Raw genomic sequence first — 56,253 nt, 5'->3', positions numbered from 1 at the left:
CAGGCATTGATTCGTTTGCGGGCGCGGCGCAGCTTGTAGCGCGGATCGCCGCTGACCTCCTGGCGATCCTGTTCGTTGATGCGGTGCACCGGCACGCGGCAGGTCAGGCGCTGCTGCCAGGTGGAACTGGCGCCGGCCCACTGGCGCAGCCAGCCTTCGTGCTCGGCGTTGTCCGGCACCTCGTTCAGTTGCAGCAGGGCATGGGGCAGGTGTTTGCGGATGGCCTGCAGGACCTGGTCGGCGTACAGCGCCGGCAGGTCGATGAGCAGGGCGATGCGGTCGCTCAGCGGATAGCCCAGGTGGCGCACCACCGGCGCAAACAGCGGGCCGAAGGGCTCCCGGGCGCGAACCAGGGGCAGGCACAGGCACAGGCGTTCGTCCTGGTAGCCGAGCAGCACGCCGAGCCGCTGGCCGGGCAGCAGGGCGGCCTCGGCGGCGCGCAGCCAGCCGAGGTGGTTGAACGGCGTGCTGCCGGGCAGGCGCCGGCGCAGCGTCTCGTAGTCGGCGGCGGGGAAGTCGTCGCTGCGCAGCGACGCGCACCAGCTGAGCTGCAGGGCCATGGGCTCAGCCCGCCGTGGCCGAGGAGGCCGGGGCCTCCGGTTTGCGCAATGGTTCCAGGCGCGAGGTGGTGTAGCGGCTCTCGCGGTAGAACCTCCAGCGGCCGAACAGGCAGTACACGTTCATGATCCGTCCTTGCTCCTGATAGCCCATGCGCAGGTGCAGCTTGAGCGCCGGGATGTTGTGCTGTTCGCACACGTCCACCACCTTGGTGCAGCCCTGGGCGGCCATGGCCTTCCACAGCGCCAGTTGCAGGTCCACCGACAATTCGGTGCCCCAGTACTTGCGGATCAACTCGCCACCGAACTCGAAGAACTCGCCCGGTCCGACCGGGAACCAGCAGCCGTAGTAGTGGCGGTCGTGATAGTGGCGGCTGCTGCCCCAGATGAAGGCCACGGCGTCGTTGTCGTCGTCGAGGAACATCAGCCCGGTGTGGCCTTCGGCGGCCAGCTCGCGCATGGTCTCGACGCGGTCGCCGAAGTGGCGGGCGAAGGCCTGCACGTTATGCACGGTGATGCCCTCGACGCGCAGGCTGCCGTAAGGCTTGAGCCGGTGCGGCGGCACCGGGCTGACCAGGTCGCGCTCCATCCACAGCAGCTCCCAATGATAGAAGACGTAGTGCCGCAAGGCGCTACCGAGGGTGTCACGCAGTCCCTTGCGCTTGATGCGATCCTGGATCTTGGCAAATGCAGTCATGGTGCCTCCTGGGCATGGCTGATCGAGGTGCGTCTCATGACGCGCTCCAGGTCAGGGCGAATACGGTCTGCCCTGGCAATTGAAAACGGACCTGGCCATCGGCGCAGCTGAAGCTGGCGCGGCGGCTCTGGTTGTCGGGGCCGAACAGTTCGAGCTGGCCGGCCGGGCAGTCGCCCAGGACCAGCGCCACCTGTTGCAGGCGCTCGGCCTTGTTCACCCCCAGCAGGCTACGTTGGTGCTGGCGGGCCATGGCCAGGGCGTCGACCTCGAAGGCGTCGTTGTCCAGGGTCAGTACCTGGTCCAGCCAGTGGCGCTGGATGAACTGCTGGGCCAGGCCCACCGGCTTGAGCTCGTAGCGCTGGTCGCCGGCATCGCGCAGCATGCCCTTGGGCCATTCTGGCTCGTCGGCGACATGGAACCAGTTGAGCATGTCGAGCAGGCCGTCGCCGGCGGCGTTGATCACCACCGAGGTCCACCACAGGCCGGCGTAATGGGTGTTCTGCTCGTAGGGGCTGAGGCTTGAGCCGCTGGACAGGTTGGTCTGGTCCAGCAGCAACGCCTTGCGCGGCCGGCCCTGGTTGTCCAGGCCCACCAGCTCGGCGGCCTGGCGCACGCTGTCGCGGTAGCTGCGGGTGGCGAGCAGGTCGCGGACCATCCATTCGTGCCAGGCCAGGGCGTCGATCTGCGCGCCCTGTTCGGCGAGCAGGCGCCGCGCCCAGTCGATGCCGCGGCGTTGCTTGCCGTCGTCGGTGAAGGGCCCGCCGAGCAGGCGCGAGGAGGCCGGCATGGCAATGCGCACACCGGCCTCGCGGGCGCCCGGATACTCGCGCACGCGCTTGGCCATGACCTGGAAGAAGTCACGATAGCTGGCGTAGTCGCGGTAGTTGAGATTGGGCTCGTCAGCGAAGGCCAGGTAGTGGATGCCTTTGCCGCCCAGGGCCTTGGTCGCCTCGAGCCAGGCGTCAAGGCCATCGCTGCTGGTGCGGTCGCTGCGCAGGTCGGCGACCCGGGCGCTGCCGGCCAGCAGGGTGATGTCCTGGAGGATGCCGAAGCGTTCCTGGTAGAGCTTGCGCCAGGCATTCTCGAAGTCGGGTTGGCGTTGCAGCACGTCGACGAAGCCGTAGAAACCGGCGGCTTGGGGGCGCAAGGCGTCAAGGGCGGCAAAGCTCGAGGCCGGCGGCAGCACATAGGGCAGGGCCACCCCTAGCCTCGGCGTGGGGCCGAGTAGCTTGGTGCCGAGGGTCAGGCGTACCTGGCCCTGCTGTTGGGGCAGGTCACCGAGGTCGTCGGCACGCTGGGCGAACAGGTTGGCGCTGCCGTCGAGCCAGAACGCCGCCTTGCCGCTGCCCTGCAGGCCCAGGCGCCAGGTCTCGTCGCGGCCGCTGACGGGCAGTGCTAGCTGGTCGAAGCGCCAGTAGGCGCGGTAGGGCTTGAGTGGCAACTGCACGCGCCGGCCATCGCTGAGACGTTCGGCGAACAGCCCGTGGACGCCGCCGTGGTGCTTGCCGGCCAACACCGCCCGTTCGCCGGCCTTGACCCGGAAGTACAGCTCGACACCCGGCCCGACCTCGGCGCTGAAGTGCACCTTGGCCGGGGCGAACAGCGCACGGGTGCTGGCATCGTGTTGGATACGGTAGTCGCGGAAGCTGTAGCCGGGCACTTCCAGGCGATAGGTACCGCCACCGGCTGCCAGGGGCCAGCGCTGCTCGCCGCGCACCTGCGCGGCCTCGATGCGCCGTTCGCCGGCCAGGCGGCCCTGGCCGTCCAGCAGGTACAGGCGCTCCGGGTTGGCGTCGGCCTGCCAGGCCGGGCGCCACTGGATGCGCAACTCGTCGGCGCGGGCCGGTAGCAGGTACAGGCTACCATCGCGGATCTCGCCCCATTGCACGGGCGCGGCGAGCGCCGGCTGTGCCAGCAGCGCGGTGCATAGCAGCAGGGCTTTCATGCCGCCCTCCGTTGCAGCATCTGGCGCAGCGGCGCCAGGTCGGCGGGCAGGATGATCAGGGTCTGGCCCAGCGGCACGCCGCTGAGGCGGCAATACAGCACCAGCATGGCCACGGTGACCGCCAGGTAGGCGATGGACGAGGCCGCCGCGGCGCCTACGATGCCCCAGGTCGGGATCAGCAAGACGTTGAGCACCAGGTTCAGGGCGGCGCCCGCGCCCATCAGCAGCGACACCGTGCCAGGGCGGTTCTTGCCCAGCAGGTCCAGGCGCAGGATGCTGGCGTAACACAGGCCGAGCAGGCCCGGCAGCAAGGCCAGCAGCGCCGGATAGGCCGGCGCGTAGTCGGCGCCGAACAGGGTGACGATAAGCCACTGGCCGATCAGCGCCATGCTCAGGCAGGCGCCGAGCATCACTGTGGCGGTCAGGCGCAGGGCCAGGGGTGTCAGCCGCTCCATGCCGGCGTCCTGCTGCAGCAGGCGTTTCATCAGCGGCGTGGTCACCGCCTCGGGGACGATCAGCAGCAGTTCGGCGGCGGCGCTGGCCATGGCGTAATGGCCCAGGGCGGTGCTGCCGAGCATGGCGCCGATGAACAGGTAGTCCGAGCGCAGGATCACCTGCTGGAAGAGCAGATCAGGGTGGCTCTTGGCGCTGTAGCTCAGCAGCTCGCGCTGGCCGCCGCGATCCCAGCGCAGGGTGAGCGGGTGCTGGCGGCGCAGCCACCACAAACCCAGCACCAGCACCAGGGCAATGCCGCACAGCCAGCTGATCAGCGCGGCCTCCAGGGCCTCGTCGCGCCACATCCAGAACAGCCCGAGGAACAGCAGCAGCGGCGCCAGCGATTCGGTCAGGCGCAGGGCGTTGAAGGCGCCGACGCCGCCGCTGGCGTTGTGCAGGGTCAGCAGGCCGCTCTTGAGTACGGTCATCGGCACCGCCAGCAGCAACAGCCAGGCCAGCAGGCCCAGCTGCACGGTAATTTCCAGGTCGCTGCCGAACTCGCGCACCAGCAACACGCAGACCAGCGTCAGCAGCCCGGCCAGCAGGCAGCCATAGACCAGCACCTGGGTCAGCAGCAGGCCCATGTCGCGTTGCTTGGCCGCCTGGTAGCCGACCGCGCTGTTCAGGCCGCCGCTGGTGGCGGCGCTGATCAGGTCGGGCAAGGTGCTGAGCAGGGCGAACAGGCCGCGCTCGCTGGGCCCGAGGATGCGCGCCAGCAGCACGTTGCGCAGCAGGCGCAGGGCGATCATCGCAAGCTTGGTGCCCATGCTCAGCGCCAGGTGGCGCAGGTAGCTGTTGCGGTTCATCAGCGTTCTCCGCGGCTGATGCGCCAGGCCAGCAACGAGGGCCGGCTGGCATTGCGCTGGCTGACGCCGATGCGCGGCAGCGCCAGCGGGTCGTCCTGGCCCTGGCAGATCCCCGGGCGGGTGCTCAGGGCGTAGGGGTAGCGGTGCGCGGCGACCCGCGCGCGCACACGTTCGTCGTGGTCGCCGTTGGGGTAGCAGTACACCGGCAGCGGTTCGCGGCAGCCTTCGTTGAGCGCGGCGTGGCTGCGTTGCAGCTCTTCGTTGAGGCGGTGGTCGTCCAGGTACGGCAGCAGGGCATGGCTGGCGCCGTGGGGGCCGAAGCGCACCAGGCCGGAATCCTCCAGGGCTCGCACCTGCTGCCAGTCCATGGCCTGGGGCAGCGACTCCGGCGGGCAGGCGTCGGTCAGCACATGCAGGGCCTGGGGGCTGAGGCTCTTGAGGGTCTGCAGGTAGCGCGCCAGTACCAGGCTGCGGGCCTTGCTGTGGTCGTGCATGAAGTAGGCCGCAGGCAGTGGCCGGCCGAGCTTGCGCAGGCGCTCGATCAGTTGCCGTCGAGCCTCCTCGCCATGGGTGCCCCACAGGGTTTCGCCGACGCTTTCCCACCAGAAGCGCTGGCGGCTGCCGATGTAGTCGGTGGACAGGAAGATGCTCGCCGGCACCTGGTGGCGTTGCAGCAGCGGGAAGGCGTTGACGGCATTGTCGCGCCAGCCGTCGTCGAAGGTCAGGGCCACTTTGGGGCGGGTATCGCCTCGGGGCTCCTCGTGGCTCTTGAGCAGGTCCATGAGGCTGACGCAGTCGAAATGCCGGGGCAGCCAGCGCAGCAGCCCTTCGAAGGCCCGGGGGCCGACGCACAGCTCGTTGCGATGGGGCAGGGCGGCGCTGGCGTCATCGGCCAGCACCCGGTGCAGCATGAGGATCACCCCGGCGCCGCGCAGTTCGGCGCGGCCACGCGGCGACTTGAAATAGAACCAGCCACTGGCCTGCTTGATATGGGTCTTGATCGGCATGTCCGTCGCTCATCGATTCTGGTCGGGGTTCCATTGGCTGTAGCTGTGCCCGCGCAGGAACTGCCACAGGCCCACGCTCATGCCGGCGAGGGTGACCAGCACGAAGGCGGCCAGGCGGAACGGGCGCGGCAGGCGGCGGCGGGCGTCGAGCAGGCCGGCGATGGCGGCGGCGTAGCCGAGCAGCTGCACGGCCAGGGTCAGTCGGTAGAAACCGGGCTCGATGGCCAGCCACAGGTTGGCCAGCAGCAATGGCAGCAGCAGCACCGGGGCCAGGCGGCGGATCAGTTTGTGGCTGATCAGGGCGATGGCGTACAGGCCGTGACGCGCCGGGTTGAGCAGCTCGCGGCGAGCGGCCAGGCTCAAAAGGCCGCCGACGGTGACCCGCTGGCGGCGGCGGAACTGCTTGTCGGCCTCGTCCACGCCCTGGTCCAGCACCACCGCCTCGGGCACGTAGACAATGCGCAGCCCTGCGGCCGGGGCGCAGGTGCTGATGAAGAAGTCGTCGTTGACCTGCTTGGGAATCGGTTGGTACAGCGCCCGGCGCAGGGCCAGCAGGGCGCCGTCGGCCGAGACCATGCAACCGGTGCGGTTCTCCACCTTGCGCACCCAGGCTTCGTAGTGCCGGTACAGGCTGTCGCCGATGCTCAGGCCCTTGCCCGGGTCGGGGATGATCATGTGCCCGGCGGTGCCGCCAACCTGGGCGTCGGCGAACGGCGCCAGCAGCAGCCCGAGGGTATCGGCCGACCACTGGTTGTCGGCGTCGGTGAATACCAGCAGGTCGCCCGTGCACACCTGCACGGCACTGTTCAGCGCCCCGGCCTTGCCCAGGCGCGGCAGGTCCAGCACTTGCACCCGCGGGTCACCCAGGGCGCGGGCCAGCGCCACGGTGCGGTCGCTGGAGCCGTCGCTGGCCACCACCACCTGCAGCTCGGCGGCCGGGTAGTCCTGGCCGAGCACGCTGGCGAGCTTGGCTTCGATATGCCGCTCTTCGTTGTGCGCGGCGATCACCACGCTCACCCGTTGCGCCGGCAGCGGCGAATGCGTGCGACGGGCAAAGAACGGCGCGGCCAGGGTCAGCAGCAGGGGATAGCCGACCCAGGCGTACAACGGCAGCAACAGGCATAGCCAGAAGATGAACTCAGCCACGGGCGGGCCTCCTTGCGGTGCGGTTGAACAGGCTGAGGATGAACGCCGCGCCGGCCAGGTGCAGGCGCAGCCAGTGCAGGCCCCAGAGTTGCAGGGTGAGCAGCGGGTCACGGTGCCGGCGGCTCTGGCGCAGGCTCAGGAACAGCGCGGGCAGGGCGCTGACCAGCAGGAAGAACAGCGCCACATGGGGGAATCCGTCGAGCAGGGCCGACAGGGCCATGGCGTCCAGCACCCACGCCCCCACCGAGAGTAGCGGGAAGCGCAGCAGGCGCAGGCTCACGCCATGGCTGCGCAGCAGTTGCAGGTGGCTGCCCTGGCGCCACATCTCCTTGCCCAGCCATTCGCGCCAGTTGGCCTCATAGCCCCAGTGCAGCACCGCGGGCTGGCGCAGCACGCGCAGGCGGGCGCCGGACTCGTGCAGGCGCAGGGTGAAGTCCTTGTCCTCGCCGGTGCGCAGGCGCTCGTCGAAACCACCGACCTGCTCGAACCAGCTGCGGCGCATCAGCAGGTTGGGGGTGGGCAGCCAGGTGCAGTCCTGCACCGTCTGCCCGGTGCGCAGGGTGCGCCGCTGCCAGGCCTGGGCGAACCACGGGGCGTGGCGCGGGGTGTCGCAGTCGAGGGCGAAGACATCGCCTTCGCCGCGACGCTGCAGGTCCAGCAGCAGGTCCAGCCAGTGCTCGGGCACCTCGATGTCGGCGTCAAGGAAGGCCAGCCATTCGCCGTGGCTGGCGGCTACGCCGGCGTTGCGCAGGGCACCGATGGCCACCCCGGGCAGCGTCAGCACCTGGGCGCCGTGCTCGCGGGCGATCCGCGGGCCGTCGTCGCTGGAGCCGTTATCCACCACGATCAGCTCGCAGGCCAGGCCCGCCGCGCTGGCCGAGCGCCGGGCGGCGTCCAGGGTGCGGCCGATATGGCGGGCCTCGTTGAACATCGGGATGACGATGCTCACCCGGCTCATCGGGCCACCTCCACCGGCTGTTGTTCACGGGCCTGGCCCAGCAGCACGCTGGACAGCGCCAGCATCAGCCACAGGTACTTGTGGCTGGGGGCGCTGAGGAACATCAGGAACAGACCGATGGCCAGCATGCTCATGGTCAGGTGGGTCATCAGGTCGGCGCGGTCCGCATCGCCGGCCGCGCGGAAGGCGGCGCGGGCCCGCCAGAAGTTGCGCAGGGCGAGAAAGATCATGCCGACGAACAGCAGCCCCGCCGGCAGGCCGACCTCGCTGAACAGCTCCAGGTAGGTGTTGTGGGCACGTCGGTAGAGGTCGGTGGTCTTGCTGTTGACCGGGGCGAAGGCCTTGGAGAAGCCGGTGTCGGCGTAGTGCAGCGGGAAGGTGCCGGGCCCGGTGCCGAGCAATGGGCTGTGGCTGATCATCTCCTTGCCCACCACCAGGTAGGAGGCGCGTCGGCCCAGCGATTCATCCTGGTGCGCGTTGACCCCGGATTTGAGCAGCATCAGCGACTGGATGCGCTCGGCGTAGCCCGCCGGCATCAGGGCCACGCCCAGGGGCAGGACAATGGCCAGGCCGAGCATGGCGAAGCCCAGGTGGCGCGGGCGGATGCGCGTCAGCTGTTCGCGGTAGTTGTACAGCACGATGCCCAGGCTGATCAGCAGTACCACCAGCCCCGAGCGCGATTCGGTCTTGGTCATGCCCACCAGCAGCAACAGGCAGCAGCCGGCCCAGAACAGCTTGACCGGGATCTGCCGGGCCTTGATCGCCAGCCACAGCCCCAGCGGCATGGCGATGGTGATCAGCAGGGCGAAGGCGTTGGGGTCGAGCATGGCCGAGGCGCGGCCCTGTTCCTGGTACTTGGTGGAGAAGATCGCGAACAGGCAGGTGACGCACACGCTGACGGTGATCAGCCGGGCCAGCATCGGCAGGTTGAGGTCGCGGCCGACCAGCAGGGTGATGACGAACACCACCAGGCCCACCAGCAACTCGCGCAGGTGACCGCCCGACAGCGCCAGGTCGTCGCTGGCCCACAGGCTCAGCAGGTACAGGGCCATGAACGGCAGCAGCAGGCGCCATTGGTTGCTGCGCAGGCGCTCGCCGGGCAACTGGCGCACTGCCAGCTGCAGGCTGAGGATCAGCACCAGGCCGATGCCCACCAGCTTGGCGCCGGACACCAGGCCGTCCTTGAGCAATCCCTCCAACGGCACCAGGGTGGCGATCGCCAGCAGGCCCCAGGCTGGCTTGCGGTACAGCACTAGTACGCCGGCCAGGCCGATCACGCCGCCGGGGGCCAGGAATGGGTAGGGGCTGGCCAGCAGCCCCAGGCTCAGCAAGGCCACCAGGGCCACCAGCGACAGGGGAATGATCATGCGACAACCTCCTCGGCCGTGCCCCGGTACACCAGGGCCCAGCGGTGTGCCAGGGTCGGCAGGTGGTAGCGTTCGCGTTGCGTGCGGCGGGCGCCGGCGACCAGCTCGGCGGCCTGCGCGGGATCCACGAGCAGGGCCTCGAGGTGTTCGCCCAGTTCAGCGCTGGCCAGCGGGGCGGCCAACAGACCGTTGCGCCCGTGTTCGATGACGTCGGGAATACCGCCGACACCGAAGGCCACCACTGGCACGCCGTCCTGCATGGCCTCGAGCAGGATCATCGGCGTGCCTTCGGTGCGCGAGCTGATGACCAGAGCGTCCAGGCGCTTCATCCAGCCGCGCATGTCGCGCTGAAAGCCCGGCAGGGTGATGCGCGCGGTGAGACCGGCGGCGTCGATGCGGGCCTGCAGGGTGTCGCGCTCGGGGCCTTCGCCGAGCATCACGGCGTGGACCTGTGGGTGGCGCTGGCACACCGGGATCAGGGTGTCGAGGAACAGGTCGGGGCCTTTTTCGCTGGACAGGCGGCCGACGTAGGCGGCGAGCCAGGGGGCCTTGTCATGATCGCAATCCCTGTAGGAGCGGCCTTGTGCCGCGATCGGCCGCGAAGCGGCCGCCGCTGCGGGGTAATCCGATGTGCCTGACTTATCGGCGTGGGTGGCCTTGGGGCCGCGTTGCGGCCCATCGCGGCGCAAGGCCGCTCCTACATGATCTTCATCAGCCGTGCAGGCCTCGGGCAGGCCGTTGGGAATCACCCGCAACTTGGCCTCGGGAACGCCGGCATCGCGGTGGATGCGGGCGATGCTCTCGGCCACGCACACCACCGTGTCCACCGTCGGCGTGCGGCACAGTTGCAGGCTCAGCCAGGTGTAGAAGCGCTGCTTGCGGCTGCGCGGGGTGAAGCCATGCTGGGTGCTGACCATCGGCAGGCGCCACAGGGTGGCGCCGATCCAGCCGAACAGCTGGCCCTTGAAGTTGTGGCTGTTGACCAATGGACGTTGGCCGCGCTGCGCGCCGAGTACCTTGAGCACCGCCCCCAGCCCCCGGCAGGTGTCGCATTCGACCCCCGCCTCGCGAAAGCGCGCCACCAGCTCCGCCGGGGCATCGAGAAACAGCACCCGATGCTGGCCGGGGGTCGCCTGGCAGTGGTCCAGGAGCATGCGCTCGGCGCCGTAGAACCCGCCACTGCCGAGCAGGTGCAGGATCGGCCGGCCGGCGTGCAGCGCGGCGTTCAATTGCGCACCCAGTGCCACAGGCGTGGCAGCGACCAGCTCTTGTGCGGGTTGGGCAGCGCCGGGGCCTGGTCGTTGATCACCAGCAGCACCGGCAGGCCCAGCTCGTGGCTGATCTGCGCCGGATGCTTGAAGCGATGGTCGAAGAACTCCCTGACGTAGACCACGGCGATCGCCAGCAGCAGGCCGGTGACCAGGCCGAACGGAATGATCAGGCCAGGTTTCGGGAAGCTCGCCGCAGTGGGCTCGTAGGGGGCGCTGAGGATCCGCGCGTTGGACTGGCTGCCGTCGAGCAGGCCCTGGCCACGGCTTTCCTCGTAACGCTGGGCGTAGGTGGAGAAGGCCTTGTGCAGGGCGTCGATCTCGGTGTCGAGCTGGCGGGTCTTGCTCTGGGTCTCGCGCAACTGGAGGATGCGCTTGCTGTAGTCGGCGATGCGCTGGGTCTTCTGCTCGATTACCTGCTGGGTCACGGCCAGGTCCTGCTGGCGCTCGCGGATGCGGTTCTCGACGATCTTGAGGAACTGCGCGCGCAACTGGGCGATTTGCTGGCGGGCCATGACCATCTGGTCGGAGCCTGGCTGGAACACCGTGGCGTCGCCATTGTAGCGGGCCAGCTGGGTGGTCAGCTGTTCGCCGAGCTGCTTGATCTCGCGGTCCTCGAAGGCGACGTTGTCGACCGTGGTGGTGAAGGTGTAGGGGAACGCGTAGTCGGCCATCCTCGCCTTGCTGGCCGCGGCCAGGCTGCTCTGCAGGTAGTCGAGCCACTTCTGGTTCTGCAACTGGCGGTCACGTTGCAGGTTGAGCGCCTGCTCCTCGGTGTTGATGGCGTTCAGCCGGAAGGTGATCTCTTCCTTGGGGTCCGACGAGCCGATGGCGGTCAGCAGGCCCAGGCGCTGGCTTTCCAGGTCGCCCAGGCGGGCCTGGTAGTGCAGCTTCTTCTGCTCGTAGAACGCTTCGGGCAGCTCGTTGGACTGCAGGTCCTGGCGGTTGGCCAGGAAGTTCTCCAGCAGGCGACTGACGAACAGCGTGCCCAGCTTCGGATCGTCGGCGCTGTAGGTGATGGAGATCACGTTGGAGCCGGGCAGGGTCTCGACCTTGAGGTCCTTGACCGCCTGGTCGGTAAGGGTGTCGAGCTGGGTGTCGCGGTCATCGGCCACGCTGTTGCCGAACAGCCGGTGCAGCGGGTCGAATACCGCGTGGCGCACCGGGTCGAGCACGGTACGGCGCAGCAGGCCGGGCTCGTCCGGATAGTGGCCTTCCTTGCGCAGCTCGCCGATGGTCTGACGGATCAGGGTCGGCGAGCGCAGGATGTTGCTCTCGGTCTCCATGTCGGCCAGCGACGGCGGGATGAACTGGTCGGCCTGCTGGCTGAGCGCCGAGGTGGTGTCGCTCTGCGAGAGCTTCTTGGACTGCACGATGACTTCGGCGGTGATGTCGAAGCTCTGCTTGAGCACCAGCGGTAAAATTACCGCGATCACCGCGAACACCAGGAACACCCGTTTCACCAGCTGGCGGTTGGCGAAGAAGATGCGGAAGAACTCATGTACGTAGTTTTCTTTGGGTTGCGTGGTCATGGTTCGTCCCCCGGTCAGTCGTCGCTTTCTTTGTTGTCGACGCGGTAGCTGAAGCTGAAGCCGAAGCCCTGGAACAGCACCACGTCGGCCAGTTGCCGGGACAGCTCGGCGGCGCTGGCCAGCTTGGTCTTGGGCACGTAGAGCATGTCTTCGGGCTGCAGGTAGGCGAGCTTCTGGGTACCACCGGACAGCGCCTGGTCGACGTCGTAGTTGACCGCGTGCACGGTGTTGCCTTCACGGCGCATGATCACCACCGAGCCGAGCTTGGCCTTGAGGGTCGGGCCGCGGGCCAGGGTCAGCGCTTCGAGCACCGATATTGGGCGGCGGATCTGGAAGGCGCCGGGCTGGCCGACTTCGCCGAGCACATAGATCTCGTTGGCGGCGGTGGACTTGAGCAGCACGTCCACGCTCATGCGCCCGGGCAGGGTGGCGTAGCGCTCGTTGAGGTAGTCGCGCAGCTGGTTGACGGTCATGCCCTGCAGCGGCACCGAACCGATTTCCGGGAAGGTGGCGCGGCCGTCGTTGCCCACGGTGATGTCGCGGCTCATGCCGGTGCCGGGGTGGTTGAGGGCGTTCTTCAGGTTGACCTCGTCGGTCATCGGGCTGATTACCCGCACGGTGACCTGGTCACGGTTGGGCTTGAACACCCGCTTGTCCTGGTAGGCCTGGCGGATGGCGTTCTCGGCCTCGCCGGGGGTCATGCCCTCGACGCGCACCGCAGCGTTGGTGCTGGGCAGGGTGATGCTGCCGTCGGGCTGCACCAGCTGGTTGCCGTTCAGGCCGCTGGCGGCCATGAAGTTCAGGTCCAGGGTGTCGCCGGACTGGATGCGGTAGACCCCGGCCGAACGGTTGCTGACGTGGAAGATCACCTCCAGCACGTCCTGCGGGCGCAGCACCTGCTCGCGGCGGGCGACTTCGGTGGCCTGGCTCTCGGCCGGTGGCGCGGTAAGGATCTGCACCGGCATCTGGCGGTCTTCCTGGCTGGCGCAGCCGGCCAGGGCCAGCACGCACAGGGCAATCGATGGGTATCTCATGGCGTTCATCCTGTGCGGCCTCTCAGAGATTTTCGTACAGCCACTTGGGCATGTAGTACTTGCGCTTGTTGAACACGCTGCCGATCAGTCGCGCGCCGGCCTGGGTCAGGCGTTGACTGGCGGCCTGGGCGACTTCCCAACGGGTCTCCTCGGCGCACACCACCAGGATCACGCCGTCGACCAGGGTGCCGATCACCAGGCTGTCGGCGCTGGCGTAGATGGCTTCGCCATCGATCACCACGAAGCGGTACTGGTTACTCAGCTGGTGCAGCAGCACGCGCAACTGCTCGTGGTCGAGGCGGTCGCGGCCGCGTTTCCAGGTGCCCACCGGCAGCACGTCGAACGGCTGGTCGGACAGGCGCACGATGCAGTCCTGGGCCAGCGGCGGGGTGTCCTGGTTGAACAGCAGGTCGCTGTAGCCGCGCAGCTTGCCCAGGCCCAGTTGCTGGCTGAGGCCGCCGGGGCTGAGGCTGGCGTCGATCAGCAGCACGTTGCCCGCGCTCATCAATGCCAGCTGGCTGGCAAAGGCCAGGGCGCTGGTACTGGTGCCGCTGCCGGTGTTGGCCGCGGTCAGCAGCAGGGTGCGCTGGTCGAGGTCGAGCACGGTGGAGGTCAGGTTGGTCTCGCTTGGGGTAGCGATGGTCAGACTTCTTGAGGATGAACCGTCCATCTCAGCTTGCTCCGTGGCCAGTGAACACTTTGAACGGGGTCTTGAGCAGGATCTTCAGGTCCAGCATCAGGCTCTGTTCGTTGATGTAGCTCAGGTCCAGCTCTACGCGTTGGTCGAAGTCGATGTTGCTGCGCCCGGAGATCTGCCACAGGCCGGTCATGCCCGGGTAGATCGACAGCCGCGCCAGGTGGTTGTCGTGGTAGCGGTAGGCGTTGAACGAGGTGGGGCGCGGGCCGACCAGGCGCATGTCGCCGGTAACCACGTTGATCAGGTTGGGCAGCTCGTCCAGGCTGCTGCGGCGCAGCCAGCCGCCTATCGAGGTGATGCGCGGGTCCTTGTCGATCTTGAAGTCGATGGATTCGGCGCCGTGCTTGTTCAGGTGGCGCAGCGAGTCCTTGAGCGCCTCGGCGTTGGCCACCATGGTGCGGAACTTGTACATGCCGAAGGCGCGGCCCCGGTAGCCGGTGCGCTTCTGCACGAAGAACACCGGGCCCTTGCTCGACAGCTTGATCAGCAGCGCCAGCACCAGGAACACCGGCGACAGCAGCAGCAGCAGGGTCAGCGCGGCCAGGCACGACAGCACGCGGTTGGTCCGCGACAGCGTCCACGGGCGGCCCCCGGCACGGCCGGTCATCCAACCGCGGCCCTGCATGTGGATGGCGGCATCGATGCGCTGCCGGTGCGCCGGGTCCATGCGTTTGTCCTGGTACAGCGCCTGCAGTTGCGCGCTCTTGGGTTGTCCTGTCATACCGCCCTCCGCTGATCTGGCTGCTCGCCCGTGGGCGCCGCTTCGCTGGCGGCGGGCGAGTGGTAGCTCTTGAACCAGGCGACGAAGCGCCCGAGCCCTTCATCAAGGCCTATCTGTGGGGTGAAACCGGTGACCCTGGCCAGGGCGCTGGCGTCGGCGCAGGTGGCCAGCACATCGCCCGGTTGCAGCGGCAGCAGTTCGATCACCGCGTTGCGCTGCAGGTGTTTTTCCAGCAGGGCCAGGTAGTCGAGCAGCTCCACCGGGCGCTGCCCACCGATGTTGTACAGGCGCCAGGGCGCGTGGCTGCTCGCCGGGTCCGGGTTGAGCGTGTCCCACTGCGGGTCGGCGACCGGGGGCAGGGGGATCAGCCGCACCAGGCTTTCGACGATGTCGTCGATGTAGGTGAAGTCGCGCTGGTGACGGCCATGGTTGAACAACTGGATCGGCCGGCCTTCGCTGATCGCCTTGGCGAACTGCATCGGCGACATGTCCGGGCGGCCCCAGGGGCCGTACACGGTAAAGAAACGCAGGCCGCTGCAGGGGATGCCATAAAGGTGGCTGTAGCTGTGGGCCATGGCCTCGTTGGCCTTCTTGGTGGCGGCATACAGCGACAGCGGGTGGTCCACCGAATCCTGCACCCGATAGGGCGTCTGCTGGTTGGCGCCATACACCGAGCTGGACGAGGCGTACAGCAGGTGCTTGACCGGATGGCGGCGGCAACCTTCGAGAATGTTGAGAAAACCGGCCAGGTTGCTGTCCAGGTAGGCTTGCGGGTTTTGCAGCGAGTAGCGCACGCCGGCCTGGGCCGCCAGGTGCACCACCACCTCCGGACGCTCGCTGGCGAACAGCCGGGCCATGCCGTCGCGGTCGCCCAGGTCCAGGCAGTGCAGCGGGAAATCACCGACTGTCTGGCGCACCCAGTGCACGCGGGCATGCTTGAGTGCCGGCTCGTAGTAGTCGTTGAAGTTGTCCAGCCCCACCACCTGGTGCCCCTCGAACAATAGCTGGCGGCAGGTGTGGGCGCCGATGAAGCCGGCCGCGCCGGTGACCAGCACTTTCATGGCGCATCCACCTGCGGGGCGACCTGGCGCAGGCCGATGCCGCTGTAGTGCAGGCCGTGGGCGGCGACCTGTTCGGGGTTGTACAGGTTGCGTCCGTCGACGATCACCCGCTCGCGCAGCTTGCTGGCCAGCATCGAGAAGTCGACCACGCGGAAGTTCTTCCACTCGGTGCAGATCACCAGGGCATCGGCGTCCTGCAGGGTGTCGTCGCGGGTGGCGCACAGGTGCAGGTCGTCACGGTAGCCGTACAGGCGCCGGCACTCGTCCATGGCTTCGGGATCGTAGGCGCGCACGGTGGCGCCTTCGGCCCACAGGGCCTCCATCAGGTAGCGGCTGGGGGCCTCGCGCATGTCGTCGGTGTTGGGCTTGAAGGCCAGGCCCCACAGGGCGATGGACTTGCCGGCCAGGCCCGCCAGGCGCTGCTTGAGCTTGGCGAAGAGGATGCGGCGCTGCTGGTCGTTGACTTCATTCACGCTCTGCAGCAGGCGCAGCGGCATACCGCTGTGGGCGGCGGTGTGCAGCAGGGCCTTGATGTCCTTGGGGAAGCACGAACCGCCGAAACCGCAGCCTGGATAGATGAAGTGGTAGCCGATGCGCGGGTCGGAACCGATGCCGCGGCGCACTGCCTCGATATCGGCGCCCAGGTGTTCGCTGAGGTTGGCCAGCTCGTTCATGAAGCTGATGCGGGTGGCGAGCATGGCGTTGGCGGCGTACTTGGTCAGCTCGGCGCTGCGGTTGTCCATGAACATCAGCTTTTCGTGGTTGCGGCAGAACGGCGCGTACAGTTCGGCCAGCTGGTCATGGGCGACTTCGTCGAGGGTGCCGACGATGATCCGGTCCGGACGCATGCAGTCGGCCAGGGCGCTGCCTTCCTTGAGAAACTCGGGGTTGGACACCACGCGCACCTGCAACTGGCCCTTGCCCAGGCGCTGCAGTTCGTCGCGGGCCAGGGCCATGACCTGGTCGGCGGTGCCCACCGGCACGGTGGACTTGATGATCAGGGTATGGTCGGTCTCCATCAGCGCGGCAATCTGCCGGGTGACGTTGAGCACATGGCTGAGGTCGGCCGAGCCGTCCTCGTCGGGCGGCGTGCCGACGGCGATGAAGATCAGTTCGGCGTGACTGACCGCGTCGCTGGCCTGGGTGCTGAACAGCAGGCGGCCTTCCTTGATGTTGTCCTCGAGCAGGTCCGACAGGCCCGGCTCGCTGATCGGCGGTACACCCTGGCGCAACTGGTTGATCTTGTGGGTATCGACATCCACGCACAGGACCCGGTGACCTACGTCCGCCAGGGCTGCTGCCTGTACCAGTCCGACATAACCGGTGCCAAAAACGCTCACGTCCATGCGCGGTGCCTCGTATGGATGAGTAAGGGAGATGAAACAGTGGTGTGAATTGGGTATAGCTCAGCCCGGTGGATTTGCGTCAAAGCAATGGCATGTTTCGTCGAATTTACAGACCCTGGCGAAACGGGCGTTCTGCCACCAACCTGTTTCCAATCCGTGTGTTAGCGCGCATAGCTAGTGGCAATTGGCCGTTCGACGAACCGATGAACGGTTGGACGCACCGAAATAAGCGGGTTGCAGACGATAGGGAGAATCAACAACAACTTGCGGCAGGTGCCAGATTCTGGTGTCGGTATGTCGTCGGAATTTTGACTTTTTTGCGTTGTGGTTTGTTTCACAACTGCTACGGTTTGAGGAGATTCCCATGACCGGAGTGGCCGAAACATGCGCGGATGGATCAAGCTTTTGCTGTTGCTCGTCTATCTGGCCAGCTTTCATGCCTATTACCGCGAGCGCATAGAAGCCCTGGGTATTGGCCTGCCACTGGTGCTGTACCTGGGGGTGTTCGCTGTATTGGCTCTGGCCCTGCTGCTGGCCGCGTTCAGCCGCCCCGGCTGGCTGCGCTGGTCGCTGGCGCTGGCGTTCACGGTCAGTGCGATCTTTCTCGACGCTTATAACCGCATCACCGACTCCTACCTGACCTATAGCGCATTCGTGTCCATGGTCTATGCCGGCGGTTTCGTTCAGGAGGCCCTGCAGCAATATCACTACGCTATTACCCTGGCCGCGGCACGGGCGCTGTTGCTGCTGTTTGGTCTTGGCTTGCGCCCGGGGCCGACCCCTCGGCTACCGTGGCTGTTGCCACCCGTGGCGCCGGTGCTGGGTCTGCTGGCGCTGATCGCCATCCTGTTCGTGCGCGCCGGCGAGGGCGCCCGCGGGCTGCCGGTGATGTACACGCCGCTGGCCTACCTCAGCCTGTTCGGCTACGAGACCCTGCACGACCATGTCGGGCCGCGCCAGCCAGTGACCCTGGCCCAGGCGGGGCCGGCGATGGCGCGGGATATCGTGCTGCTGATCGACGAGAGCATCTCGGGCAACTACCTGGACCTGAACACCCCGGCCGGGGTCACCAGCCACCTGGGCCAGGCCCAGTCCGGCGTGTCAATCGTCAACTTCGGCTATGCCGCGTCCATCGCCAACTGCAGTGCCGACACCAACGTCACCCTGCGCTATGGCGGAACCCGCACCGATTACCTGCGCATCAACTCGACCCAGCCGTCGATCTGGCAGTACGCCAAACGCGCGGGCCTGGGAACGGTGTATATCGATGGCCAGCGCACCGGCGGCAACCTGCAGAACCTGATGACCGAGACCGAAAAGCGTGATATCGACCAGTTCATCCAGTTCGACGACACCCCCGTGGTGCAGCGCGACATGGCGGCGCTGGAGCGGCTGGTGGCGTTGCTCAAGGACGGCAGGCCGCAGCTGATCGTGGTGAACAAGGTCGGCGCCCACTTCCCGGTGCATGACAAGTATCCGGATGACTTCCTCAAGTACCAGCCCGCCTTGCCTCGGGGGCGTTACGTCGATATCGCCGACACCGGCACCCGCGATGGATTCGATGGCCGTCCGCAGGACTGGGTGTTGTATCGCAACGCCTACCAGAACACCGTGCTGTGGAATGTCGGCGAATTCTTTCGCCGGCTGTTCGCCGAGGGTGATCTCAGCCAGGCCGTGGTGCTCTATACCTCCGACCATGGCCAGGACCTGCATGAGCGCGGCAATCCTGGCCTGAACACCCATTGCGACAGCGATCCTGTGCCGGAAGAGGGCCTGGTGCCATTGGTGGTGATCCAGGGCGAGGGCCTGCGCACGCTGGACTGGCAGGCCCATCTGCAGGCCAATCGCAACGCTTCCAGCCATTACAACCTGTTCCCCACGCTGCTCAAACTGATGGGTTATGACGGCACGGCCGTGAGCGCGCGCTACGGCCGTTCGCTGGACATGCCGACCGACGACCCGTTCACCTTCAACGTGCGTTTCAATGCGCGGCTGGGGGCCAAGCCGGATTTCCGTCACATCGACCTGGGGCAGGTGGTCACGCCCGCCAGTGTCCTGGCGGGGCAACCGATGCCGGTAGGCAAGGCGGACTGAGGTCAGAAATCGATGCTGGCAGACAGCTGTACCGTACGCGGCGCACCCAGCCCCAGGCTGGTGAGCAACGGCATGCCCCAGTAGGCCTTGTTGGTCACGTTCTCCACCGTGCCGCGCAAGGTCACCGGGTGGTCGGCCACCTGCAGCCGGTAGCGGGCACCGACGTCATATATCGTGTAGCCAGGAATCGACTGGCTGTTGTCGTCGCTGATGTACTGCTTCGACACGGCGGTGGCGTTGGCGGTCAGGGTCAGGCCATCGAGCAGTGGGGTGTCCCACTCCACGCCCAGCTTGCCTTGCAATTTCGGCTGGCCGGTGGCGGTCTTGCCTTCCTCGGCGGGGTTCTCGGCCTTGGTCACCTTGGGGTCGAGGCGCGCCACGCCGCCCATCAGGCGCACATCGGTCAGCGGGGTGCCGAAGAAGCTCCACTCGAGCCCGCGGTTACGCTGTTCACCACCGAAGGAGAACACCTTGGTCACCGGATCGGTGAAGCTGCTGGGGCGTTCGATCTGGTACAGGCTCAGGGTGTGGGCGAAGTCGCCAAGGTCGAGCTTGATGCCGACTTCCTTCTGCTTGGACTTGTAGGGGGCGAACACTTGGCCGGCGTTGGGCGCGGTAATCGGGGCGATGGCACCCTTGCTCAGGCCCTCGATGTAGTTGGCGTACAGCGACACCTCGTCGGTGACCTTGACCAGCACTGCCGCCGCTGGGGTCGTGGCGCTCTCGTTGTAGCGCGTGGTATGCGCGCCGTTGCTGACGTCGAAACTGTCGGTCAGCACCTGCTGGCGACGCACGCCCAAGGTGAGTTGAAGACGCTCGTCGAGGAACGACAGGGTGTCGGCCAGGCCGTAGCTGCTCAGGCGCGACTCGGTGTGGGCGATGGCCGGGTAGCTCCTGGCGGCCTCCGGTCCCCAGACTGGGTGGTAGATGTTGTTGACCCACTCGGCCCCCGGGACGTTGCGTCGGCCATAATCGTGCTGCTTGTCCGAGTAGTGCGTGGCGTTGAGCGACCATTGGTGACCGACACCGAACGTGTCGAAATGGCCGCGCAGGCCGGCCTCGCCCGAAGTCTTCTTGAGGTCGATCTTCAACTGGCCCATGTTCGTCTCCATGTCTCCAGCGGTGTTGAACACCTCGGCGAGCATGGTGCCACTGTAGGCATAGTCGGTCTTGCTGGTGCCGGCCGCGGCATAGGCCATGAGGTTGTCGTTGAGGTCGTACTCGCCGCGCACGATCACGCCCTTGTCGCGGGTCTGGACGAAGCCCCAGTCCGGGTTGAGCAAGGTCTCGGACTTCGGCGGCCGGGGCACTGGCACGCCTGCGGCCAGGCCGATGCCGCGGTTCTGGCCCCTGACCCGGTCCTCGCTTTCGTACAGGTCGGCGGACAGGCGCGCCCGCTCGCCGCGCCAGTCGAGGCCCAGGGCGTTGAGCTCGGCCTTCATGCGCTGATGGTCGGTCGCGGTGTCGCCGTCACGATAGACACTGTTGAAGCGCACGCCGAACTGCTGCTGCTCGCCGAAGCGGCGGCCGACGTCGAGGTGCCCGCCGAACTGCGCGTCGGACATGTAGGTGGTGGTGATCCGGGTCAGCGGTTCGGCGCCCGCGCGCTTGGGCACCAGGTTGATGCTGCCGGCCACCGAGCCGGCCGGTGGCATGCCGTTGAGCAGGGCAGACGGGCCCTTGAGCACTTCGATGCGCTCGTACATCTCGGGCGAGATCCGGTAGTAGGGCGCCATGCCGTACAGGCCACCGATGCTCACATCGTTGATGTTGGAGTTGAAGCCGCGGATCGAGTAGTTCTCGCTGTAGGTGCCCTTCAGGCCATTGCTGAACACTGCGGGGTCGGTCGCGGCGATCACGTCGGTGACGGTTTGCGCCTGGGTGTCCTGGATGTACTGGTCGGTGTAGCTGATGGTGCTGAACGGCGTCTCCATGAAGTCCTTGTTGCCCAGCAAGCCGACCCGGCCGCCCGAGGCCACCTGGCCGCCGGCGTAGGCGGGGGGCAGTGCGCTCGGGGCGTCGAGGTCGCCTTCGACCCGGGTCTCGGTCAGCTCGAGGCTGCCGCTGGCCTGGTCTTGGCGGGATTTTTCCACTTCCTCGGCCCGTTCCACGGTCTGCGCCGCGGTCACGCTCATGGAGACACCGCCCAGGCCGAGCAACAAGGCCATGTGCACGGCGGCGAAGGTGCGATTGAGGTCGAAGTGGGGCACAGCCGGCTGCTGCGCCGGGCTGACACGCTGTTGCGACATGCTGGATTCCTTTCGATTCGCAAGTGAGTGAAGGCATTCACTAGGCTTTCCGACCCAGTACGGTAAAACCTCAATGCAAATCATTAACATCCAGCAGTGCAGCTGACGATCAGCCCGGCAGGGTCAACTGGCGATGAGGATATCCTCGAAGAACGCCCCGACCGGTTCGCTGGGATGGCACAGCTGGATTTCCAGCACCCAGACCATCTCCCCCGGCACGATCTGCAGGTCGGCCAGCTTCTCCTGCCCGTACAGGACATGGGGGAAGTCGGCGATGCGATGCCCGGCCAGGTTGCGCTCCAGACACCAGCCCCTGGCCTGGGCACTGCGCTCGGCGACGTTGTACAGCTCGCGCCCGGTCAGTCCGCGGCGCCAGGCCAGGCGCGTCTCGTCGAACACGGCATGCAGCGCTTCGACGCAGGCGTGGTGCAGGGGGCGGTCGCCGAACACGAAGGTATCCCCATAATCACCCTCGTAGCCGTCCCATACCGGGCCGAGATCGACCACTGCGATATCGCTGGCGCGCAGCCTGCGCTGCGGGTCGATGCCCTGGCGCGGCGTGCGCACGGTGTCGTCGCCGAAGCGGATGTAGGTCGGGTGCCAGGTGTGCGAGGCGCCCATGGCCCGCAAGGTGCGCTCGGCCATGGCCAAGGCCTGGGCGGTGGTCATGCCGACTTCCAGCTGGCTGGCGATGGCGGCCAGGGCCCGTACCGTCTGTTCGCGGGCGGCGAGCATGCCGTCCAGCGAGTAGCGCGGGCCGACTTTCTCCAGTTGCGGGTCCAGTGCCGTCGACGGCAGCGCTGCGCCGCTGGGCACGAAGGCCTCAGCGATGAAGCGATGGGCCTGCACGCCTGCGCCAAGGCATTGCTCGCGGACCTGCTGGATCATCGTGGCGTTGCCACAGGCGTAGACCTGGGTATCGGCCCAGCGATGCGCCTGGGCCAGCGCCACCTGCTGCACGCGGGCCTGGGTGGCCAGGACCGGATGCCAGCGAAACCGAGGGTGCGCCTGGCTGCACTGGTCGAGGAACGCACGGTCGTAGAAATCGGCCGGCGAGGCGCCGCCCCAATACAGCGTGACCTCGGCATCGCGTGCCAGGGCCATCAGCAGCAGAGGCTTGATGCCGGCATAGCCGGTTCCGGTGGCGAACAGTACGACGGGGCGTTCATCTTCATGTTGCCAGGTGCAGGCCCCCACCGGGCCTTCGAGGTTCAGCACGTCGCCTATGCCGAGTGATGGCAGCAGGTGCTCGGAAAACAGGCCGCCAGCGACCCTGCGGATATGAAACAGCATCCGTCCCTGGTCCTGCGCCGGCAGGTTGGCGATGGAGAAACAGCGGCTGTCACCGTTGTCGAGGCGGAACCTGAGGTACTGGCCGGCACGTACCTCGACGGGCTGTTCGGGTTGCAGCACCAGCTCGGTGATATCGACGCTCAGGGAGCGCTTGTCCAGTACCCGCGCGCTGAAGGCCAGCGTCGGCGTGTCCAGTGACCAGCCGGGAATCGCCAGGCGCATGTCGCCGCAAGCGTGGCTCTGGCACAGCAGCAGTTCGTCGGCGGCCAGGGGATAGGAGGGCGCGGGCGTATCCGCGTCGCGCAGCCTGTCGCGATACTGGCCGGCGACCACCTTGACCTTGCACGAGCCGCAGGCGCCGCGACGGCACGAGAAGGGCACGGCAAGGCCACTGGCGAGCATGGCGTCGAGCAGCAGCTCGTCGCCGGCCTCGAAGGTTCTGCCCGAGGGCGACAATTCAATGACATGGTGGTTGGGCATGGCGATCTCGCGGCAGTGGGAGCGGTGATTGTTGCGGTAGACTTGGACCAGGAAAACCTCCAGTTTTGGATAATTCACATGGTCCAGTTACGCAAATGGCGGCCGTTGCTCAACCTGGACGGGGGCGAGCCGCAGGCCTCCTATCGAAAGATCGTCGAAGGACTGGTCAGCGCGATCAGCGATGGCCGCCTGCTTCCCGGAACCCCCTTGCCGGGTACCCGGGACATGGCGCAACTGCTCGACGTCAATCGCAAGACGGTGATCCTTGCCTACGAGGAAGCGGCGACCAAGGGCTGGCTGTACAGCGTGCCGCGCCGGGGAACCTTCGTCAGCCAGCAGCTCGCCGCGCAGGCGACGCCGGCGCGCCAGGTGGCGCAGCCATTCGCTCCGAAATTGCGCGATGCGCCTGCCACTGCGTATTTCGCGGCGAGCGAGCAGGCAACGGCGTGGCACCAGCGCCCCGGGGCACTGTTCTTCGACAATGGCGCCTGTGACCATCGCCTGTTGCCCCAGGCGGTCCTGCACCGTTACTACCGCAAGGCCCTGCGTCACAGCTTCGCCACCAATACCGTGCGCCATGGCAGCGACGGCAGCGGCCATCACCTGCGCCGGGTGCTGGCGGACATGCTGCGCCAGGAGCGCGGGCTGAACGTGGGGGCCGAGCACATCTGCCTCACCCAGGGCACGCAGATGTCGCTGTACCTGGCCGCCAGCGTGTTGCTCAGGCCCGGTGACGTGGTGCTGGTGGAGCGGCTGAGCTATCCGCCGGCCTGGGAGATCTTTCGCCAGCTGGGTGCCCGGCTGGAGACCGTGGACCTGGACGAGGAGGGGTGTCGCGTCGAGCAGATCGAAGCGCTGTGCCGGCTGCATCCGGTGCGCTTTCTGTATGTCACGCCCCACCACCAGTTTCCCACCACCGTCAGTTTGCGCGCCGGTCGCCGGCGGCAGTTGCTGGAACTGGCGCGGCGCCATGATTTCTGCGTGATCGAGGAGGACTACGACCACGAGTACCACTTTGCCGGGCGGCCCTACCTGCCGCTGGCCAGTGATCCCCTGCAGCGCCATGTGATCTATGTCGGCTCGTTGTCCAAGTCGCTGGGCAGCACCTTCCGTTGCAGCTTCATCGTCGCGCCGCCGGCGGTGGTCGAGACGCTGAGCCGCACCGCGGCGCTGAGCCTGGGGCAGGGTGATGCGGTGATGCAGCGGATGCTCGCCGACCTGATCGAGGCTGGTGAGCTCAGGAAGCATCTGCGGCGGGTATCCAGGGAATACCGGCAGCGCCGGGATATGTTGCTGGCTTGCCTGCGGGAGGCCTTTGGCGAGCGTATCGCAGTGCAGGTGCCGGAAGGCGGGTTGGCGCTGTGGGTGAGGTTTGCCCCGTCGATCGACGTGGGTCGGCTGGCGGTCGAGGCGCTGCGACTGGACCTGGTGGTGCGTGCCGGCCGGCAGTTTTCACCCGCCGGCCAACCCGAGAATGCCCTGCGCCTGGGGTTCGCCTCGCTGGATCCGGACGAGATCCGCCAGGCCGTGCAGCGTCTGGCCCAGGCTGCGAAGGCGGTGGCCGGCTGAGGCCAGCTACTGCAGCGCGCCCTGTTCCTGAGCCGGTGCGCCGAACGAGACGTAGTAGGCCAGGCCGACGAAGATCGCCCCACCCACGGCATTGCCCAGGAACACCGCCGCCAGGTTTTCCAGCAACTGCCCCCAGCTCAGGTAGCCGGCAAAGATCGCCGCCGGGATCAGGAACATGTTGGCCACCACGTGCTGGAAGCCGATGGCGACGAAGGCCATGATCGGGAACCAGATGCCGAGGATCTTGCCGCTCATCTCACGGCTGGCGTACGACAGCCACACCGCCAGGCACACCAGCCAGTTGCAGCCGATGCCGGAGACGAAGGCATGCAGGAAATCGGCACTGACCTTGCTGGTGGCGCCCGCCAGGGTCTTGCCCAGGTACGGCCCCTCGGTCAGTCCGAGCAGATGGCCGAAGCAGTAGGCGACGAACAGTGCGCCCAGCAGGTTGGCCAGGGTCACCAGGGCCCAGTTGCGCGCCACCGCCCACAGGCGGATACGTCCGGCGAACATCGCCAGGGGCAGGCTCATCATGTTGCCGGTAAGCAGTTCGCCCCCGGCCAGGATCACCAGGATCAGGCCGATGGGAAACACCGCGGCGCCCAGCAGGGTGCCGAACGAGGCCCATGGTGTGGGGATCATGGTGCTGACGTGGATCGCCAACAGGAAACCCAGGGAGATGAACGCCCCGGCCAGGAAACCGAGGATCAGGGTGGCGCGGGTGGGTAGATGGGCTTTACGGGTGCCGGCTTCTATGACCAGCTCGGTGATCCGGGAGGGGGTATTCACAGACATTTCAACAACTCGAACGCAAGGACGACGGCTCAGGCCGTGGATCGGGGTTTGGCAGCAGCGGGGAAGGCTTCGAAGCGGGCGGCACGTTAGCTGAGGCAATTTGACGCGGTCAAATCGATAGGCTGGATGAGGTGATAGATATCATCTATGAAGGGCGGGTGTTCAAGCGGGCTGTACTATATCAAAGCGACCGTAATGGACGACCTGCAACCGACGCGCTTGAAAAGGCGGTGCGGGACGTGCAGTATTCAGCAAATTACATGGTACATGCCATGGTACGTAATGGTGGAGTGAGCAATGGCCCGCATAGGCATCGACAAGGCAGCTGTTCAGCAAGCGCGGCAGGCGCTGATGGCCCGGGGTGAGAATCCGAGTATCGATGCGATACGTATCGAATTGGGCAACACCGGGTCGAAGACCACCATCCACCGCTACCTGAAGGAACTCGATCGCCAGCCTGTGTCGCTGCTGGGCAACAGTACGGCGCTGAGCGAACCGCTGGGGCGGATGGTCGAGCGACTGGCCGCGCAATTGCAGGAGGAAGGGCAGGCACGCATCGATGCCGCCGAGGCTGCCGCACAGGCCCATTGCGCGGCGATGCAGGCTGAGCTGCAACGGGTCCAGCGCGAACTGGCCGGCGCGCTGCGCCAGGTCGAGACCTTGAGTGGTGCGCTGCACGTCGAGTCCGAACGCCTGGCCGCCAGCCAGGCCAACCTGCAGGCCGAACAGTTGCGCAGTGCCGGTCTGAGCCAGTCCCAGGGCGAACTGCAGGCGCGCCTGGCCGACAAGGACGAGCAACTGCGCGCCAGCCTCGAACAGCGCCAGCAGGAGCAACGCCGGAGCGAGACCCAGGTGCGCCAGTTGCAGGGCCAGTTGCAGACCCTGCAGCAGGGCGCCATCGCCCGCCAGGACGAACTGACTCGCCTGCACCGCGACAACGAACGCCTGCTGGCCGAGCAGCGCCAGGCGACGGCACAGAGCAGGTTGCTGGACGAGCAATTGCAGCAGCGTGACGCCCAGGTGCAAGGGTTGCGGGCGATACTGGCCCAGGCCCAGGGCGCCAATGACGAGATGCGTCGTCAGTTGGCGGCACGAATCCAAGGCGCGATCGACGGTCCCCTGTAGGAGCGGCCTTGTGCCGCGAAAGGGCTGCGTAGCGGCCCCAGGATTTCAGCGTCGATGCAAAGATCGCCGGGGCCGCTTTGCGGCCCTTTCGCGGCACAAGGCCGCTCCTACAGGGACGTGTGCAGGCCTGAGGCAGGAAATGCGCCGTTCGTTCAAGCGTCACGTTCAGGCACCAGGCAACACTCGCGGCTCCATCCATGACCGGAGCCTTCCATGCGCATCCTCTATGCCCCATGCTTCTTCCTCGGTTTCATCGGCACAGCCGTCTACCTGATCAACCTCGGCGCCGACATTCTCTGGCTGCTGCCCCTGCTCGGCGTGGCCATCCTGCTGTCGTTCACCTGCGAAGCGCTGTATCCGTACAAGCCTGCCTGGAGCGAGGCTGACGGGGAGGTCGGGCGCGATGGCTTGCACGCGCTGGTCAACGAAACCCTGAATGTCGCCAGCATCGCCACGATTCCACTGTTCGCCGGCTGGCTGCCGGCCAGCGGGCTGTGGCCCAGCCACTGGCCGGTGCTGTGGCAATTGCTGCTTGCCATACCCCTGGCCGACCTGGGCATCACCCTGGTGCACTACGCCAGCCACCGCAGCGCGCTGCTCTGGCGCCTGCACGCGGTGCATCACAGCGTGACCCGGCTGTACGGCTTCAACGGCCTGATGAAGCACCCGCTGCACCAACTGGCCGAGGCCCTCGGCGGTGTGCTGCCGTTGCTGTTGCTGGGCTTGCCGCAGGATATCGCGGCGCTGCTGGCCTTCAGCATCTCGGTGCAGTTGCTGCTGCAGCACAGCAATGTCGACATGCGCATCGGCGGCCTGCGCCATCTGTTCGCCTGGGCGCCCGTGCACCGGCTGCACCATCTGAAGTACGGCACGCTGGGTGACGTCAATTTCGCCCTGTTCTTCCCGCTGTGGGATCGCCTGCTGGGGACCGCGCTGCATCTGCCTGGTTATGGGCTGGCCGATGACGACATGGGCATTGGTGATCGCCCGGACTACCCGCAAGCATACCTGGCTCAGCTGCGTGAGCCGTTTCGCCCGGCAGCCACGGCGCAGCCGCCGGCACCACTGCCACGCGGCCTGCGCCAGGCCCTAGACCAGCGAATCTGAGCGCAGGTGGCGCAGGGCCTCGCTGGCGCGGATACCGAACTGCTGACGCAGGCTGCGTGAAAGGTGCGCCGAGTCGGCAAAGCCCGCGGCCATGGCTGCTTCGGTCAGGGAGGCGCCGGTCAGGGCTTGGCGCAGGGCTTGGCGCAGACGCTGCCACAGCACCAGGCGTCGTACCGACAGGCCGAGGCTGTCGCTGAACAAGCGTTCCAGCTGGCTGATCGACAGCGCGGCCTCCTGCGCCAGCGCCGTGGCAGGCAGACGCTGGTCGTCCAGCGCACGGATCCGCGCCAGTGCCCGGTTCAGGCGAGGGTCCAGCGAACGGCGCGGTGTCAGACGCAGTGCTTGGGCCAGACCGGGGATGCTACGGGGTGCCTGTTGGCAGACGTCGAGCAAGGTCTCCAGGGAAAACGCCAGAGGTTCGGCGAACAGAGTGATGCAAGGCGGCTGATGAGCGAGGATGGCGTGGGGCTGCAGCGACCCGATGGCCAGCAACCTGCCGCTGCGCTGCTCGCCCGCGATTTCAACGCACACCTTGCCCTCGAGGGGCAGCAGCACCTGGTGGGCATAGTGGGCGTGTGCACTGGTACGGCCCGGCGTGCCGAACAGCAGGCAATGGTCATCGGCCAGCCAGAGTCGACCTCGCCAAGCGCCGTCCTGTCGTTCGTTCATCCCTGCTTCCTATCCAAATTGGCCCATAAACACTCATGCGAGTGGATATCGTTCAAAGGCCGATTATGCTTGAGGTGACTTGCCGCGATCCGAGGCCGATGCCTCGTCGTGCTTCGCGCAGCCTGCAATGCCCTTGGGCCTGGGTGCGTGCTTTGGGATCTGCTGGAGCACTCCGGTCTACCACAACCAGACGGAGGCGACCCATGGCGGTCCTAGACAGCGCATCCACGGGCAGTAGCGCGCCCCAACGTGGCATCACCCGGGAGGAGCGCAAAGTCATCTTCGCCTCGTCCTTGGGCACCGTGTTCGAATGGTACGACTTCTACCTCTACGGATCACTGGCGGCGATCATCGCCAAGCACTTCTTCGCCGGGGTCAACGAGACCACCTCGTTCATCTTCGCCTTGCTCGCCTTCGCCGCCGGCTTTGCCGTGCGGCCATTCGGCGCCATCGTGTTCGGGCGCCTGGGCGACATGATCGGGCGCAAGTACACCTTCCTCATCACCATCGTGATCATGGGTATATCCACCGCGGTGGTGGGGCTGCTGCCCAGCTACGCGACCATCGGCGTGGCCGCGCCGGTGATCCTCATCAGCCTGCGCCTGCTGCAGGGGCTGGCGCTGGGCGGCGAGTACGGCGGCGCCGCCACCTATGTGGCGGAACATGCGCCCAAGGGCAAGCGCGGCTTCTTCACCGCATGGATCCAGACCACCGCCACCCTTGGCCTGTTCCTCTCGCTGCTGGTGATCCTGGCCTGTCGTACCGCCATGGGTACCGAGGCGTTCGAGGCCTGGGGCTGGCGCATACCATTCCTGCTGTCGATCCTGTTGCTGGCGATCTCGGTGTACATCCGCCTGCAGCTCAACGAGTCGCCGGTATTCATGAAGATGAAGGCCGAAGGCAAGGCGTCGAAGGCGCCGCTGACCGAGTCGTTCGCCCGCTGGGACAACCTCAAGGTGGTGATCATGGCGCTGCTCGGCGGCACCGCCGGGCAGGCGGTGGTGTGGTACACCGGGCAGTTCTATGCGTTGTTCTTCCTGCTGCAGACGCTGAAGATCGACCCGCAGACCGCCAACCTGCTGATTGCCGGTTCGCTGCTGATCGGCACGCCGTTCTTCATCGTCTTCGGCAGCCTGTCCGACCGCATCGGGCGCAAGAAGATCATCATGGCCGGCTGCATCATCGCCGCGCTGACCTACTTCCCGATCTTCAAGGCACTGACCGAGTACGGCAACCCGGACGTGTTCGTCGCCCAGGAGCAGAACCCGGTGGTAGTGGTGGCCGACCCCGGGCAGTGCGCGTTCCAGTTCGATCCGGTGGGCAAGGCCCGGTTCACCAGCTCCTGCGACATCGCCAAGAGCCTGCTGGCCAAACGGGCCATTCCCTACGAGAACGAGAAAGCCGAGCCTGGCAGCGTGGCGCAGATCCGCATCGGTGAGCGGGTGATCCCGAGCTTCGAGGGCAGCAGCCTGGCCGCGGCGGACCTGAAGACCCAGGGCGATGCCTTCACCGCCACCTTGACGGCGGCTCTCAAGGAAGCCGGCTACCCCGAGAAGGCCGACCCGGCGAAGATCCACTACCCGATGGTGTTGCTGCTGCTGAGCATCCTGGTGATCTACGTGACCATGGTCTACGGCCCGATCGCTGCCTGGCTGGTGGAGCTGTTCCCGGCGCGGATCCGCTATACCTCCATGTCGCTGCCATACCACATCGGCAACGGCTGGTTCGGCGGCTTCCTGCCGACGGTGGCCTTCGCCATGGTCGCGGCGACCGGGGACATCTACTACGGGCTGTGGTACCCGATCGTGATCGCGGTGATGACCGCGGTGCTGGGGATCTTCTTCCTGCCGGAAACCAAGGATCGCGACATCAACCACACCTGACCGCCCGCAAGCCCGCTCCACACGCTCGTGGGAGCGGGCTTGCCCCGCGATGACGGTTGATCAATCGAAGTACCCACGCAAGGTAAATCGGTACCCGACATCCACCGCCGCCATCTGCGGTTTGGCATAGGTTCTCTTCAGCACGAACTCGATCGCCGGTTCGTACAACCCGTCGCGCACCACGGCGCCCGCCAGTACCTCCACCACGTACCAGCCGTTGTCCAGCTCGATGATCGGCCGCCCCGGCTCCTGGTAGCGCGCCAGCAGGTCGCCCAGGGTCTTGTTGGTGAAGTGCTGCAGGACGCGCCAGGTGAACAGTATCAGCGCACGGTTCTCGACCCGCAGCACATACCCCGCACGACGATGCTTGAGACGGCTGCCGGGCTCCAGCAGTGCCGGCGTGCGCTCGTCGAGGGTGAACAGGATGCGATAAGGCAGGTTATCGATTCCGGCCAGCGGCAGGATCACCCCTTGCGCCACCGCCAGGTCGCCGCTGTCGGTGCTGGTGAAGGCGCGGGCGAGGTCGTCGGGCAGGTCGTGGTCTTCCTTGAACTGTTCGAGCAACTGGATATCACCAAGCAGGAAATAGTCGATCAGGTCGTTGAGCACTTCGCTGAATTCGTAGCGCATGGGTAGTCCTTGTTCTGGCTGCGCCGGAGAAGTCAGCAATGTAGCAGTCCTGGCAAGGCCCGCCATCACCTATCGAGTGGGTCACTTCAGGCTGCCTTCAGATTCGCCGCCGATACTGCCTGCACTGTAACCTGCGGGGGCCTGTCATGACCGAGCCGACCTGGAACAGCCTGTTCCCCTTGCCTATTGGCAACCATGCGCCCCACCAGGCGCGGCTCACGCTGCACGACCCGGAAACATCCGGTCGCGCTGCCATAGAGCAGTTCATCCACGCACGCTTCGCCTGTGTCCACCATGCCGATGTCCATCACTACCTGCCGCAGCTGCTGGGCCTGCAGGACCGCCATGGCCGGCTGATGGCTGCCGCCGGCCTGCGCCTGGCCGCCGCTGCGCCGCTGTTTCTGGAGCGCTACCTCGATATGCCGCTGGAACGCGCCGTGGCGGGTGTGGCGGGGAGCCCGGTGCCCCGCGAGCAGCTGGTGGAGGTGGGCAACCTGGCCGCACTCAGTGCCGGCAGCGCGCGGATCATGATCATCGCCGTGACCTGGTTGCTGGCTGCCCGCGGTCTGAGCTGGGTGGCCTTCACCGGTGCGGCGACGTTGCTCAACAGCTTTCGCCGACTGGGCCTGGAACCTACGGTAGTTGCTCAAGCCGACCCCCGGCGTATCGACGATGACTCCGGCGCTTGGGGCAGTTATTACGCACATCACCCGCAGGTGTTCGTCGGCAGCATCGACCAGGGCCATGCGGCATTGGCCCATGCCGGCGTGTTCGAGCGGCTGGGCCTGCCGACGATCCGCCAGGAGGCCGGTCATGCCGCATGACATCCAGAGCTTTTTCGAAACGCTGCAGGTCCATGGCCGACACCGCGGTGCCCAGCCAGCGGTACAGGGCGCTGGCGAAAGTTTCACTTATGAGCAACTGCTGTGCGAGGTTCGGCAGCGGGCGGGCTGGCTGCGCGAACAACCGCCCGGTACCTTCGCCCTGGCCCTGGAAAACGGCCCGCAAGCCCTGCTGTGGGATCTGGCGGCACTGATGGCCGAGCGTCCGTGCCTGCTGCTTCCGGGCTTCTTCAGTGCGGCCCAGCGACGCCACTGCCTGGTGCAAGGTGGCGTGACACGGGTGCTGGCCGATGCCGGCCTGGCGGCGGAACTTAGCGACTGCGGATTCACCCGGGACGCGCGATTCTGGAGCCGGGACAGCGTCGCGTCGCCGCCCCTGCCGGACGGCACCGCCAAGATTACCTACACCTCCGGCAGCACCGGGGCGCCCAAGGGCGTGTGCCTGGGCGCGACGGCCCTGGTCAGGGTGGCCCACGAACTGGAGGTCGCCAGCCGCGCGGCGGCGCCGGGCAAATACCTGGCGGTGCTGCCGCTGGCGGTGCTGCTGGAGAACCTGGGGGTGTACGCGGCGCTTCTGGCAGGCGCCAGCGTAGTGCTCTACACACAGGCACAGCTGGGCATTGGCGGCGCCAGCCAGGTGGATTTCAGCCGTCTGCTCGGGGCCATCGCCCTGAGCGGTGCCGAGAGCCTGATCCTGGTTCCGCAGCTGCTGCTGGGGTTGGTCACGGCTATCGAACGGGGGGCGATGCGGGTCGGTCCGCTGCGTTTTGTTGCCGTGGGTGGCGCCCGGGTGGCCGACAGCCTGTTGTCGCGCGCCGCGGCGGTGGGGTTGCCGGTGTACGAGGGGTACGGGTTGTCCGAGTGCGCATCGGTGGTGTGCCTGAACCGGCCCGGGGCGCTGCGCCCGGGCAGCGTCGGACGACCGCTGCCCCATGTGCAGGTGCGCATCGCCGAGGATGGCGAGGTGCTGGTGGCGGGTACGGCGCTGCTCGGCTATCTGGGCGAGCCTGCGTTCACCGGCCAGTGGTGGCCGACCGGCGACCTCGGCCAGCTGGACCGTGACGGCTACCTGCACCTGGCCGGGCGCAAGAAGAACCAGTTCATCACCAGCTTCGGCCGCAACGTCAACCCGGAATGGGTCGAGGCCGAACTGACCCAGGGTGGGGTGATTGGCCAGGCCTTCGTGCATGGCGAGGGCCTGCCGGGCAACCTGGCCCTGCTCTGGCCCCTGGACCCGCAGGCCAGTGATGGGCAGATCGCGACGGCGCTCCGCCAGTGCAATGACGGCCTGCCGGATTACGCCCGGGTGCATGCCTGGCGACGCCTGCCCGAACCTTTCAGCGCCGAGGCGGGCACCCTGACCGCCAATGACCGTCCGCGCCGCGACGTGATCCTGCGGCATTACCAATCACTGTTGTCCGACCTTCAGCATCCGTGAGGTACGCCATGTCCTTTTTCGAAATCCTGCAAGCGCAGACTGCGAGGGAGCGTGAAGCCTTGTTCAGCGTCCCGGTGATCCGCGATGCCTTGGGCGGGGTGGTCAGCCTTGAGGGCTACGTGGCTTTCCTGACCCAGGCCTACCACCATGTTCGCCATACCGTGCCGCTGATGATGGCCTGCGGCGCGCGGATGCCGTCGCGCCTGGAATGGCTGCGCGGCGCGGTGTGCGAGTACATCGAGGAGGAGTACGGCCATGAGCGCTGGATCCTCGACGACATCGCCGCTTGCGGCGCCGACCCGGCCACTGCCCGTGACGGCCGGCCGGCACTGCCGATCGAACTGATGGTGGCCTACCTTTACGACCTGATTGCCCGGGGCAATCCGGTAGGGCTGTTCGGCATGGTCAATGTGCTCGAAGGGACCAGCATCGCCCTGGCCACCCAGGCCGCCGGCAGGATCCAGGGTAGCCTGGGACTGTCGGACAAGGCGTTCAGCTACCTCAGCTCCCATGGCGCCCTCGACCAGGACCACATGCTGACGTATCGCGGCCTCATGGACCGCCTGGAGGACAGCGACGACCAGCAGGCGGTGATCCACGCCGCCAAGGTGGTGTACCGACTGTACACCGAAATGTTCCAGGGCTTGCCGCGGGCCGGCCAGACCGAGGTGCGCCATGCGCTTGCCTGAATGCGTGGTGGTGCTGACCGGTGCCAGTGGCGGCATCGGCCTGGAACTGGCCGAACAGCTGTGCGCCGCCGGTGCGCGGGTACTGGCGGTGAGCCGGCACATGGGCAGGCTGGCGCAGTTGATGAACCGCTACCCGCAACAGTTGCGCTGGCAGGCGGCCGACCTGCGCGGCGCCGAGGGTCGCCAGGCGGTACTGAGCGCCGCCCGGGCCATGGACGGGGTCAATGTGCTGATCAATGCCGCCGGGATCAACCGCTTCGCCTTGCTCGACCAGCTCGACGAAGCCGCCCTCGACGAACTGCTGGACATCAACCTCAAGGCCGCGGTGCAGCTCACCCGTGGCTGCCTGCCATTGCTGCGCCTGCAGCCTCGGGCACTGGTGGTCAACGTCGGCTCCACCTACGGCTCGATCGGCTACCCCGGCTATGCCGTCTACTGTGCCAGCAAGTTCGCACTGCGCGGCTTCTCCGAGGCCTTGCGCCGCGAATTGGCCGACACCTCGGTGAACGTGCTGTACGCCGCGCCACGGGCAACGCGCACGGCGATGAACAGCAGTGCCGCGACGGCGCTCAACCAGGCGTTGAAGGTCGGCGTGGATCAGCCGGGGGATGTGGCCCGGGCCGTGCTTGCCGCGGTCCAGGCCGACCGCAGCGAGTTGTACCTGGGCTGGCCGGAAAAACTCTTCGTGCGTTTGAACGGCATGTTGCCCGGGCTGGTTGATCGTGCCCTGCGCAAACAACTGCCGCTGATTCGTCGCTACAGCGCCCACTCGGGCAAGGAGTCAGGCAAATGAAACGTCTGTTACTGGCCAGTGTGCTGGCCTTCTCGCCGGTTGTCTGGGCTCTGGACCAGGCCGGCAGCCAACGTCTGAACGAGGTGCAGCAGCGCTGGGCGCAGATCCAGTACAAACTGCCCGAGGCGCAGCGCAGCAAAGCCTTCGAGGCCCTGGCGGCGGACGCGGCGGCTTTGGTTCGTCAGTACCCGGGCTCGGCGCAGCCGCTGATCTGGGAAGGTATCGTCGACAGCAGCTGGGCCGGTGCCACGGGTGGGCTCGGCGCACTGGGCAAGGTCAAGGCCGCCCGCGCCAGCCTGGAGAAGGCCTTGGCGATGGACCCCAAGGCCCTGCAAGGCTCGGCCTACACCAGCCTCGGCGCATTGTACGACCGGGTGCCGGGCTGGCCTTTGGGGTTCGGCGACAAGGACAAGGCCGAAGCCATGCTGCGCCAGGCATTGGCGATCAACCCCGACGGTATCGACAGCAACTACTTCTGGGCCGACCACCTGTACCGGCAGAACCGCTACGCCGAGGCCCGCGCCGCCCTGGACAAGGCGCTGCGCGCCGCGCCACGTCCGGGGCGCGAACTGGCCGACGAGGGTCGGCGCGGGGAAATCGATGCTTTACTCAAGGCCATCAGGGACAAACAGGACTGAGCATGCGCCTGCTGCTGGTTGAAGACGACCCCGCCCTTGGCGAGGGGATCTGCGATGGCTTGCGCCTGGAGGGCTATACCCTCGACTGGCTGCAGGATGGCCAGAGCGCGCTGCACGCCCTGGGCGTCGAGACCTTCGACCTGCTGGTCCTGGACCTGGGCCTGCCGCGGCTGGACGGACTCGAGCTGCTGCGACGCCTGCGGGCGACCGAAAACACCATGCCGGTGCTGATCCTCACGGCTCGCGACGCGCTCGAGGACCGTATCGCCGGGCTCGATGCCGGCGCCGACGACTACCTGGTCAAACCCTTCGATCTCAACGAACTCAAGGCCCGTTTGCGCGCCTTGCTGCGGCGCAGCGCCGGCCGCGCCAGGGTGCTGATCGAACATGCCGGCGTCAGCCTCGACCCGGCCACCCAGCAGGTGCGCTACAAGGGCCAGCCGGTGGTGCTCACGCCCAAGGAGTACCTGCTGCTGCACGAACTGCTCGCCCAGCCGGGCAAGGTCTTCACCCGCGAGCGCCTGACCCGGTTGCTCTACGGCTGGGATGAAGAGCCCGAGAGCAATACCCTGGAGGTCAACATCTACCAGTTGCGCAAGAAGCTGTTCAATGGCCTGATCCGCACCGTGCGTGGCATCGGCTACCTGGTGGAGGGGCGTGCATGAGTTCGCTGCGCCAGCGAACCCTATGGCGGGTCATGCTGTTGCTGCTGGTCGGCAGTGGCCTGCTGGCGCTGTACAACTACCACGACAGCCGTCATGAGATCACCGAAGTCTACGACGCCCACCTGGCGCAGAACGCACGCCTGCTGCAAGGGGTCATGAGCCTGCCGGTGCAGGAGCAGAACCGCCAGGCGCTGTACCAGGCATTCGATGAGGCCTTGAGCAAGGCGGGGCGCCATCGGGTCGGCCACCCGTATGAGAGCAAGCTGGCCTTCCAGGTCTGGGACGACCGCGCCAACCTGCTGGTGCACACGCCCAGTGCGCCTGCATTCACCACGCCACCGAGCACGCCGGGGTTTGCCGACATGCAGGTGCAGGGTCAGCGTTGGCGCGGCTTCGTGCTGCCGGTGCCGGAGAAGCGCTGGCTGATCTGGGTAGGGGAGCGCAATGACGTGCGCTACGACCTCATCGACCGTATCGTGCGCCATACCCTGATGCCGTTCCTGCTCGGCAGCCTGGCCCTGGCCCTGCTGGTCTGGGCCGCGATCGGCTGGGGCCTGCAGCCGCTGCAGAACATGGCCCGGGTGATCCGCGGGCGACATGCCGAGTCCCTTGAGCCCCTGCAGTTGGTGCCGCTGCCCAAGGAGCTGGAGCCCATGCAGGCGGCGATCAACCGGTTATTGGCGCAGATCGACGAACTGCTGCGCCGCGAGCACCGGTTCATTGCCGACGCCGCCCACGAAATGCGCACGCCACTGGCGATCCTGCGCCTGCATGCGCAGAACGCCCAGGCCGCCACCAGCGCGGCCGAGCGCGACAAGGCCCTGGGATTCCTGATCGGCGGCGTCGATCGCCTGACCCGGGTGGTCAACCAGCTGCTGACCCTGGCGCGGCTCGAGCCGCGTCTGGCGCAGCGCGACTGGGCCGAGCTCGACCTGGCCGCGCTGGTCGTCGAGACCTTGGCGCAGCTGACACCCTGGATGCTCGAGCGCGGCCAGGAGCCATCCCTGGACATTGCCGAGGGTGCTGATTACCGCTTGTACAGCGATGCCGGCGCATTGGGCATTGCCTTGCAGAACCTGGTGACCAATGCGGTGGACCATTCGCCGCCGGGTGGACGGGTACGTGTCACGCTGCGCTGCGAGGACCATGCGTTGGTCCTGGCGATCGAGGACGAAGGGCCGGGTATCGAGGCGGCGGATCTTGAGCGCGTGTTCGAACGCTTCTACAGCAAGGATGCGCCCAATGGCGCCGGCCTGGGACTGTCGATCGTGCGCACCATCGTCCAGCGCCTGGACGCTAGCGTGCAGTTGCGCAATGGCTCGCCACGGGGCCTTTGCGCCACGCTGCGTTTTCCGGTGAAGCAGGGCTGATCAATGCCGCTGGGCGATCTGGATCAGGTTGCCGCAGGTGTCGTCGAACACGGCCACGGTGACAGCGTCCATGGCCGTGGGCGGCTGGGTGAACTTCACGCCGGCCTTGCACAGCCGCTCATACTCGGCCTGGATATCGCGCACGCCGAACGAGGTGGCGGGAATGCCGGCCTGCTTGAGCGCGGCCTTGTAGGTCTTCGCCGCAGGGTGGGCGTCGGGTTCGAGCAGCAGCTCGACGCCGTTGGGGTCGTTGGGGGAGGTGAGGGTGAGCCAGCGGTGCTTGCCCATGGGGATGTCGTGCTTGGGTTCAAAACCCAGTATATGGTGGTAGAAGGTATGGGCCCTGGCCTGATCGTCGACGAGGATGCTGGTGACCACGATCTTCATGTGTATCCCTCTGGAGGGGCAGCATCGCGCTGCGGGTACCTGGAGATTATAGAAGGACCGCCTGCGCCGGGTGGATTGGCGCGCAGACTTTGAGTGGAGGTTGCTGCGCCTTGTCGCGAGTCAACACTTCACCAGGTCGAACAGCGAGCGCATCGCCCGGCTCGCCATGCGTCGCATCACCGGCGCCGGCAGGCGTTGCGCCGGCCCGCCGGCACCGAGTGCAGCGACCACCTGGCCGCGCAGGCGCAGGGGCAGGGCGAAGCAGTGCAGGTCCCCACGCGAGGCGGCCAGGTCGAGGGCAAACCCCTGGCTGGCGACCTGGTGCAGCTCCTGCTCGAGCGTTTGCGGGACTGGTTGGGTGCGCAGCAGTTGCCTGGCCAGCTGAGGGTCATGGGCCAGCAGCACCTTGCCGATCGCCGAGGTGGCCAGGCCGTCGCGACGGGTGTCCGCGGGCAGTTGCAAAGCCTGACCCCGGCCATCCAGTGCCGCCAGCGTGAGGTAGGCACGCGTGCCGCCGGGCACTGCCAGGAAGCAGTGCTCCCCACACAGGTCGGCAAAGGCGCGCAGCGCCGGGGTGAAGGCCTGGCGCAGGCGCTGCTCGGTCTCGCTCAGTGGCTGGGCCAGCTGGCGCAGGCGCAGACCGAGGGCGTAGTGACGCTGCTCGCGAGTGACGTAGCCCAGCGACATCAGGGTATCCAGCAGCCCATGCACCGTGCTCTTGCCCAGGCCACTGCGTTCGGCGAGGTCGTTCAGGCGCGCCCGACCGCCTTCGGCGCGGATAAGTTCGAGCAGGTGCATGGCCCGTTCCAGGGACTGGATCTGGCGACTGTTGGCGGACATAAAGCGATCCCGGTATTCGATGACTGCCCATTGTGCCTGCAATCGCAAGGCGGCGCAGGCGCTCGAGTTCGGCAATGCCGAACCTTGAGGCTTTTCTGCGCCCGCTTCCACTGTTGACGGGGGGCTGTGCCTACACTCGCCGGCACTTCAACCAGCCAGAGGAATCAGTACATGGATCTGCAACTGCAAGGTGCCCGGGTCGTGGTCAGCGGTGGCACACGGGGTATCGGCCGGGCCATTGTCGAGTGCTTTCTCGCCGAAGGCGCCCAGGTGGCGTTCTGCGCGCGGGACGAGGCCGGGGTGCGCCAGGCCGAGGCCGAGCTTGGCGACCAGGCCTGCGGCAGGGCGGTGGACATCACCGATGCCGCGCAGGTCGACGGGTGGATCGCCGCTGCCGCCGAGCGCATGGGCGGCATCGATATTGTCGTGCCCAACGTCAGCGCCCTGGCCCACGGCAGCGAAGCCTCGATATGGCGCCAGGCCTTTGAAACCGACCTGTTGGGCACGGTGGGCCAGGTTACGGCGGCGCTGCCTTGGCTCAAGGCTTCCGCGCAAGCGGCGGTGGTCTTGATCTCCAGCGTGTCCGGGCGTGAACTGAGCAGTTTCGACGAGCCGTACGGGGTGCTCAAGGCCGCGCTGAATCACTATGGCAAGACACTATCGGCGCGCCATGTCGGCGAGGGTATCCGGGTAAATTGCGTATCGCCCGGCAACGTGTATTTCGTCGATGGCGTCTGGGGACGGATCGAACGCGAGCAGCCCGAGGTGTTTGCCCGCAGCCTGGCGGCCAACCCGCTCGGACGCATGGCGCGGCCGGACGAGGTAGCCCGGGCTGCGGTGTTCCTGGCCAGCCCGGCGGCAAGCTTCATCACTGGCACCAACCTGCTGGTCGATGGCGGCCTGACCCGCGGCGTGCAGTTCTGACGACAGCCCGAGCCTGGACTGGCGGGAGTTGAGGCCACGGGCAGACAAACGGTACAAATGCCTAATCCAAAAGTGATATCAGATCGCTTGCATGGCGCTTGGGCCGATCTATGCTCAGGGCATTCCGTGGATACAGGAGCCCCGGCCCATGTTCGAATACCATCGCAAGTCCGATCTGGTCGAAATCCAGCGCGCCCGGCAGGCCCTGGCGGGCATGGAGGCGAAGCTGGCCGCGATCAGCCGTTCCATGGCGATGATCGAGTTCGCGCCGGATGGCACGATCCTCGAGGCGAACGAGCACTTCTGCAAGACCATGGGCTACAACGCCGATGAGATTCGTGGCAAGCACCACCGGATCTTCTGCGACCCGACCTACGCCAAGAGCGCCGAGTACCAGCAGCTCTGGCGCGAGCTGGGCGAGGGCAAGGCCATCAGCGGCACCTTCGAACGCCTGGACAAGGCCGGTCGCGAGGTGTGGCTGGAGGCCAGCTACATGCCGGTGATCGACGAGCGCCAGCAGGTCACCAGCGTGATCAAGGTGGCCTCCGACATCACCCGCCACGTGATCGAGGAGCATGAGAGCGAAAGCCTGCTCAAGGCCATTGGCCGCTCCATGGCGGTGATCGAGTTCACACCGGCCGGGCGGGTGATCAAGGCCAACCAGAACTTCCTCGACACCATGGGCTATCGCCTGGAGGAGGTGGTCGGGCGCCACCATGGGCTGTTCTGCCTGCCCCATGAGCGCGAGTCGGCCGAGTACCGCGACTTCTGGGCCTCGCTCAATCGCGGCGAGTACCATTCGCACCGCTTCGAACGCGTCAACAAGCAAGGCCAGACCGTGTACCTGGAGGCGTCCTACAACCCGATCTTCGACAACAAGGGCCGGTTGTACAAGGTGGTGAAGTTCGCCAGCGACATCACCCGTCAGATCAGCACCCAGCAGACCGCCGCCGACGCCGCCCACGCCAGCTCGATGCAGACCGACGCCTGCGCGCGCAAGGGCACCCAGGTGGTGCAGCAGGCGGTGGAGGTGATCGAGCAGATTTCATCCGAGCTGAACGATGCCGCCCGCACCATCGACGCGGTAAGCAAGCAGTCCGAGGTGATCGGCCAGATCGTCCTGACCATTCGCGGCATCGCCGACCAGACCAACCTGCTGGCACTCAACGCCGCCATCGAGGCGGCCCGGGCCGGCGAGCATGGCCGGGGCTTCGCCGTGGTCGCCGACGAGGTGCGTAACCTGGCGGCGCGTACCAGCAAGGCGACCCTGGAGATCGTCGAGGTGGTGCGACAGAATCATGACCTGTCACTGACCGCGGTGGCCAGCATGCAGTCAAGCCTGACCCGTACGGGGCTTGGCGTGGAGCTGGCCAACGAGGCCGGCACGGTGATCATGGAGATCCAGCAGGGGTCGCGGCACGTGGTGGACGCCATCAGCCAGATCAGTTCGACCCTTCAATTGCACTGAGGCTCTGGCGCAGTTCCAGCTCCAGGCTGCGCAGGCTGGCCTGGAGCCGGGCGAGCAGCCGGTCCACCGGTTCGCCTTGGGCGATGGCCTGCTCCAGGGCCTCGCAGTCCTGTTTCACGCCCCTGACCTTGAGCATCTTGGCGCCCCCCTTGACCCGGTGGACCACGGGCACCAGGGCCTCGGGTAACGGATTGGCGCCGAGCGCCTGCAGTGCTTGCAGGTCTTCGGCGCTGCTTCGTGCCAGTTGCTCCAGCAGGCGCCTGATCAGCTGGTTGTCGTCCTGGGTGAGGTGACGCAGCTCGGCCAGGTCGAAGCCGCTGGAGCGCGGCGCTTCCCCAGCCGGGTCAGGCTGGGGCGCGGCAGCCAGTGGCAGGCAGGCCTTGAGCGCCTGCAGGCCGATCGGCTTGAACAGGCATTCATCCATGCCGTTGTCCAGGCAGCGTTGACGCTCTTCGGCCTGGGCGTTGGCGGTGACGCCGATGATGCGACAGGCCGATGAGCCAGTCTCGCGCTCCTGCGCCCGAATGGCGCGGGCCAGCTCATGGCCATCCATGACCGGCATGCTGCAGTCGGTGATCACCACGTCGAAATGATCCGCCTGCCAGAGTGCCAGCGCCGCCTTGCCTTGGTCGGCGAGGCTCACCTGGTGGCCCAGCAAGCGCAGCTGTTTGTCCAGCAGCAGCAGGTTGGCCGGGTAGTCGTCCACCACCAGGACCTTTAGCGGCCCGCTGAGGGCTGCGACCAGCGCGTTGTCGGGCATCGCGTCGGCGCTGGGCTCGGCGCCGGGCAGGGTGAGGCGGACATCGACCTGGGTGCCCAGGCCCTCGATACTGTGCAGGGTCAGTTCGCCCCCCATGAGTTCGCACAGCTCGCGGCTGATCACCAGCCCCAGGCCGGCACCCTGGCGCGCCTGTCGACCATCGACCTGGGAGAAGGTGGTGAACAGCCGCGCCTGGTCGCTGGCACCGATGCCTACGCCGCTGTCCTTGATCTGCAAGCTGGCCTGCTGCAGGCCGCCATCGAGCGAGGTCATCAGCAACGACACGTCGACCTGACCGTGGTCGGTGAACTTGATGGCATTGCTCAGCAGGTTCGACAGCACCTGCTTGAGGCGCAGCGGGTCGGCGAGCACCCAGGCCGGGGCGGCAGGCAGCACCGCACGCAGTGCCAGCCCCTTGAGGCGGGCGCTGCCCTCGAAGATCCGCAGGGTGGAGCGAATCAGCTCGACCAGGTCGATGGCCACCGGTTGCAGGGTCATGTGGCCGGACTCGATGCGTGAGATGTCCAGCACATCGCCGATCAGCTCGAGCAGGCCGATCGCCGAGTCGTGGGCCGCCTCCAGGGCCTGGCGATCGCTATGACCGTGCCGGCTGTCCTCCAGGGCCATTTCCAGCAGGCCGATGACGGCGTTCATGGGCGTACGGATCTCATGGCTCATGACCGCCAGGAAGGTGCTCTTCGCCCGGCTGGCCTGTTCGGCATCGTCCTTGGCCTGGCGCAATTGTTCGAGCAGGCCGCGGCTGAGCGCCAGCTGCTCCTGCAGCGCGCGCTGGGCCTCGCTGCGCTGGTGGATCAACTTGCGCAGGTAGGTGTTCCAGAACACCACGCCAGTCAGCAGCAGGGCGGCCAGTACCAGGACCTGCAGGGCCAGGGTGCGGTAGTTGCGCCAGGGACTGTCGCTGACCACGGTGTTGGTGCGCCAGCGATTGACCAGTTGCTCCAACTCGTCGGGTGGAATGCTCAGCAACGCTTTGTCGAGGATCGCCTGCAACTGGTGTTCCGTCGGGCTTACCGCGAAGGTCGCCAGCGCCGGTTCGTCGCCCAGCAACCCGGCAATCCTGAGCCGGCCGTTGAACACCTGGTTGATGAAGTAGGTGGCATTGATCTGCGAGCTGAGGGCGACATCGGCGTCACCGTTGGCCACGGCCTCCATCAGTTGCAGGGGGTTTTCCCGTTCGACGGTGCGCAGGCCTGGGTACTGGCGTTCGAGCCCTTCGAGCGAAGGCGAGCCGCGCAGCAACGCCACCCGTTGGCCTTGCAGAGGTTGCACGGCGTCCAGCGCTGGCGCGTCCTGGCGGGTGACCAGGACCCGTGGGCTGATCATGTAGGGGCGGCTGTAGCGCATGCGCTGGGCGCGAAGCACACCGTAACCGATGGCAGCGATCATGTCGGCCTTGCCCTGGGCAACCTGCTCGACCATGTCCTCGAACGATTCCGACTCGACGACCTGGAAGCGCAGGCCGGTGCGCAGGCCAATACGCTCCAGCAAGTCCAGGGCGATGCCCCGTGGTTGCTGTTGGGCATCGGTAAAGCTCAGCGGCGCGAGAGAGGTGTTGATCATCACCTTGATCTGCCTGTGTCGGGCGATCCAGTCGCGCTCCTCGGCCGTCAGGGCGTCCAGGCGACGGTCGAGCAGGACACTGGTGCTGCCTCCGGTCCAGCGTCGCAGGATGTTCAGTCGCTCACTGTCGGCGATGCGTCCCAGGGCGAGGTCGACCAGTTGCAGCAGGCGTTGGTTGTCGCGCGCCAGGGCAAAGGCGAAAGTGCTGGTTGGCGCCTTGACGAAGTGATCGACCTTGACCCGTTCCTGGAAACCCTTGGCAATCGCGTAGTCGGCGCTGATCGCATCGCCCAGGTAGACATCGGCCTGCCCCAGTGCCACCGCGGCGACACCGGCGAGGGTGGAGCGGTAGAGGTTCAACTGCGCGCGTGGGTAGAGCTGCTGCACCGTGTGGATGGGCAGGTAATGGTCGACCATGGCCAGGCGCAGGCCTTCCAGGTTGTCACCCTCGGGCAGGCTCTGGTTCTGTCGCGACACGATCACCGGCAGGTCGTCGGCATAGGGCGTGCTCAGTACCAGGTCGGCATCACTGGCTTCGAAGGCATTGGAGCTGCCCAGCAGGTCGATTTCGCCCGCACGCAGCGCGTCGAGGGCCTGGGCGCGGCTGGTATAACGGCGCACCTCGATCGGCACACCCAGTTGTTCGGCGATCAGACCGGCGTAGTCGGCGCTCAGGCCCTCGTAGTCGGCCTGGCTGATGTTGATGTCGAAGGGCGGGTAGTCCGGGTGCGAGCTGCCCAGTACCAGGCGCCTGCGTTCATTGAGCCACTGCCGGTCGGAAGCAGCCACCGCCAGCGGCGGCGCCACGCTCAGGGCGCGGGCCAGCAGGTGGCGGGGCTCGCTGTGCACTTGCGCCTGGGTGGGCAGCGACAGCAGCGCGACCAGCAGCAGGCAAAGCGATGTCCCCTGGTGCATGGCTCAGGCCACGTTGTTGCGTTTGGCCAGGTCGACCATTTCCACCAGCGACTCGACCTTGAGTTTCTCCATGATCCGGCCGCGGTAGGTGCTGATGGTCTTGGCGCTGAGGTTCATCTGCTCGCCGATCAGTTTGTTGCTCTGGCCGGCGCTGAGCCGGCGCAGCACTTCCACTTCCCGGTTGGACAGTAGCCTCAGGCGCTCGGTCTCGCTTTCCAGGGTGTTGCTGTTGACCGCCATCTGCGGGAAGGTCGAGTAACCCTTGACCAGGGCCTTGAGGGCGAAGACCAGGGCGTCGAGGTCTTCGTCCTTGTTGACGAAGGCCGAGATGCCGGCGTCCATGCAGCGGCGCACGTAAAGGTCGGCGGGTTGGCCGGTCAGGGCCATGATCCGCGGCGGCGGGTCGATCAGCTTGAGGCGCTTGATCACCTCCATGCCGTCGAGGTCCGGCAGGCCGATATCGAGGATGACCACATCCGCCTTGGTCTGCTCGGCCAAACGGGCGGCTTCCTTGCCTTTACCGGTTTCCCCCACGACGGTGAAGCGTTCACGTTCGAGCAGCATGCGTACGGCAAGTCGAACAATGTGATGGTCATCGACCAACAGCACGGATGTCATTCAGGTAACTCCTGTCAAAGTGCAGCGCGCTTCCAGCCTACGATTACAGGCGCTGGGCAGCGGACTTGCTGGGCAGAGCGCACCTTACGGATATTCAGGAGCCTTGGTAATAGGCGAGTATAGGTGTGTTGAAATACCTGCACCAACCTGTAGAAAAGTCCTACAAGGAAGGTTCAGGCGCAGGGTGCGTGCGGCTTGTGCACGCGTTGTGTCGAGGCGGGATTGTTGTCCAGTACCTTGCCGACACGGGTGGGGCGGATCACCAGCTGGCCGCCGCAGTTCGGGCAGCGGTTGTGGAAGTGCTGGTCGTTGCAGGCACGGCAGAAGGTGCATTCGAACGAGCAGATCAGTGCATCCGGGCTATTGGCGGGCAGGTCGGTGTCGCAGCATTCGCAGTTGGGGCGCAGTTCGAGCATGGGCTTGGTTTCCGTCCAGTTGGAAAATCCAGTGTGCTACGCCGCGCCCCCGGTCGGCAATCGTTTCACGAGCCTGGGCGATAGAGGTGGGCATGACCGGCGCGGTACAGGGCCGAGTCGGCGAACGGCGCGTCGCCCAGCACATGGCCGACCAGGATCAGCGCGGTGCGTCGGAAGCCTTTGGCGGCCACGCGTTCGCCGATGTCCGCCAGGGTGCCCTTGACCCAGTCCTGGTCCGGCCAGGTGGCACGATGGACCACCGCGATCGGGCAGTCGACGCCATAGTGTGGCAGCAGCTCCTCGACGATGCGGGCCAGGTGGCGCACGCCCAAGTGGATGGCCAGGGTACTGCCGTGGCGGGCCAGGTCGGCCAATTGTTCACCGGCCGGCATCGGCGAACTGTCGCCAAAGCGGGTGAGAATCACGGTCTGTGCCACATCGGGCAAGGTCAGCTCGCAACCGAGCAGCGCGGCACTGGCGGCGGTGGCGGTGACGCCGGGGACGATCTGGTAGCCGATGCCCAGTTCGCGCAAGTGGCGGATCTGTTCGCCGATGGCGCCGTACAGGCTGGGGTCGCCGCTGTGCACGCGGGCCACATCCTCGCCATTGGCGTGGGCCTGGCGCATCACCTCGACGATCTGTTCCAGGTGGAGTTCGGCACTGTTGATCACGGTGTGCGCCTGGTGACCTTCCAGTACGGCGGCGGGGACCAGGGAGCCCGCGTAGATGATCACCGGGCACTGGCGGATCAGGCGCTGGCCCTTGACCGTGATCAGCTCCGGATCGCCGGGGCCGGCACCGATGAAATAAACCGTCATGGGGGTTCCTTGCAGAAATATGGCGCGGATTATCCGCCGATCGCCAAGGCGAGGGTAGCGCCGCCGAGTACCTGCCTGGGCACATGCAGGCGGCCGTTTTCGCCAGCCAGGGCCAGGGCAGTGCTTTCGGCGACGCCCCAGCAGCCGGTCTGGGCGTACACCGTGGCCGAACGATGGCTGAGCAGCGGCTCGAAGACCGTCAGGTGCGTGGCGTCGAAGCAGATGTAAGGCAGCCCGAGGCGCTCGGCCAATGCCAGCAGGCCGGGTTCGCGAGCCTTGGGCTCGATGCTGGCAATGGCGCGCAGGGCCGAGAGGGGCAGGGCGTGGCGGGTGAGCGTCTGGCGCAGCAGCACCGCCAGTGTCTCGACCGGGCAACCACGGCGGCAACCAAAGCCGGCGAACATCGCCGGCTGCACGGGCAGATCGCGCATCAGGCCTGGCTGGAACGACGGTAAAGCCACGCGCTGAGCAGGCCCAAGGCCAGCCAGAACGCGGCGTTGGTCAGCCAGGAAGCGATCTTGAACTGGGTCGCGAGGGCTTCCGGCGCCAGGCTTTCATGCACTGCGGGTTGCGGCGCGCCGATCAGGTGCGGGATCACCAGCAGGGCCACACCAAGCACCTTGAACAACCAGTGCCGGGCGAACACCAGCAGCGCCAGGCCGGCGGCGGTGGCTGCGGCGGTGCCGATCCACCAGGTCTGGCGCTGGCCAAGGTCGGCGGCGGCGGTGCCGGGCAGTTCCGGTGGCAGGCCCAGGGTCGGTGCCAGGCAGAACACGGCGAAGCCGGCCAGGCCCCACAGTGCGCCGGTGGCCACGCGGTTCGGTTCGCGCAGGCTGTAGAGGGCGACCAGGATCAGGGCAAAACCGACGGCGACCACCAGGTTGCCGCCAGTAGTGGACAGCACGCGCTGCCAGCCGTCCTCCGGCGCCCAGGCCTCGGCACTGTGTTCATGCTCATGGGGCGCTGCGGCGTCGCCGTGCTCATGCTGTTCGGCGACCGGGGCAGTGGATTCGTAGGTTTCCGCCTGGAGAATCAGTGGGGCGACCCAGAAGCTTTGCAGCAGGGTCAGCAACAGGGCCGCGAGCAGGCCGCTGAAACCCGCGGTACGGGCGATGCGCGTAATCATGCGGATTTACTCAGTGGCAAGGGAAGGCGGCACTGTGGCGGGTGTCGTGGGCGGCATTGTGCACCGCCTCGATGTGCGAGAAACCGGCGAAGTACACCAGGCACAGCCCCAGCAGGCTGGCGCCGACCGCGACGATCAGTCGCTGGCTGAGGCTGACGGGGGTGGCGATACTGTGTTTGGCGCTGGTGATGGGCATGACGCGTTCCTCTGCTGCTTTTGTTGTGGCAACGGGCATGCGCGACGACCCCGGGCACGGCTGGCCCGAGTGATACGACGACGCCCGCCCACCGCGGGGTGTACTGTGAGCACGTCAGGCCGGTCTCCGGGCTCGCGAGGTGGAGCAAGGCTCCTTCCATGGCGTCACCTTCCCATGCCTTGAGGCTGGCACAGTGGTCCGGACGCTTCTCTCGCTTACCGTTGCGGGGGCAGCACCGGCCTTGTCGGCTCCTGGAATGGAGACGCGACGCACCGGTTTCCCGTTTCACCCCCGTGGGGGCACCTGAACGCAATGCGCTAGCAAATCACGGGGCCGGGCCCGCGTCAATCGCCGCGGCGGTTGACCGCCAGGCAGGCACTGCGTAGCCTTGCCGCTGCGAGGTTCTCGGGCGTTGGCCCGAGCTAAGACGGGAACGCGGTACAAGCCGCGGCTGCCCCCGCAACTGTAAGCACTGAAGGGTTCGGCACAGCCACTGCGCAGGCGCGCGGGAAGGCGCCGGCCCACCGGCCAGCGAGCCGCAGCGGTGCAAGCCAGGAGACCTGCCTCGTGACGTTTTCGACTTTCAACCGGGCGGGGTGATCCGGTGGCGAACGCGCCAGGCCGGCATGGCCGTGGCTGTCGTCCTGCATGCCCGCGCCATTGCTGCCAAGGGCATCGCGACATGAAAACACTGGCCAAGCTTCCCGTCACCATCGTCACCGGCTTCCTCGGCTCAGGCAAGACCACCTTGCTGCGCCATATGCTCGACAACGCCCAGGGCCGCCGCATCGCGGTGATCGTCAACGAATTCGGCGAGCTGGGCATCGACGGCGAGATCCTCAAGCAGTGCAGCATCGGTTGCACAGAGGAAGAGGCCAATGGCCGCGTCTACGAACTGGCCAACGGTTGCCTGTGCTGCACCGTGCAGGAAGAATTCTTCCCGGTGATGCGCGAGTTGGTGGCCCGGCGCGGCGACCTCGACCACATCCTTATCGAAACCAGTGGCCTGGCCTTGCCCAAACCGCTGGTACAGGCCTTCCAGTGGCCGGAAATCCGCAACGCTTGCACCGTCGACGCGGTGATCACCGTGGTCGACAGCCCGGCCGTGGCCGCCGGCACCTTCGCTGCCTACCCGGACCAGGTCGACGCCCAGCGCAAGCTCGACCCGAACCTCGACCATGAGTCGCCGCTCCATGAATTGTTCGCCGACCAGCTGGCCAGCGCCGATCTGGTGGTGCTGAACAAAGCCGACCTGATCGACGCCGAGGGCCTGGCCAAGGTCCGTGCCGAGGTGGCCGAGGAACTGCCGCCGGCGGTCAAGGTGATCGAGGCCAGCAGCGGCCGCCTGCCGCTGGAAGTGTTGCTGGGCGTGGGCGCCGAATCCGAGGCGCATATCGACGGTCGCCGTACCCATCACGACTCGCATCACGACGGCGATGACCATGACGACCATGACCACGACGCCTTCGACTCGATCTCCATCGACCTGCCCGAGGCCGACGAGAGCCTGCTGCTCGATGCCCTGACCCAGCTGGTCACCGAGTTCGGCATCCTGCGCGCCAAGGGCTTCGCCGCCATCCCCGGCAAGCCGATGCGCCTGCTGATCCAGGGTGTGGGCACCCGCTTCGACAAGCATTTCGACCGTGCCTGGCGCAGCGACGAGCCCCGGATCACCCGCCTGGTGCTGATCGGCCAGGATCTCGACGCGGCGCAGCTGGAAGCGCGCCTGCGCCAGGCCCTGGGCGCCTGATCCATGCACCTGCTGCGGACCCAGCCCGGCGGCTTCGTGCCGGACGACAGCATCGCCGATCTCGGCCAGACCCCCGCCGACCTGGTGATCCTCTGCAGCGGCGATTCACACCTGGCGCTGCTCGCCGAAACCGCCGAGCAGTTGCCGGCGGATTTCCCCAGCGTGCGCCTGGCCAACCCGATGCAGGTGCAGAACCACGCCTCGGTCGACTTGTATATCGACCAGGTGCTGCGCCATGCCAAGGTGATCCTGATATCACTGCATGGCGGTGTCGGTTACTGGCGCTATGGTGTCGAGCAACTGGTCGAACTGGCGGGGCGAGGGGTACAGCTGATCCTGGTGCCCGGCGACGACCGCCCCGACCCTGAGCTCACCGACCTGGGCACGGTTCGCGGCGAACAGGCCGAACGCCTCTGGCACTTCCTGCGCCAGGGCGGCAAGGCCAACGCGGTGAACCTGTTCAACTGCCTGGCCAGCCAGTGGCTGGGGCGCGATTACCCGTGGGACGAGCCACAGCCCTTGCCGCGCACGGCGGTCTATCATCCAGCCAAGGGCACGGCTTGTCCCGAGGACTGGTACGCCGAGTGGAACCCGGAGCATCCGGTGGCGCCGTTGCTGTTCTACCGTTCGCACCTGCAGGCGGCCAACACCGCGTTCATCGATGTGTTCTGCCAGCGCCTGCAGGCCTGCGGTCTGAACCCATTGCCCATCGCCGTGGCCAGCCTGAAGGAGCGCGCCTGCCTGGACCAGGTCGAGGCCTGGCTCGATGAGGTGCAGGCCGAAGTGGTGATCAACACCACAGGTTTCGCCCTGTCCAGCCCCGAGCAACCCAACCTGCGCCCGCTGCGCCGCGATGTACCGGTGCTGCAGGCCATCTGCGCCCAGGACAACCAGCCTGGCTGGGAGCAGAGCGAACAGGGCCTGGGCGCTCGCGACCTGGCGATGCACATCGCCCTGCCGGAACTTGACGGGCGCATCATAACCCGGCCGGTGAGTTTCAAGGACCTGGCCTGGCGCAGCGAGCGCAGCCAGTCCGATGTGGTCTGCTACCGGGCCCATCCCGAGCGCATGGACTTCGTCGCCGAACTGGCACGGCGCTGGGTGACCCTGGCGCGTCTGGACAACCAGGAAAAGCGCGTGGCCCTGGTGCTGGCCAACTACCCGACCCGCGACGGGCGCATCGGCAATGGCGTCGGCCTGGACACGCCGGGCGCGGCGCTCAATATCCTCAGGGCCCTGCAAGCGCAGGATTACCCGGTGGCCGGGCTGCCCGACAGCGGCACCGAGCTGATTCACCAACTGCTCGGCGGGGTTACCAACGACCTTGACCACCTCGACCAGCGCCCCTGCGCCCAGAGCCTGGCCCTGGCCGACTACCAGCGCGCCTTTGCCGCCTTGCCCGAGGCCAACCAACGCGCCGTGCTGGAGCGCTGGGGGCCGCCCGAGCAGGATCCGATGTTCCGCAGTGGGCGCATGATGGTCGCCGGCCTGCGCTACGGCCTGACCTTCGTCGGCATACAGCCGGCGCGGGGCTATCAGGTGGACCACAGCGCGGTGTACCACGACCCGGACCTGGTGCCACCGCATGGCTACCTGGCGTTCCACTTCTGGCTGCGCAACGGCTATGCCGCCGACGCGGTGATCCATGTGGGCAAGCACGGCAACCTGGAATGGCTGCCGGGCAAGGGCGTGGGCCTGTCCGCCGAGTGCTGGCCGGATGCCTTGCTCGGCCCGTTGCCCAACATCTACCCGTTCATCGTCAACGACCCGGGCGAGGGCGCCCAGGCCAAGCGCCGCACCCAGGCGGTGATCATCGACCACCTGATGCCGCCGCTGACCCGTGCCGAGACCTACGGCCCGCTGCGCCACCTGGAGCAATTGGCCGACGAATACTACGAGGCGCAGTTGCTCGATCCGCGCCGCGCCCGCGAGCTGCAACGGGACATCCTTGAACTGGTCAAGACCCATCATATCGACCGCGAGCTGCAGCTCGAAGGGCAGATGGAGGACGCGGCGGTGTGGCTGCCGCGGCTGGACACCTACCTGTGCGACCTGAAGGAATCGCAGATCCGCGACGGCCTGCACGTGTTCGGCCAATCGCCGCAGGGGCGTTTGCGCAGCGATACGCTGCTGGCGTTGCTGCGGGTGGCACGGGGCGATGGCAAGGGCGGTAACGCCAGCCTGATCCGTGAACTGGCCAGGGCATTGGGGCTGGGCTTCGATCCGCTGGATTGTGATCTGGGGCAGACCTGGAACGGGGCACGCCCGGACCTGCTGGCACAACTCGACGCCAGCCTCTGGCGAACCTGCGGCGATACCCGCGAGCGCCTGGAGTTGTTGGCTTTGTCACTGATCGAGCAGGCCCTGCAGGGTGCTGTCGCGCTGCCGGACGAAGCAGGGTGGGACGCGGTGCGCGCGGTACTGCGCACGCTGGCCGAGCAGGTCGCCCCCGACCTGGATGCCTGCGGCGCTGCCGAGATCGATGGCCTGCTGGCGGCCCTGGCCGGGCGCTTCGTCCCCGCCGGACCCAGCGGCGCGCCCAGCCGCGGGCGGCTGGACGTGCTGCCCACCGGGCGCAACTTCTATACCGTCGATGTACGCAACCTGCCCACGGCCACGGCCTGGCGCCTGGGCTTCGCCTCGGCCAACCTGATCCTCGAACGCCATTTGCAGGACCATGGCGATCACCTGCGCCAGCTGGGCCTGTCGGTGTGGGGCACGGCGACCATGCGCACCGGCGGCGACGATATAGCCCAGGCCATGGCGTTGATGGGCGTGCGCCCGGTGTGGGCCACCGGCAGCCAGCGGGTCGATGACTTCGAGATCCTGCCGCTGAGCCTGCTCGACCGGCCACGGGTGGACGTGACGCTGCGGGTGTCGGGCTTCTTCCGCGACGCCTTCGGCAACCTGATCCGCCTGTTCGATGCCGCCGTGCAGGCGGTGGCGGCGCTGGACGAGCCAGGCGAGCTGAACCCACTGGCCGCACGGGTGCGCGCCGAGCGTGAAGCGCTGCTCGGCGCTGGCATCGAGCCCGAACAGGCGGCGCGACAGGCCGGTTGGCGGGTGTTCGGCGCCAAGCCCGGCGCCTACGGAGCCGGTGTGCAGAACGCCATCGACGGGCGCCTTTGGCACAGCCGCGACGACCTGGCCGAGGTCTACCTCAACCATGGTGGCTACGCCTATGGCGCCGCCGACGAAGGCACCCCGGCCCGCGCCGCGTTCGCCCAGCGCCTGGCGCAGGTGCAGGCAGTGCTGCAGAACCAGGACAACCACGAGCACGACCTGCTCGACTCCAACGACTACTACCAGTTCCAGGGCGGCATGCTGGCGGCCGCCGAAACCCTGGCCGGCACCTCGCGGGCCAGCTACCACGGCGACCATAGCCAGGCCGACCGGCCGCGGGTGCGCACCCTCAAGGAAGAACTCAACCGGGTCATTCGCGCCCGGGCGCTCAACCCCAAGTGGATCGACGGCGCCAAGCGCCATGGCTATAAAGGTGCGTTCGAGCTGGCGGCCACGGTCGACAACCTGTTCGCCTTCGACGCCACCACCCACCTGATCGACGATCATCATTACCAAGGGCTGGCCGATGCCTATGTGCTCGACCCGGCCACCCGTGATTTCATGCGCGAGCACAACCCCGAAGCCCTGCGTGACCTCACCGAGCGCCTGCTGGAAGCCCAGCAGCGCGGGTTGTGGCAGGAGCCGGGCGACTATCGTGAAAGCCTCGAGCAGCAGTTGCTCGCCGGCGAGGAAGACAGCTGAACATGAGCGAACCCGTGCAATTCCCCCTGGCCGCCGTGGTTGGCGCCGACGACCTCAAGCTGGCCCTGTGCCTGACAGCCATCGACCCGAAGATCGGCGGCGTGCTGATCGAAGGCCCACGTGGCATGGCCAAGAGCACCCTGGCCCGGGGCTTGGCCGATCTGCTTGGCGACGGCCCGTTCGTGACCCTGCCGCTGGGGGCCACCGAGGAGCGCCTGGTCGGCACCCTCGACCTGGATGTCGCGCTCGGCCAGGGCCAAGTGCGGTTCTCACCGGGCGTGCTGGCCCATGCCGACGGAGGCGTGCTGTACGTCGATGAGGTCAATCTGTTGCCCGACCCCTTGGTAGACCTGCTGCTGGACGTGGCCGCCAGCGGCACCAACCGCATCGAGCGCGACGGCATTTCCCACCGGCACGTGGCCCGTTTCGTGCTGATCGGCACCATGAACCCGGAGGAGGGCGAACTGCGCCCGCAACTGCTCGACCGCTTTGGCCTCAACGTGGCCCTGGAAGGTTTGCCGGCGCCGGAGGCGCGTCAGCAGATCATTCGTCGCCGGCTGGCTTTCGACAGCGATCCAATGGCGTTCTGCGAACAATGGGCCGAGCAGCAGGCGGCGTTGCGCGAACGCTGCCGGTCGGCCCGTGAGCGCCTGGTAGCTATCGCCCTGGACGACCAGGCCCTGGCGTGGATCACCGAGCGCTGCTTCGCCGCCGGCGTGGACGGTTTGCGTGCCGACCTGGTCTGGCTGCGCGCGGCGCGGGCCCACGCCGCCTGGCGGGGTAATTCGGTGATCGAGGAGGTGGATGTACAGGCGGTTGCCGAGTTTGCCTTGCGCCACCGGCGCCGTGCTGAGGAGCCGCCACCCCAGGCCACTTCGGCGGGCGGGCAGGCGAGTGCGCAGGAGGCACCGGGCGGTCAGGGCGACTGGGGGGCATTGCCTGCCCAGCCAGTGGCCACGGGAGCTCGGCGCGAGGTGCCGAACTGGGCAAAAAAGCCCTGAGCATCCGTTCGCCCCATGATCGGGTGGCGGATGCCAGGCCTCGCGTCGGTCATTTGACGGGGACTTCCCGGGGCCGCCCGCGCACCAGCGATAGCGGGCGCATCGCCTGGCTGGCAACCTTGCTCAAAGGGCGGCCACGCCAGCGCCGCGACTTGTGTTGGCAGCAGCGCCAGGCACAGGCGCCGGAACTGTGGCTGGTGATCGTCGATGCGTCGGCTTCGACCCGGCGCAATCAGGCGCTGGCCCAGGCCAAGGGTCTGCTGGCCGGGTTGTTCGATGAGGCCTACCGTCAGCGCGCACGCCTGGCCTTGCTGACAGCCAGTGGCAACCGTCCGCAATGGCAACGCCACGGCCTGAAAGCCTCGGCGGCCTTGCAGCCCTGGTTGCAGGCGCTGGGGGCGGGCGGCGGTACACCGTTGCCGGCGGCACTGGAAGAGGCGCGTCAGTGGTTGCTGGCCCGGAGCAAGCGCCTTCCCCATGAAACCCAGCGCTGCCTGGTGTTGACCGATGGTCGCCTGCAACAGGGCCCTGTGTTGCAGCCACTACCTTGCGTGACGTTGCTGGTGGATATGGAAACAGCGGCGGTGCGCGTGGGCCGGGCACGTCAACTTGCCGAACAACTGCAGGCCGACTATCGGCATATCGAGCAGTTCGCGGTGGTCAAATAAGGATGTAACTGCGACAGGATGTCGCAATAGAAAAAGTTATCCCCGAAAGTGGGGAAACTTGCACAAGTGCGTGGCAACCACGCACTGGCGGCACAGTGCTCTTTTACTTCGGCATTGACCAGGGTTGCAGGTCGTAACCTTTGCCGGACAGTTCGGCGCGCACTTCCTCGATCAGGCTGGCCCATTGCGCCGGGTCGGAATAGACGCGCGAGGACACTTGTTTGCTGCCGATACGGGTGCTGGTCCGGTCGATCACTGCCAGGCTCAGTTCACCAGTACCGTTGGGTGCATCCCAGGCTACGCACTGGAAGGGTTCGAAGGCGTGGTCGGCGATCAGCAGTGCTTCGTTGACACGGAGCGGGGCGTTCATGGTTCGGTCTCTCTCATGGTCCCAAACAGCGAAATAAGGTGCCGCGGTGTTATTCCACAAAAGTGTACAGCGCGGGGTTATTTGTACTGATGCTCCAGATCAGGGTTCAAGTCACATGGCCGTTGAAATTTTTTTATATCGATGATGTTTTCCTGCCTGCCCAGCGCACCTAAGACGGCAATTGAGTTGGAAAATTCCCGGCGCGGCATGACGCTTTCTTAGCGGGCTGACCAACGGTAGTGGGGGGCGTCAAGTTCATTGCTACTGTTAATTCGGGCGTCGCAACTGTCTGTTTATAGTTAAAAAACCTAAATCTGGCGCCAAGGAAAGGTCATGCTCGATACCGCATCCCTACGCCGCTTGCTGATTGTCGACCCCTGCGATGATTGCCACCGCCTTTTACCGGGCCTGCGCAGTGTCGGCTGGGATGTGCGAAGTAGCACGCTCGAGGCGGCAATGGAGCAGCCCTGCGACGTCGGCCTGGTACGCCTGCAGGCCTCGCACCTGCTGCACCCCGAAGCGCTCAAGGACCTGATCAAGCGCAGCAATACCGAATGGATCGCCGTGCTCAGCGCCGAAGAGCTGCGCCTGCAGAATGTCGGCGATTTCGTCTGCGAGTGGTTTTTCGACTTCCACACCCTGCCGTTCGATGTCTCGCGAGTGCAGGTTACCCTGGGCCGCGCCTTCGGCATGGCGCGGCTGCGCGGCAAGGGCGCGGTACGGGTGGATGAGCCCGAGCATGAACTACTGGGTGAGAGCCGGCCGATCCGCGAGTTGCGCAAGCTGCTGGGCAAGCTGGCGCCAACCGAATCGCCGGTGCTGATCCGTGGCGAAAGCGGTACGGGTAAAGAGTTGGTGGCGCGTACCCTGCATCGGCAATCGCAACGGCGCGACAAGCCGTTCATCGCCATCAACTGCGGCGCCATCCCCGAGCACCTGATCCAGTCCGAGCTGTTCGGCCATGAAAAAGGCGCGTTCACCGGTGCGCACCAGCGCAAGGTGGGGCGTATCGAGGCGGCCAATGGCGGCACCCTGTTTCTCGACGAGATCGGTGACCTGCCGCTGGAGCTGCAGGCCAACCTGCTGCGCTTTCTCCAGGAGAAGCACATCGAGCGGGTAGGGGGGAATCAGCCTATCGCGGTGGACGTCAGGGTTCTGGCGGCTACCCATGTGGACCTGGAGAAGGCCATCGCGCTGGCGCGCTTTCGTGAAGACCTGTACTACCGGCTCAATGTCCTGCAGGTAGTGACCGCGCCGCTACGCGATCGGCATGGCGACCTGTCGATGCTGGCCAGTCATTTTTCCCAGTTCTACAGCGCCGAAACTGGCCGGCGGCCGCGCTCGTTCAGCGATGGAGCCCTGGCGGCCATGGGGCGCCATGAATGGCCGGGCAATGTTCGTGAGCTGGCCAACCGGGTACGACGCGGTCTGGTGCTGGCCGAGGGGCGGCAGATTGAAGCGCAGGACCTGGGCTTGCAGGAGCTGCAGGAGCAGGACCAGCCATTGGGCACGCTGGAGGACTACAAGCACCGGGCCGAGCGTCAGGCGCTGTGCGATGTGCTGAACCGGCACAGCGACAACCTGAGCATCGCGGCCAAGGTGCTTGGGGTGTCGCGGCCGACGTTTTATCGGTTGTTGCACAAGCATCAGATTCGTTGACGCCAGGGGCTGCTTTGCAGCCCTC

At 66.7% G+C, this 56,253-nt stretch carries 49 protein-coding genes, 1 pseudogene and 2 riboswitches (1 of these 52 only partly in view); of the genes and pseudogenes, 20 read left to right on the top strand and 30 right to left on the bottom strand.

Annotated features, from left to right (window positions below):
• The 15 genes in view from POF53_RS17665 to POF53_RS17595 are tightly spaced (at most 34 nt apart) and all read right to left on the bottom strand, a layout consistent with a single transcriptional unit that may run on beyond the window.
• On the bottom strand, positions 1 to 560 hold the 5' portion of the coding sequence (locus POF53_RS17665; protein WP_498968742.1) for a GNAT family N-acetyltransferase. Its footprint begins 613 nt before the window's first position; 560 of the gene's 1,173 nt are visible here — the first part of the coding sequence; the start codon lies at positions 558 to 560; its stop codon lies beyond the left edge, outside the window.
• Positions 561 to 564: 4 nt separating this feature from the next.
• Positions 565 to 1,254 carry a GNAT family N-acetyltransferase gene (locus POF53_RS17660; protein ID WP_203646308.1) on the bottom strand — a complete coding sequence of 230 codons (690 nt, stop codon included), beginning with the start codon at positions 1,252 to 1,254 and terminating at the stop codon, positions 565 to 567.
• A gap of 34 nt (positions 1,255 to 1,288) precedes the next feature.
• On the bottom strand, positions 1,289 to 3,199 hold the full coding sequence (locus POF53_RS17655; RefSeq protein ID WP_498968740.1) for a hypothetical protein: 1,911 nt from the start codon (positions 3,197 to 3,199) through the stop codon (positions 1,289 to 1,291).
• On the bottom strand, positions 3,196 to 4,500 hold the full coding sequence (locus tag POF53_RS17650; protein WP_203646312.1) for a lipopolysaccharide biosynthesis protein: 1,305 nt from the start codon (positions 4,498 to 4,500) through the stop codon (positions 3,196 to 3,198). The genes POF53_RS17655 and POF53_RS17650 overlap by 4 nt, the downstream gene beginning before the upstream one ends.
• Positions 4,500 to 5,507 carry a polysaccharide deacetylase family protein gene (locus POF53_RS17645; protein WP_254464886.1) on the bottom strand — a complete coding sequence of 336 codons (1,008 nt, stop codon included), beginning with the start codon at positions 5,505 to 5,507 and terminating at the stop codon, positions 4,500 to 4,502. Before POF53_RS17645 ends, POF53_RS17650 begins: the two co-directional genes overlap by 1 nt.
• 9 nt (positions 5,508 to 5,516) lie before the next feature.
• Entirely contained in the window at positions 5,517 to 6,653 is a 1,137-nt protein-coding gene (locus POF53_RS17640) for a glycosyltransferase family 2 protein (RefSeq protein WP_498968738.1), read from the bottom strand.
• A complete protein-coding gene (locus tag POF53_RS17635; protein WP_203646314.1) occupies positions 6,646 to 7,611 on the bottom strand; it encodes a glycosyltransferase family 2 protein in 966 nt (321 codons plus the stop codon). The genes POF53_RS17640 and POF53_RS17635 overlap by 8 nt, the downstream gene beginning before the upstream one ends.
• Positions 7,608 to 8,978 (bottom strand): O-antigen ligase family protein, encoded by a 1,371-nt coding sequence (locus POF53_RS17630; RefSeq protein ID WP_232856946.1) that lies wholly within the window; start codon positions 8,976 to 8,978, stop codon positions 7,608 to 7,610. The genes POF53_RS17635 and POF53_RS17630 overlap by 4 nt, the downstream gene beginning before the upstream one ends.
• Positions 8,975 to 10,207: a glycosyltransferase family 4 protein gene (locus POF53_RS17625; RefSeq protein ID WP_232856947.1), complete on the bottom strand. Its 1,233-nt coding sequence runs from the start codon at positions 10,205 to 10,207 to the stop codon at positions 8,975 to 8,977. Before POF53_RS17625 ends, POF53_RS17630 begins: the two co-directional genes overlap by 4 nt.
• Positions 10,204 to 11,778, bottom strand: coding sequence for a GumC family protein (locus POF53_RS17620; protein ID WP_203646318.1), 1,575 nt, complete (start codon positions 11,776 to 11,778; stop codon positions 10,204 to 10,206). The genes POF53_RS17625 and POF53_RS17620 overlap by 4 nt, the downstream gene beginning before the upstream one ends.
• A gap of 14 nt (positions 11,779 to 11,792) precedes the next feature.
• Positions 11,793 to 12,812, bottom strand: coding sequence for a polysaccharide biosynthesis/export family protein (locus POF53_RS17615; protein WP_232856948.1), 1,020 nt, complete (start codon positions 12,810 to 12,812; stop codon positions 11,793 to 11,795).
• Positions 12,813 to 12,834: 22 nt separating this feature from the next.
• Positions 12,835 to 13,482, bottom strand: a complete 648-nt coding sequence (locus tag POF53_RS17610; protein WP_050705462.1) for a CpsD/CapB family tyrosine-protein kinase — start codon at positions 13,480 to 13,482, stop codon at positions 12,835 to 12,837.
• A 1-nt stretch (position 13,483) separates the two neighbouring features.
• Positions 13,484 to 14,230, bottom strand: a complete 747-nt coding sequence (locus POF53_RS17605) for a sugar transferase (RefSeq protein WP_050705463.1) — start codon at positions 14,228 to 14,230, stop codon at positions 13,484 to 13,486.
• Positions 14,227 to 15,291, bottom strand: a complete 1,065-nt coding sequence (locus tag POF53_RS17600) for an NAD-dependent epimerase (protein WP_232856949.1) — start codon at positions 15,289 to 15,291, stop codon at positions 14,227 to 14,229. Before POF53_RS17600 ends, POF53_RS17605 begins: the two co-directional genes overlap by 4 nt.
• Positions 15,288 to 16,637 carry a UDP-glucose dehydrogenase family protein gene (locus POF53_RS17595; protein WP_050705465.1) on the bottom strand — a complete coding sequence of 450 codons (1,350 nt, stop codon included), beginning with the start codon at positions 16,635 to 16,637 and terminating at the stop codon, positions 15,288 to 15,290. The genes POF53_RS17600 and POF53_RS17595 overlap by 4 nt, the downstream gene beginning before the upstream one ends.
• Positions 16,638 to 17,021: 384 nt before the next feature.
• On the opposite strand from POF53_RS17595, the gene POF53_RS17590 reads away from it, so the two are divergent.
• Positions 17,022 to 18,731, top strand: coding sequence for a sulfatase-like hydrolase/transferase (locus tag POF53_RS17590; RefSeq protein WP_232856950.1), 1,710 nt, complete (start codon positions 17,022 to 17,024; stop codon positions 18,729 to 18,731).
• A 2-nt stretch (positions 18,732 to 18,733) separates the two neighbouring features.
• Here the strand turns inward: POF53_RS17590 and POF53_RS17585 are convergent, their stop codons facing one another.
• Together POF53_RS17585 and POF53_RS17580 are read right to left on the bottom strand one after the other, a co-directional pair.
• Positions 18,734 to 20,980, bottom strand: a complete 2,247-nt coding sequence (locus POF53_RS17585; protein ID WP_498968733.1) for a TonB-dependent receptor — start codon at positions 20,978 to 20,980, stop codon at positions 18,734 to 18,736.
• 123 nt (positions 20,981 to 21,103) lie between these two features.
• Positions 21,104 to 22,753: a M24 family metallopeptidase gene (locus POF53_RS17580; protein WP_498968731.1), complete on the bottom strand. Its 1,650-nt coding sequence runs from the start codon at positions 22,751 to 22,753 to the stop codon at positions 21,104 to 21,106.
• Between the two features lie 78 nt (positions 22,754 to 22,831).
• Here POF53_RS17580 and pdxR point away from each other — a divergent pair, with 78 nt between their 5' ends.
• Positions 22,832 to 24,322, top strand: coding sequence for a MocR-like pyridoxine biosynthesis transcription factor PdxR (gene pdxR, locus POF53_RS17575; RefSeq protein WP_475858664.1), 1,491 nt, complete (start codon positions 22,832 to 22,834; stop codon positions 24,320 to 24,322).
• Positions 24,323 to 24,328: 6 nt separating this feature from the next.
• Here pdxR and POF53_RS17570 read toward each other — a convergent pair whose 3' ends face one another.
• The gene (locus POF53_RS17570; protein ID WP_267812541.1) at positions 24,329 to 25,117 is read right to left on the bottom strand and encodes a formate/nitrite transporter family protein; all 789 of its coding nucleotides are present in this window, start codon (positions 25,115 to 25,117) and stop codon (positions 24,329 to 24,331) included.
• 297 nt (positions 25,118 to 25,414) lie between these two features.
• Here POF53_RS17570 and POF53_RS17565 point away from each other — a divergent pair, with 297 nt between their 5' ends.
• Positions 25,415 to 26,242: a DNA-binding protein gene (locus POF53_RS17565; RefSeq protein WP_203646335.1), complete on the top strand. Its 828-nt coding sequence runs from the start codon at positions 25,415 to 25,417 to the stop codon at positions 26,240 to 26,242.
• A 213-nt stretch (positions 26,243 to 26,455) separates the two neighbouring features.
• A complete protein-coding gene (locus POF53_RS17560) occupies positions 26,456 to 27,349 on the top strand; it encodes a sterol desaturase family protein (protein WP_498968728.1) in 894 nt (297 codons plus the stop codon).
• Here POF53_RS17560 and POF53_RS17555 read toward each other — a convergent pair.
• A complete protein-coding gene (locus POF53_RS17555) occupies positions 27,332 to 28,018 on the bottom strand; it encodes a helix-turn-helix domain-containing protein (RefSeq protein WP_203646339.1) in 687 nt (228 codons plus the stop codon). The genes POF53_RS17560 and POF53_RS17555 overlap by 18 nt on opposite strands.
• A gap of 203 nt (positions 28,019 to 28,221) precedes the next feature.
• Here POF53_RS17555 and POF53_RS17550 point away from each other — a divergent pair, with 203 nt between their 5' ends.
• Positions 28,222 to 29,901: an MFS transporter gene (locus POF53_RS17550; RefSeq protein ID WP_203646341.1), complete on the top strand. Its 1,680-nt coding sequence runs from the start codon at positions 28,222 to 28,224 to the stop codon at positions 29,899 to 29,901.
• A gap of 60 nt (positions 29,902 to 29,961) precedes the next feature.
• Here POF53_RS17550 and POF53_RS17545 read toward each other — a convergent pair whose 3' ends face one another.
• On the bottom strand, positions 29,962 to 30,531 hold the full coding sequence (locus POF53_RS17545; RefSeq protein WP_110737761.1) for a hypothetical protein: 570 nt from the start codon (positions 30,529 to 30,531) through the stop codon (positions 29,962 to 29,964).
• A 146-nt stretch (positions 30,532 to 30,677) separates the two neighbouring features.
• Here POF53_RS17545 and POF53_RS17540 point away from each other — a divergent pair, with 146 nt between their 5' ends.
• From POF53_RS17540 to POF53_RS17510, 7 genes are read left to right on the top strand one after another with little or no spacing between them, the layout of a single operon-like run.
• The gene (locus POF53_RS17540; protein WP_232856959.1) at positions 30,678 to 31,355 is read left to right on the top strand and encodes a thermostable hemolysin; all 678 of its coding nucleotides are present in this window, start codon (positions 30,678 to 30,680) and stop codon (positions 31,353 to 31,355) included.
• A complete protein-coding gene (locus POF53_RS17535; protein ID WP_498968724.1) occupies positions 31,345 to 32,811 on the top strand; it encodes an AMP-binding protein in 1,467 nt (488 codons plus the stop codon). Before POF53_RS17540 ends, POF53_RS17535 begins: the two co-directional genes overlap by 11 nt.
• An 8-nt stretch (positions 32,812 to 32,819) precedes the next feature.
• Positions 32,820 to 33,500 carry an iron-containing redox enzyme family protein gene (locus tag POF53_RS17530; RefSeq protein ID WP_498968722.1) on the top strand — a complete coding sequence of 227 codons (681 nt, stop codon included), beginning with the start codon at positions 32,820 to 32,822 and terminating at the stop codon, positions 33,498 to 33,500.
• Positions 33,487 to 34,293, top strand: coding sequence for an SDR family oxidoreductase (locus tag POF53_RS17525; protein ID WP_498968720.1), 807 nt, complete (start codon positions 33,487 to 33,489; stop codon positions 34,291 to 34,293). The genes POF53_RS17530 and POF53_RS17525 overlap by 14 nt, the downstream gene beginning before the upstream one ends.
• Positions 34,290 to 34,931 (top strand): tetratricopeptide repeat protein, encoded by a 642-nt coding sequence (locus POF53_RS17520; protein ID WP_203646352.1) that lies wholly within the window; start codon positions 34,290 to 34,292, stop codon positions 34,929 to 34,931. The genes POF53_RS17525 and POF53_RS17520 overlap by 4 nt, the downstream gene beginning before the upstream one ends.
• Before the next feature lie 2 nt (positions 34,932 to 34,933).
• Complete coding sequence (locus POF53_RS17515) at positions 34,934 to 35,596, top strand: response regulator (RefSeq protein WP_203646354.1); 663 nt, start codon at positions 34,934 to 34,936, stop codon at positions 35,594 to 35,596.
• Complete coding sequence (locus POF53_RS17510; protein ID WP_232856964.1) at positions 35,593 to 36,966, top strand: sensor histidine kinase; 1,374 nt, start codon at positions 35,593 to 35,595, stop codon at positions 36,964 to 36,966. The genes POF53_RS17515 and POF53_RS17510 overlap by 4 nt, the downstream gene beginning before the upstream one ends.
• Here the strand turns inward: POF53_RS17510 and POF53_RS17505 are convergent, their stop codons facing one another.
• Both POF53_RS17505 and POF53_RS17500 read right to left on the bottom strand, forming a co-directional pair.
• Complete coding sequence (locus POF53_RS17505) at positions 36,967 to 37,353, bottom strand: VOC family protein (RefSeq protein WP_498968717.1); 387 nt, start codon at positions 37,351 to 37,353, stop codon at positions 36,967 to 36,969. It lies immediately after the preceding gene.
• A gap of 120 nt (positions 37,354 to 37,473) precedes the next feature.
• Complete coding sequence (locus POF53_RS17500) at positions 37,474 to 38,193, bottom strand: IclR family transcriptional regulator (RefSeq protein ID WP_203646361.1); 720 nt, start codon at positions 38,191 to 38,193, stop codon at positions 37,474 to 37,476.
• A 171-nt stretch (positions 38,194 to 38,364) separates the two neighbouring features.
• Here POF53_RS17500 and POF53_RS17495 point away from each other — a divergent pair, with 171 nt between their 5' ends.
• The 3 genes and pseudogenes from POF53_RS17495 to POF53_RS17485 all read left to right on the top strand — a co-directional run bounded on the left by POF53_RS17495 (position 38,365) and on the right by POF53_RS17485 (position 40,585).
• Positions 38,365 to 39,117 carry an SDR family NAD(P)-dependent oxidoreductase gene (locus POF53_RS17495; protein WP_498968715.1) on the top strand — a complete coding sequence of 251 codons (753 nt, stop codon included), beginning with the start codon at positions 38,365 to 38,367 and terminating at the stop codon, positions 39,115 to 39,117.
• Positions 39,118 to 39,208: 91 nt separating this feature from the next.
• Positions 39,209 to 40,048: pseudogene (locus POF53_RS17490) on the top strand (PAS domain-containing protein); the annotation flags it as partial.
• A 42-nt stretch (positions 40,049 to 40,090) separates the two neighbouring features.
• Positions 40,091 to 40,585, top strand: coding sequence for a methyl-accepting chemotaxis protein (locus POF53_RS17485; RefSeq protein WP_371349979.1), 495 nt, complete (start codon positions 40,091 to 40,093; stop codon positions 40,583 to 40,585).
• Here the strand turns inward: POF53_RS17485 and POF53_RS17480 are convergent.
• The 7 genes from POF53_RS17480 to POF53_RS17450 form a co-directional block, all read right to left on the bottom strand.
• Positions 40,560 to 43,841, bottom strand: a complete 3,282-nt coding sequence (locus POF53_RS17480; protein ID WP_498968713.1) for a transporter substrate-binding domain-containing protein — start codon at positions 43,839 to 43,841, stop codon at positions 40,560 to 40,562. The two genes, POF53_RS17485 and POF53_RS17480, sit on opposite strands and share 26 nt — an antisense overlap.
• A 3-nt stretch (positions 43,842 to 43,844) precedes the next feature.
• Positions 43,845 to 44,459, bottom strand: coding sequence for a response regulator transcription factor (locus POF53_RS17475; protein WP_203646370.1), 615 nt, complete (start codon positions 44,457 to 44,459; stop codon positions 43,845 to 43,847).
• Positions 44,460 to 44,632: 173 nt separating this feature from the next.
• Positions 44,633 to 44,875 carry a DUF1272 domain-containing protein gene (locus tag POF53_RS17470; protein ID WP_203646372.1) on the bottom strand — a complete coding sequence of 81 codons (243 nt, stop codon included), beginning with the start codon at positions 44,873 to 44,875 and terminating at the stop codon, positions 44,633 to 44,635.
• 65 nt (positions 44,876 to 44,940) lie between these two features.
• Positions 44,941 to 45,693 (bottom strand): precorrin-4 C(11)-methyltransferase, encoded by a 753-nt coding sequence (gene cobM / locus POF53_RS17465; RefSeq protein WP_203646373.1) that lies wholly within the window; start codon positions 45,691 to 45,693, stop codon positions 44,941 to 44,943.
• Between the two features lie 29 nt (positions 45,694 to 45,722).
• The gene (locus POF53_RS17460; RefSeq protein ID WP_232856971.1) at positions 45,723 to 46,124 is read right to left on the bottom strand and encodes a cobalamin biosynthesis protein; all 402 of its coding nucleotides are present in this window, start codon (positions 46,122 to 46,124) and stop codon (positions 45,723 to 45,725) included.
• Positions 46,124 to 46,819, bottom strand: coding sequence for a CbtA family protein (locus tag POF53_RS17455; protein ID WP_498968710.1), 696 nt, complete (start codon positions 46,817 to 46,819; stop codon positions 46,124 to 46,126). Before POF53_RS17455 ends, POF53_RS17460 begins: the two co-directional genes overlap by 1 nt.
• 10 nt (positions 46,820 to 46,829) lie before the next feature.
• Entirely contained in the window at positions 46,830 to 47,015 is a 186-nt protein-coding gene (locus POF53_RS17450) for a CbtB domain-containing protein (RefSeq protein ID WP_028690797.1), read from the bottom strand.
• A 100-nt stretch (positions 47,016 to 47,115) separates the two neighbouring features.
• Positions 47,116 to 47,338: riboswitch (cobalamin riboswitch) on the bottom strand.
• Positions 47,339 to 47,397: 59 nt separating this feature from the next.
• Positions 47,398 to 47,597: riboswitch (cobalamin riboswitch) on the top strand.
• Positions 47,598 to 47,697: 100 nt separating this feature from the next.
• On the opposite strand from POF53_RS17450, the gene cobW reads away from it, so the two are divergent.
• From cobW to POF53_RS17430, 4 genes are read left to right on the top strand one after another with little or no spacing between them, the layout of a single operon-like run.
• On the top strand, positions 47,698 to 48,765 hold the full coding sequence (cobW, locus tag POF53_RS17445; RefSeq protein WP_203646376.1) for a cobalamin biosynthesis protein CobW: 1,068 nt from the start codon (positions 47,698 to 47,700) through the stop codon (positions 48,763 to 48,765).
• 3 nt (positions 48,766 to 48,768) lie between these two features.
• Positions 48,769 to 52,530, top strand: coding sequence for a cobaltochelatase subunit CobN (gene cobN, locus POF53_RS17440; protein ID WP_498968707.1), 3,762 nt, complete (start codon positions 48,769 to 48,771; stop codon positions 52,528 to 52,530).
• A 2-nt stretch (positions 52,531 to 52,532) separates the two neighbouring features.
• Complete coding sequence (locus POF53_RS17435; protein WP_498968705.1) at positions 52,533 to 53,531, top strand: magnesium chelatase ATPase subunit I; 999 nt, start codon at positions 52,533 to 52,535, stop codon at positions 53,529 to 53,531.
• 53 nt (positions 53,532 to 53,584) lie between these two features.
• Positions 53,585 to 54,199 (top strand): vWA domain-containing protein, encoded by a 615-nt coding sequence (locus POF53_RS17430; RefSeq protein WP_232856974.1) that lies wholly within the window; start codon positions 53,585 to 53,587, stop codon positions 54,197 to 54,199.
• Between the two features lie 103 nt (positions 54,200 to 54,302).
• Here the strand turns inward: POF53_RS17430 and POF53_RS17425 are convergent, their stop codons facing one another.
• Positions 54,303 to 54,569, bottom strand: a complete 267-nt coding sequence (locus tag POF53_RS17425; RefSeq protein WP_028690802.1) for a hypothetical protein — start codon at positions 54,567 to 54,569, stop codon at positions 54,303 to 54,305.
• Positions 54,570 to 54,902: 333 nt separating this feature from the next.
• On the opposite strand from POF53_RS17425, the gene POF53_RS17420 reads away from it, so the two are divergent.
• Positions 54,903 to 56,228 carry a sigma-54 dependent transcriptional regulator gene (locus tag POF53_RS17420; RefSeq protein WP_110739696.1) on the top strand — a complete coding sequence of 442 codons (1,326 nt, stop codon included), beginning with the start codon at positions 54,903 to 54,905 and terminating at the stop codon, positions 56,226 to 56,228.
• The last annotated feature ends 25 nt before the right edge of the window (positions 56,229 to 56,253 follow it).

The sequence above is a fragment of the Mitsuaria sp. RG genome, assembly GCF_028369275.1.
In the GTDB taxonomy this organism is placed as follows: Bacteria; Pseudomonadota; Gammaproteobacteria; order Pseudomonadales; family Pseudomonadaceae; genus Aquipseudomonas; species Aquipseudomonas peradeniyensis.
This window is presented reverse-complemented; position numbering and strand designations above follow the sequence as displayed.

Bases quoted from the DNA above. Each gene is read 5' to 3' on its own strand.
- POF53_RS17660 (WP_203646308.1), bottom strand. From the start codon at position 1,254: ATGACTGCATTTGCCAAGATCCAGGATCGCATCAAGCGCAAGGGACTG.
- POF53_RS17580 (WP_498968731.1), bottom strand. From the start codon at position 22,753: ATGCCCAACCACCATGTCATTGAATTGTCGCCCTCGGGCAGAACCTTC.
- POF53_RS17555 (WP_203646339.1), bottom strand. From the start codon at position 28,018: ATGAACGAACGACAGGACGGCGCTTGGCGAGGTCGACTCTGGCTGGCC.
- POF53_RS17425 (WP_028690802.1), bottom strand. From the start codon at position 54,569: ATGAACGCCCCGCTCCGTGTCAACGAAGCACTGCTGATCGCCGACCAC.
- POF53_RS17620 (WP_203646318.1), bottom strand. From the start codon at position 11,778: ATGACCACGCAACCCAAAGAAAACTACGTACATGAGTTCTTCCGCATC.
- POF53_RS17565 (WP_203646335.1), top strand. From the start codon at position 25,415: ATGGCCCGCATAGGCATCGACAAGGCAGCTGTTCAGCAAGCGCGGCAG.
- POF53_RS17535 (WP_498968724.1), top strand. From the start codon at position 31,345: ATGCCGCATGACATCCAGAGCTTTTTCGAAACGCTGCAGGTCCATGGC.
- cobM (WP_203646373.1), bottom strand. From the start codon at position 45,693: ATGACGGTTTATTTCATCGGTGCCGGCCCCGGCGATCCGGAGCTGATC.
- POF53_RS17585 (WP_498968733.1), bottom strand. From the start codon at position 20,980: ATGTCGCAACAGCGTGTCAGCCCGGCGCAGCAGCCGGCTGTGCCCCAC.
- POF53_RS17475 (WP_203646370.1), bottom strand. From the start codon at position 44,459: ATGACATCCGTGCTGTTGGTCGATGACCATCACATTGTTCGACTTGCC.
- POF53_RS17435 (WP_498968705.1), top strand. From the start codon at position 52,533: ATGAGCGAACCCGTGCAATTCCCCCTGGCCGCCGTGGTTGGCGCCGAC.
- POF53_RS17480 (WP_498968713.1), bottom strand. From the start codon at position 43,841: ATGCACCAGGGGACATCGCTTTGCCTGCTGCTGGTCGCGCTGCTGTCG.
- POF53_RS17615 (WP_232856948.1), bottom strand. From the start codon at position 12,812: ATGAGATACCCATCGATTGCCCTGTGCGTGCTGGCCCTGGCCGGCTGC.
- POF53_RS17520 (WP_203646352.1), top strand. From the start codon at position 34,290: ATGAAACGTCTGTTACTGGCCAGTGTGCTGGCCTTCTCGCCGGTTGTC.
- POF53_RS17590 (WP_232856950.1), top strand. From the start codon at position 17,022: ATGCGCGGATGGATCAAGCTTTTGCTGTTGCTCGTCTATCTGGCCAGC.
- POF53_RS17650 (WP_203646312.1), bottom strand. From the start codon at position 4,500: ATGAACCGCAACAGCTACCTGCGCCACCTGGCGCTGAGCATGGGCACC.
- POF53_RS17495 (WP_498968715.1), top strand. From the start codon at position 38,365: ATGGATCTGCAACTGCAAGGTGCCCGGGTCGTGGTCAGCGGTGGCACA.
- cobN (WP_498968707.1), top strand. From the start codon at position 48,769: ATGCACCTGCTGCGGACCCAGCCCGGCGGCTTCGTGCCGGACGACAGC.
- pdxR (WP_475858664.1), top strand. From the start codon at position 22,832: ATGGTCCAGTTACGCAAATGGCGGCCGTTGCTCAACCTGGACGGGGGC.
- POF53_RS17450 (WP_028690797.1), bottom strand. From the start codon at position 47,015: ATGCCCATCACCAGCGCCAAACACAGTATCGCCACCCCCGTCAGCCTC.
- POF53_RS17545 (WP_110737761.1), bottom strand. From the start codon at position 30,531: ATGCGCTACGAATTCAGCGAAGTGCTCAACGACCTGATCGACTATTTC.
- POF53_RS17630 (WP_232856946.1), bottom strand. From the start codon at position 8,978: ATGATCATTCCCCTGTCGCTGGTGGCCCTGGTGGCCTTGCTGAGCCTG.
- POF53_RS17485 (WP_371349979.1), top strand. From the start codon at position 40,091: ATGCAGACCGACGCCTGCGCGCGCAAGGGCACCCAGGTGGTGCAGCAG.
- POF53_RS17570 (WP_267812541.1), bottom strand. From the start codon at position 25,117: ATGTCTGTGAATACCCCCTCCCGGATCACCGAGCTGGTCATAGAAGCC.
- POF53_RS17635 (WP_203646314.1), bottom strand. From the start codon at position 7,611: ATGAGCCGGGTGAGCATCGTCATCCCGATGTTCAACGAGGCCCGCCAT.
- POF53_RS17420 (WP_110739696.1), top strand. From the start codon at position 54,903: ATGCTCGATACCGCATCCCTACGCCGCTTGCTGATTGTCGACCCCTGC.
- POF53_RS17550 (WP_203646341.1), top strand. From the start codon at position 28,222: ATGGCGGTCCTAGACAGCGCATCCACGGGCAGTAGCGCGCCCCAACGT.
- cobW (WP_203646376.1), top strand. From the start codon at position 47,698: ATGAAAACACTGGCCAAGCTTCCCGTCACCATCGTCACCGGCTTCCTC.
- POF53_RS17645 (WP_254464886.1), bottom strand. From the start codon at position 5,507: ATGCCGATCAAGACCCATATCAAGCAGGCCAGTGGCTGGTTCTATTTC.
- POF53_RS17560 (WP_498968728.1), top strand. From the start codon at position 26,456: ATGCGCATCCTCTATGCCCCATGCTTCTTCCTCGGTTTCATCGGCACA.
- POF53_RS17540 (WP_232856959.1), top strand. From the start codon at position 30,678: ATGACCGAGCCGACCTGGAACAGCCTGTTCCCCTTGCCTATTGGCAAC.
- POF53_RS17505 (WP_498968717.1), bottom strand. From the start codon at position 37,353: ATGAAGATCGTGGTCACCAGCATCCTCGTCGACGATCAGGCCAGGGCC.
- POF53_RS17515 (WP_203646354.1), top strand. From the start codon at position 34,934: ATGCGCCTGCTGCTGGTTGAAGACGACCCCGCCCTTGGCGAGGGGATC.
- POF53_RS17455 (WP_498968710.1), bottom strand. From the start codon at position 46,819: ATGATTACGCGCATCGCCCGTACCGCGGGTTTCAGCGGCCTGCTCGCG.
- POF53_RS17600 (WP_232856949.1), bottom strand. From the start codon at position 15,291: ATGAAAGTGCTGGTCACCGGCGCGGCCGGCTTCATCGGCGCCCACACC.
- POF53_RS17510 (WP_232856964.1), top strand. From the start codon at position 35,593: ATGAGTTCGCTGCGCCAGCGAACCCTATGGCGGGTCATGCTGTTGCTG.
- POF53_RS17605 (WP_050705463.1), bottom strand. From the start codon at position 14,230: ATGACAGGACAACCCAAGAGCGCGCAACTGCAGGCGCTGTACCAGGAC.
- POF53_RS17595 (WP_050705465.1), bottom strand. From the start codon at position 16,637: ATGGACGTGAGCGTTTTTGGCACCGGTTATGTCGGACTGGTACAGGCA.
- POF53_RS17500 (WP_203646361.1), bottom strand. From the start codon at position 38,193: ATGTCCGCCAACAGTCGCCAGATCCAGTCCCTGGAACGGGCCATGCAC.
- POF53_RS17610 (WP_050705462.1), bottom strand. From the start codon at position 13,482: ATGGACGGTTCATCCTCAAGAAGTCTGACCATCGCTACCCCAAGCGAG.
- POF53_RS17530 (WP_498968722.1), top strand. From the start codon at position 32,820: ATGTCCTTTTTCGAAATCCTGCAAGCGCAGACTGCGAGGGAGCGTGAA.
- POF53_RS17525 (WP_498968720.1), top strand. From the start codon at position 33,487: ATGCGCTTGCCTGAATGCGTGGTGGTGCTGACCGGTGCCAGTGGCGGC.
- POF53_RS17655 (WP_498968740.1), bottom strand. From the start codon at position 3,199: ATGAAAGCCCTGCTGCTATGCACCGCGCTGCTGGCACAGCCGGCGCTC.
- POF53_RS17470 (WP_203646372.1), bottom strand. From the start codon at position 44,875: ATGCTCGAACTGCGCCCCAACTGCGAATGCTGCGACACCGACCTGCCC.
- POF53_RS17460 (WP_232856971.1), bottom strand. From the start codon at position 46,124: ATGCGCGATCTGCCCGTGCAGCCGGCGATGTTCGCCGGCTTTGGTTGC.